The organism is Vibrio mimicus CAIM 602 (genome assembly GCF_000338875.1).
GTDB classification, from domain to species: domain Bacteria; phylum Pseudomonadota; class Gammaproteobacteria; order Enterobacterales; family Vibrionaceae; genus Vibrio; species Vibrio mimicus.
In genome coordinates, this window is sequence record NZ_AOMO01000016.1 from 173,014 (window position 1) to 230,684 (window position 57,671).

The 57,671-nt window shown below is 48.2% G+C and carries 40 protein-coding genes, 2 pseudogenes and 1 other annotated feature (1 of these 43 running past the window's edge); of the genes and pseudogenes, 13 read left to right on the forward strand and 29 right to left on the reverse strand.

What is annotated here, in order from left to right:
* The 4 genes and pseudogenes from thrC to thrL all read right to left on the reverse strand — a co-directional run.
* On the reverse strand, positions 1–683 hold the 5' portion of the coding sequence (gene thrC / locus D908_RS16755; RefSeq protein WP_005522503.1) for a threonine synthase. It extends 598 nt beyond the left edge of the window; the window shows 683 of its 1,281 coding nt (coding positions 1–683); the start codon lies at positions 681–683; its stop codon lies beyond the left edge, outside the window.
* Positions 680–1,636, reverse strand: a complete 957-nt coding sequence (gene thrB / locus D908_RS16750) for a homoserine kinase (RefSeq protein WP_000118022.1) — start codon at positions 1,634–1,636, stop codon at positions 680–682. Before thrB ends, thrC begins: the two co-directional genes overlap by 4 nt.
* Positions 1,637–1,656: 20 nt before the next feature.
* Positions 1,657–4,116 carry a bifunctional aspartate kinase/homoserine dehydrogenase I gene (gene thrA / locus D908_RS16745; protein ID WP_005522504.1) on the reverse strand — a complete coding sequence of 820 codons (2,460 nt, stop codon included), beginning with the start codon at positions 4,114–4,116 and terminating at the stop codon, positions 1,657–1,659.
* A gap of 30 nt (positions 4,117–4,146) precedes the next feature.
* Positions 4,147–4,266: a sequence feature (Thr leader region), on the reverse strand.
* Positions 4,201–4,313: pseudogene (gene thrL, locus D908_RS23005) on the reverse strand (thr operon leader peptide). (Overlaps the previous feature by 66 nt.)
* 270 nt (positions 4,314–4,583) lie before the next feature.
* Between thrL and D908_RS16740 the strand changes: the two are divergent.
* Entirely contained in the window at positions 4,584–5,012 is a 429-nt protein-coding gene (locus D908_RS16740) for a hypothetical protein (RefSeq protein WP_032467507.1), read from the forward strand.
* Here D908_RS16740 and D908_RS16735 read toward each other — a convergent pair.
* Together D908_RS16735 and D908_RS16730 are read right to left on the reverse strand one after the other, a co-directional pair.
* On the reverse strand, positions 5,009–5,494 hold the full coding sequence (locus tag D908_RS16735) for a putative 4-hydroxy-4-methyl-2-oxoglutarate aldolase (RefSeq protein ID WP_001204898.1): 486 nt from the start codon (positions 5,492–5,494) through the stop codon (positions 5,009–5,011). The two genes, D908_RS16740 and D908_RS16735, sit on opposite strands and share 4 nt — an antisense overlap.
* Before the next feature lie 22 nt (positions 5,495–5,516).
* Positions 5,517–5,906 carry a DUF3293 domain-containing protein gene (locus D908_RS16730; RefSeq protein WP_000975540.1) on the reverse strand — a complete coding sequence of 130 codons (390 nt, stop codon included), beginning with the start codon at positions 5,904–5,906 and terminating at the stop codon, positions 5,517–5,519.
* 315 nt (positions 5,907–6,221) lie between these two features.
* On the opposite strand from D908_RS16730, the gene arcA reads away from it, so the two are divergent.
* Positions 6,222–6,938: a two-component system response regulator ArcA gene (gene arcA / locus D908_RS16725; RefSeq protein ID WP_005522506.1), complete on the forward strand. Its 717-nt coding sequence runs from the start codon at positions 6,222–6,224 to the stop codon at positions 6,936–6,938.
* Between the two features lie 57 nt (positions 6,939–6,995).
* On the opposite strand, the gene arcB is transcribed toward arcA, so the two are convergent.
* From arcB to mnmL, 3 genes are all read right to left on the reverse strand, one after another.
* Positions 6,996–9,353: an aerobic respiration two-component sensor histidine kinase ArcB gene (gene arcB, locus D908_RS16720; RefSeq protein ID WP_005522508.1), complete on the reverse strand. Its 2,358-nt coding sequence runs from the start codon at positions 9,351–9,353 to the stop codon at positions 6,996–6,998.
* 158 nt (positions 9,354–9,511) lie between these two features.
* Complete coding sequence (locus tag D908_RS16715; protein WP_005522509.1) at positions 9,512–11,266, reverse strand: sensor domain-containing diguanylate cyclase; 1,755 nt, start codon at positions 11,264–11,266, stop codon at positions 9,512–9,514.
* A gap of 68 nt (positions 11,267–11,334) precedes the next feature.
* Positions 11,335–12,273, reverse strand: coding sequence for a tRNA modification radical SAM protein MnmL/YtqA (gene mnmL, locus D908_RS16710; protein ID WP_001175948.1), 939 nt, complete (start codon positions 12,271–12,273; stop codon positions 11,335–11,337).
* A 579-nt stretch (positions 12,274–12,852) separates the two neighbouring features.
* Between mnmL and gltB (D908_RS16705) the strand changes: the two genes are divergently transcribed.
* The 10 genes and pseudogenes from gltB (D908_RS16705) to D908_RS16665 all read left to right on the forward strand — a co-directional run bounded on the left by gltB (D908_RS16705) (position 12,853) and on the right by D908_RS16665 (position 30,165).
* Positions 12,853–17,397, forward strand: a complete 4,545-nt coding sequence (gltB, locus tag D908_RS16705; protein ID WP_005522510.1) for a glutamate synthase large subunit — start codon at positions 12,853–12,855, stop codon at positions 17,395–17,397.
* Positions 17,398–18,867, forward strand: a complete 1,470-nt coding sequence (locus tag D908_RS16700) for a glutamate synthase subunit beta (RefSeq protein WP_005522511.1) — start codon at positions 17,398–17,400, stop codon at positions 18,865–18,867.
* A gap of 451 nt (positions 18,868–19,318) precedes the next feature.
* Positions 19,319–23,782 carry a glutamate synthase large subunit gene (gltB, locus tag D908_RS16695; protein ID WP_005522523.1) on the forward strand — a complete coding sequence of 1,488 codons (4,464 nt, stop codon included), beginning with the start codon at positions 19,319–19,321 and terminating at the stop codon, positions 23,780–23,782.
* A gap of 18 nt (positions 23,783–23,800) precedes the next feature.
* Positions 23,801–25,213: an FAD-dependent oxidoreductase gene (locus D908_RS16690; RefSeq protein ID WP_005522525.1), complete on the forward strand. Its 1,413-nt coding sequence runs from the start codon at positions 23,801–23,803 to the stop codon at positions 25,211–25,213.
* Between the two features lie 255 nt (positions 25,214–25,468).
* Positions 25,469–25,903, forward strand: coding sequence for a DUF1499 domain-containing protein (locus D908_RS16685; RefSeq protein WP_005522527.1), 435 nt, complete (start codon positions 25,469–25,471; stop codon positions 25,901–25,903).
* Between the two features lie 71 nt (positions 25,904–25,974).
* Positions 25,975–26,670, forward strand: a complete 696-nt coding sequence (mtnN, locus tag D908_RS16680) for a 5'-methylthioadenosine/S-adenosylhomocysteine nucleosidase (protein WP_005522529.1) — start codon at positions 25,975–25,977, stop codon at positions 26,668–26,670.
* A gap of 12 nt (positions 26,671–26,682) precedes the next feature.
* Positions 26,683–27,636: a cobalamin biosynthesis family protein gene (locus D908_RS16675; protein ID WP_005522531.1), complete on the forward strand. Its 954-nt coding sequence runs from the start codon at positions 26,683–26,685 to the stop codon at positions 27,634–27,636.
* Positions 27,637–28,466 (forward strand): annotated as a pseudogene (btuF, locus tag D908_RS0118830) (vitamin B12 ABC transporter substrate-binding protein BtuF).
* A 65-nt stretch (positions 28,467–28,531) separates the two neighbouring features.
* Positions 28,532–29,152, forward strand: coding sequence for a TRIC cation channel family protein (locus D908_RS16670; protein WP_000381504.1), 621 nt, complete (start codon positions 28,532–28,534; stop codon positions 29,150–29,152).
* 152 nt (positions 29,153–29,304) lie between these two features.
* Entirely contained in the window at positions 29,305–30,165 is an 861-nt protein-coding gene (locus tag D908_RS16665; protein WP_005522535.1) for a LysR family transcriptional regulator, read from the forward strand.
* Here D908_RS16665 and D908_RS16660 read toward each other — a convergent pair.
* From D908_RS16660 to secA, 6 genes are all read right to left on the reverse strand, one after another.
* Positions 30,095–30,880: a TSUP family transporter gene (locus D908_RS16660; protein WP_005522538.1), complete on the reverse strand. Its 786-nt coding sequence runs from the start codon at positions 30,878–30,880 to the stop codon at positions 30,095–30,097. The genes D908_RS16665 and D908_RS16660 overlap by 71 nt on opposite strands.
* Positions 30,881–31,097: 217 nt before the next feature.
* Positions 31,098–34,328, reverse strand: a complete 3,231-nt coding sequence (gene carB / locus D908_RS16655) for a carbamoyl-phosphate synthase large subunit (RefSeq protein ID WP_001126442.1) — start codon at positions 34,326–34,328, stop codon at positions 31,098–31,100.
* A 16-nt stretch (positions 34,329–34,344) separates the two neighbouring features.
* Positions 34,345–35,484 carry a glutamine-hydrolyzing carbamoyl-phosphate synthase small subunit gene (gene carA / locus D908_RS16650; RefSeq protein ID WP_005522541.1) on the reverse strand — a complete coding sequence of 380 codons (1,140 nt, stop codon included), beginning with the start codon at positions 35,482–35,484 and terminating at the stop codon, positions 34,345–34,347.
* A gap of 482 nt (positions 35,485–35,966) precedes the next feature.
* On the reverse strand, positions 35,967–36,776 hold the full coding sequence (gene dapB, locus D908_RS16645) for a 4-hydroxy-tetrahydrodipicolinate reductase (protein ID WP_000251599.1): 810 nt from the start codon (positions 36,774–36,776) through the stop codon (positions 35,967–35,969).
* Positions 36,777–36,890: 114 nt separating this feature from the next.
* A complete protein-coding gene (mutT, locus tag D908_RS16640; protein ID WP_000821170.1) occupies positions 36,891–37,289 on the reverse strand; it encodes an 8-oxo-dGTP diphosphatase MutT in 399 nt (132 codons plus the stop codon).
* A 90-nt stretch (positions 37,290–37,379) separates the two neighbouring features.
* Positions 37,380–40,091 (reverse strand): preprotein translocase subunit SecA, encoded by a 2,712-nt coding sequence (secA, locus tag D908_RS16635; RefSeq protein WP_005522543.1) that lies wholly within the window; start codon positions 40,089–40,091, stop codon positions 37,380–37,382.
* Between the two features lie 354 nt (positions 40,092–40,445).
* Here secA and D908_RS16630 point away from each other — a divergent pair, with 354 nt between their 5' ends.
* Positions 40,446–40,919: a DUF721 domain-containing protein gene (locus tag D908_RS16630; protein WP_005522548.1), complete on the forward strand. Its 474-nt coding sequence runs from the start codon at positions 40,446–40,448 to the stop codon at positions 40,917–40,919.
* A gap of 119 nt (positions 40,920–41,038) precedes the next feature.
* Here D908_RS16630 and lpxC read toward each other — a convergent pair whose 3' ends face one another.
* The 14 genes from lpxC to rsmH form a co-directional block, all read right to left on the reverse strand.
* Complete coding sequence (gene lpxC, locus D908_RS16625) at positions 41,039–41,956, reverse strand: UDP-3-O-acyl-N-acetylglucosamine deacetylase (protein ID WP_000621101.1); 918 nt, start codon at positions 41,954–41,956, stop codon at positions 41,039–41,041.
* A gap of 97 nt (positions 41,957–42,053) precedes the next feature.
* Positions 42,054–43,250: a cell division protein FtsZ gene (gene ftsZ, locus D908_RS16620; protein WP_000462800.1), complete on the reverse strand. Its 1,197-nt coding sequence runs from the start codon at positions 43,248–43,250 to the stop codon at positions 42,054–42,056.
* 30 nt (positions 43,251–43,280) lie between these two features.
* A complete protein-coding gene (ftsA, locus tag D908_RS16615; RefSeq protein WP_000167613.1) occupies positions 43,281–44,543 on the reverse strand; it encodes a cell division protein FtsA in 1,263 nt (420 codons plus the stop codon).
* Entirely contained in the window at positions 44,536–45,318 is a 783-nt protein-coding gene (locus D908_RS16610; RefSeq protein WP_000608976.1) for a cell division protein FtsQ/DivIB, read from the reverse strand. Before D908_RS16610 ends, ftsA begins: the two co-directional genes overlap by 8 nt.
* Positions 45,319–45,499: 181 nt before the next feature.
* Positions 45,500–46,960: a UDP-N-acetylmuramate--L-alanine ligase gene (gene murC / locus D908_RS16605; RefSeq protein ID WP_005522551.1), complete on the reverse strand. Its 1,461-nt coding sequence runs from the start codon at positions 46,958–46,960 to the stop codon at positions 45,500–45,502.
* Between the two features lie 13 nt (positions 46,961–46,973).
* The gene (gene murG, locus D908_RS16600) at positions 46,974–48,014 is read right to left on the reverse strand and encodes an undecaprenyldiphospho-muramoylpentapeptide beta-N-acetylglucosaminyltransferase (protein ID WP_235047339.1); all 1,041 of its coding nucleotides are present in this window, start codon (positions 48,012–48,014) and stop codon (positions 46,974–46,976) included.
* Positions 48,015–48,027: 13 nt separating this feature from the next.
* A complete protein-coding gene (gene ftsW, locus D908_RS16595; RefSeq protein WP_005508766.1) occupies positions 48,028–49,218 on the reverse strand; it encodes a cell division protein FtsW in 1,191 nt (396 codons plus the stop codon).
* 15 nt (positions 49,219–49,233) lie between these two features.
* Complete coding sequence (gene murD, locus D908_RS16590) at positions 49,234–50,556, reverse strand: UDP-N-acetylmuramoyl-L-alanine--D-glutamate ligase (RefSeq protein ID WP_005522553.1); 1,323 nt, start codon at positions 50,554–50,556, stop codon at positions 49,234–49,236.
* A 23-nt stretch (positions 50,557–50,579) separates the two neighbouring features.
* Positions 50,580–51,662 carry a phospho-N-acetylmuramoyl-pentapeptide-transferase gene (gene mraY, locus D908_RS16585; protein WP_000587846.1) on the reverse strand — a complete coding sequence of 361 codons (1,083 nt, stop codon included), beginning with the start codon at positions 51,660–51,662 and terminating at the stop codon, positions 50,580–50,582.
* Positions 51,659–53,020, reverse strand: a complete 1,362-nt coding sequence (gene murF, locus D908_RS16580; protein ID WP_005522554.1) for a UDP-N-acetylmuramoyl-tripeptide--D-alanyl-D-alanine ligase — start codon at positions 53,018–53,020, stop codon at positions 51,659–51,661. The genes mraY and murF overlap by 4 nt, the downstream gene beginning before the upstream one ends.
* A complete protein-coding gene (murE, locus tag D908_RS16575) occupies positions 53,017–54,504 on the reverse strand; it encodes a UDP-N-acetylmuramoyl-L-alanyl-D-glutamate--2,6-diaminopimelate ligase (protein WP_005522555.1) in 1,488 nt (495 codons plus the stop codon). The genes murF and murE overlap by 4 nt, the downstream gene beginning before the upstream one ends.
* A gap of 17 nt (positions 54,505–54,521) precedes the next feature.
* Positions 54,522–56,267, reverse strand: coding sequence for a peptidoglycan glycosyltransferase FtsI (locus tag D908_RS16570; protein ID WP_000730551.1), 1,746 nt, complete (start codon positions 56,265–56,267; stop codon positions 54,522–54,524).
* Positions 56,264–56,584, reverse strand: coding sequence for a cell division protein FtsL (gene ftsL, locus D908_RS16565; RefSeq protein ID WP_005522556.1), 321 nt, complete (start codon positions 56,582–56,584; stop codon positions 56,264–56,266). Before ftsL ends, D908_RS16570 begins: the two co-directional genes overlap by 4 nt.
* Positions 56,585–56,593: 9 nt before the next feature.
* The gene (gene rsmH, locus D908_RS16560) at positions 56,594–57,544 is read right to left on the reverse strand and encodes a 16S rRNA (cytosine(1402)-N(4))-methyltransferase RsmH (RefSeq protein WP_000127222.1); all 951 of its coding nucleotides are present in this window, start codon (positions 57,542–57,544) and stop codon (positions 56,594–56,596) included.
* Between the last annotated feature and the right edge of the window lie 127 nt (positions 57,545–57,671).

Consider the following 57,671-nt stretch of genomic DNA (forward strand, 5'->3'; position numbering starts at 1 on the left):
GCAGCTTCAAAGTAGTAGCAGATTTGCGCCATCAAGCGACTGATATTGATCGAGTTGGCCGAGTTCAAACCGATTTGTTGACGCAGTTCTGCGTCATCAAAAGCTTGTTTAACCAGCGCTTGGCACGCATCAAAATCACCATTGATCGCAACGGTGTGAATGTTTTTACCTAGTGTGCAGAACAGCTTTTCTTGAAGTGGACTGATTTTGCCTTTCGGATAGAGGATCACGACATTAATGTCTTCCATGCCATAAAAAGCATGAGCAACAGCCGCACCTGTATCTCCTGACGTTGCGGTCAAAATAGTGATTTTTCCACCATTCGATACAGCGGCAAGAGATTGCGCCATAAAACGGCCACCAAAGTCTTTAAACGCGAGCGTTGGACCATGGAACAGTTCCAATGCGTAAACACCCTCTTTAACTTTGGCAATGGGGGCTGCAAATTGAAAGGCAGAATCCACCATAGCGCGAACTTTATCGGCTGGGAGTTCATCACCGATCAAAGCCGATAAAATCTTGCTGCTACGAGAGACGAAATCTTCCGCTAATAGGGCATCAATATCCTCAAACTTCGGCAACTCTGCCGGAAAGAACAGGCCTTGGTTGCGACCTAACCCTTGGCGAACGGCTTGGCCAAAGGAGACTTGTTCATCATTTTCTTTTATGTTGTACAGCTTCATAGCTCACTTCCTGTTACTTTCGAACCTTGCTTGTCTAGGCGACAAATGTGGACGAATCCTTCTTCATTTTGGACATAGTTTTGCTCAAGCCAACGTGCTACACGTTCAGCCACCGCTTGCTCTTTACACACACTAAACAGAGTCGGACCACTCCCCGAGATCCCCGTCGCCAGCGCACCTGCTGAGGCTGCGTAGCTACGTGCCTTGGCAAAACCCGGCAGCAGTTTCTCACGATAGGGTTCGGCGATCACGTCTTTGATCATTTTTGCAGCTAACTCAGGTTGCTGAGTATGGCAAGCATGAATAAATCCGGCGAGATAGCGACCGTGCGCAACGATATCTTGGCGTCGGTACTGCGCTGGCAGAATGGCGCGAGCTTCCGCAGTCGAAACTTTAATGCCCGGATAGGCCATGACCCAATACCAATCATCAAAGCAAGGTACTGATTGACTGATGATACCGAGTTCTTCGAGCATCAACTGCACGCCACCTAAATAGCAAGGTGCGACGTTGTCATAATGGATGCTGCCAGAGATCTTGCCTTCCATTTCCCCCATCAGCGCCAGAAGCTCAGTTTCATCCAGAGGACTCGCGTGAAACTGATTCAACGCATCCAATGCAGCTACAATCGAGCAAGCACTTGAACCTAATCCAGAACCAATCGGCATATTTTTTTCGAGCGTCATGGTCAAGGGCTTAAGCGTTACCGACTTTTTCTCTAGTTCACGAGCGAATACTTGCCAGCAATCATACACAATGTTTTCTTGTGGATTCGTTGGCAGCTTATCCACAAATCGACCTGCGGTTTTCAGCGCGAAAGGTTCAGCCCCAGCTTCCACTTTCACTCGATCGCCAAGCAAAGTGCCATCAATTGGGGACACGGCAGCCCCCAACACATCAAAACCGACACTGACATTACCAATTGAAGCGGGTGCGTACACCACAACACTCATGTCACCTGAACTCATTTCTATTAAACCCCTAATTTCCAACCGAGTGTACGCATTACATCTGAGAATACGCCTGCCGCTGTAACTTCTGACCCTGCACCATAGCCACGCAGTACCAGTGGAATTGGCTGGTAATAGCGGCTATAAAATGCCAGCGCGTTTTCGCCTTCTTTCACTTTGAACATAGGATCGTTTTCATCCACCGCGACAATGCGAACTTGGCACTGACCATCGACGATTTGTGCTACATAGCGCAACACTTTTCCTTCTGCTTTCGCTTGCGCTACTCGCTCTGCAAAAGCAGCGTCTGCTTGTGGTAAACGAGCCATAAACTCTTCAACACTACCGGAAGCATCAAAACCAGCGGGTAGCGCCTGCTCGACATTGACATCGCTCAGCTCAAGTTCATAACCAGCTTCACGCGCCAAAATCAGTAGTTTGCGTGCCACATCCATACCAGAAAGATCATCGCGCGGATCAGGTTCAGTAAAGCCTTTTTCTTTTGCCAGCAGAGTCGCTTGGCTCAAAGTCATGCCTTCATCCAATTTGCCAAAGATAAAGGAGAGAGAACCAGAGAGAATGCCGCTGAATTTTTCCAGCTCGTCCCCTGCTGCAATCAGGTTTTGTAAGTTTTCAATAACCGGTAAACCCGCACCGACGGTCGTTTCATACATCAATTTACGACGCGAGTGACGAGCCACATCACGCAACTGGTGGTAGTAACTCATGCTCGCCGTATTGGCTTTCTTGTTCGGGGTCACCACATGGAACCCCGCAGCGAGGAAATCAGCATATTGGTTAGCAATTTCATCACTGGAAGTGCAATCCACCAACACAGGGTTAATGATATGATTACGCTGCACCAAGGCCACTAGGTTCGCTAAGCTAAAGGCTTGATCAGCATTGACCATGCGATCACGCCACTGCTCAAGAGGCAGACCACGGCTATCAAGCAGCATGCCTTTACTGTTTGCCAAACCACATACGCGCATCATGATGCCTTTTTCTGCGAGCTTAGCTTGTTGACGCTGGATCTGATCGACCAGCTCACCGCCAACGCCACCCACACCAACAACAAACACATCTAAGAAGTGCTTAGAGTTGAAGAGATTTTCGTGACAGGCTTTGATCGCTTCCGAAATTTTATCATCAGGGATCACTGCAGAAATCGCGCGCTCAGAGGAACCTTGCGCAATCGCAATCACGTTAACATGCACTTCAGCGAGTGAAGCAAAGAATTGCGAGGCCACACCGCGCGAAGTGCGCATACCGTCACCAACTAGAGTGATGATGGCGACGTCATCCACAAACTCAACTGGCTCAAGCAAACCATCTTTGAGTTCCAGTTCAAACGTTTCCGCCAGTGCTTGCTGTGCCAAAGCCTTATGTTGTGCTTCAATACAGAAACTGATGCTGTATTCAGAAGAAGATTGAGTGATGAGCACAATCGACACATCCGCTGCTGACATCGCGCCAAACACACGGCTCGCCATACCCACCATGCCTTTCATTCCCGGGCCGGAAACGTTAACCATGGTCAGGCTATTTAGTGTGGTGATGCCTTTGATTGCAAGTTTGTCTTCGCCAGTATCTTGGCCAATCAGTGTTCCCGCACCCTGTGGGTTGAAACTGTTTTTAATCAGGCAAGGGATTTGGAATTGGGCAATCGGAGCAATCGTTTTAGGATGCAGCACAGATGCACCGAAGTAAGAAAGCTCCATCGCTTCTTGATAGCTGAGCGATTTCAGAAGACGCGCATCATCGACCAAACGTGGATCACAGTTGTAAACGCCATCCACATCCGTCCAGATTTCACAACAATCCGCACGTAAACAGGCTGCCAGTACAGCGGCTGAATAATCAGAGCCATTACGGCCTAAACAGACTAGTTCACCTTGAGCATTACCCGCAGTAAAACCCGGCATGATGTTGACATGCTGTTGTGGCAATGGCGATTGTCTGAAACGCTGAGTAGAGGTTTCCACATCCACCATAGCTTCCAGATGATCGCCTTTCGCCAGCAGGTATTTCACCGGGTCAATCAAATTGGCTGGCAGGCCTTTCGCTTCCATAACGGCTTTCATCAGTTGAATAGAAACACGCTCACCTTTACTGATGATCCGCGCATTGACGTTATCTGGGCACATACCCAGCAGAGTTATGCCATGCACAAACTGGCGCAGTTGACTCATTGATGAATGCACTTGGTTGTTATAAGCAGTTCCATCTAGATTTGGGAGCTGCTCTTTAATTCCATCAAGCAAGGCATAAAAAGAACTTTCCAATTCAACAACTTGCGATTCCGCTTCACCACGGGATAACGCACTTTCAATCACCGCCACCAGTTTATTGGTCGTTTTGCCCGGAGCAGAGAGGACAACGGCCACCTCTTCCTGCTGTGCATTATTGGCGATGATGTCAGCAGCGCGTAGAAAACGCTCCGGATCCGCCAGCGATGAACCTCCAAACTTTAATACTCGCATCCCTTCCTCCAAATGCATTAAAAACGGGTATAAAAAAAGGCCTGTATCGGTTGGGATACAGGCCTTTTTTGTGAAATTTTGCGCTCAGCAGCCTGCCCCAACATGCGACGTGTCGGTAATGGTAATAATGGTGGTCATTACTGCCTGGCTGTGATTCAACATACGTGTTTTCTGTCTATCTGTGTGTTTGCTTGCAAATACGTTTAACCCATTTGCGTTCGATTCGTCAACGAAAATCTGATTTTTTTATCTACGATTTTAAAAATCCACGATTAAGTGATGAGTTTTCTAATTCGCACAATGCGATAAGCAACAATCAATAAAATGTCTATATAGAAATAACAAATCGCTATAACGTTCTTCCGGTACAGTGTGATTTTTTGTGCTTAAATTGAGTTTACCGATAAATTCTCTATGCAACCTGAGGAGTGAGTGTGAACGTTTGGGGGTTATTCCTAATCACAGCTATAGCTCCGCTTTCTTGGGCAGAAACGCTTCCTAGCTTACCTTTTGAAAGCAATGCTTCACCGCATAAATTATTTATCGCAAGCGATAACAATAGCCACGGCTTTGATAGTTGGACGATTGATAGCGGCTATGCCTACAACCTATTTGAAGACATTGATTTGTATGTGGGCGCTCGCATCAATAGTGGTACGAATAGTGCCGAAAATGGTTTGCTCAGCGGCATCCATTATCAGTTCACCGAGCGTCTTTCCTTTAATAGTGCATTGCGTACATTTTCAAAGCCAGAAAACAACAGCAACAAAGAATCTGCCATTTCTGCTGAACTGACTAGCCGATTGAAGTTGAAGGAAAATCTCGACTTGCATGCCACACTGGATTACCAAGAATGGCAGCAAGGTGTCGAGTTCGGTATTGGTTTTCGTTTTTAGCTAACTTCAAGCGGTGTTTCAGACATCAAGATGCCATTCCAATCCGCATATAGGTAGTCACCGGGTTCAACGATCTGATTTTGCATGGTCAACGTCACATTAACTTGCCCAGCGCCACGTTTCTCCGTTTTGAAGGGACAAGCACCTAACGCTTTGATGCCCAAATCCATTTCTGACATAGCAACAACATCACGCACGGCACCATACACAATTACGCCTTCCCAATCATTTTCGATTGCTAAAATCGCTAACTGGTCACCCATCAACGCTTTGTGACATGAACCATGACCATCAACAACCAATACTTTGCCTTTGCCATTTTGGCTCAGCACATCACGAACTTTCGAGTTATCGTGATAGCAACGAACGGTCACAATCTCTCCCCAAAAAGCACTACGCTGTCCAAAGTTTTGCAGTGGCAGATTGAGTAAAGTCACTTGCGATTCGTACTTATCGCAAAGATCTGGGGTTATATCTCTCATCATTCCTCCATGATTTTATTTTTCAGATTTGTTGATTTCGGATTGGCCCGAGATAAAGCTCATGATCATCAATACAAGAACAGAGGTAAAGTTCACCTTCTTGTACAAAATAGATCGCGTTTTGAGCAAATCTCTGCGCCAGCGATCGGGCTTCTGAAAGCGGCATAACTACAGCAAAACTATCTTCAAACCACTGAAACTGAGAGTCTCCTACCCTCACTTTCAACCAATCATAATCGATCAAGCATTGCTGTAAACGTTGATTATTTACGCAATTCTCATCATCTGACAAGCGAATACTCTTAGGGTTCCATGCGGTAATTATGCAATAAAACGACCAATTTACTGGCTTTTCAAAGGCAAATTTCACTGATTGATAAGCCTGCCAAAGGCTAGCGTCTATCTTCATCATTTGGTAAGTTTACAACTCGTTATTGTTCTTAATATCTGTTACATTCTAACTCTTGATGTAAATCAACAAAGTGATTGGAATTAACATTCGGGCGTTGTTAGCATGCTGTTAACATTATAGAATCCGCCCCATAGACTAGTAGAACCTCTTGAGAATGGGAGTCCTCATAACTAGTTACACCAAGGATGGCGGACAAAAAGTAGTGATGTTAATTAGATTTTTTACTTTATTGTTAACATAACTAACCGGTATGTAATCTTTTTGCCTAGAATGAGTTCTACTAGCACGATTTTTTCACAAGTTTAGGTAACGCAAATGCAAACCCCGCAGATCCTTATCGTCGAAGACGAGCAAGTAACTCGTAACACTCTTAAGAGTATTTTTGAAGCAGAGGGATACGCTGTTTTTGAGGCCAGCAATGGTGAAGAGATGCACCAAGTGCTGGCCGATTATCCAATCAACTTGGTGATTATGGACATCAACCTGCCAGGTAAGAATGGCCTACTGCTAGCACGCGAACTGCGCGAGCAAGCGGATGTAGCGCTCATGTTCCTGACTGGTCGCGACAATGAAGTGGATAAGATTCTGGGCCTAGAAATTGGCGCAGATGATTACATCACCAAACCGTTCAACCCACGTGAATTAACGATTCGTGCTCGTAACCTGCTAAGCCGCTCTATGCATGCTGGCACCACGCAAGAAGAAAAACGCAGCGTTGAAAAATACGTGTTCAATGGTTGGGAACTGGATATTAACAGCCGCTCACTGGTGAGCCCTGATGGTGATAGCTACAAGCTACCTCGTTCAGAATTCCGTGCATTACTGCACTTCTGCGAGAACCCAGGCAAAATCCAAACTCGTGCTGACCTGCTGAAGAAGATGACTGGACGTGAGCTGAAGCCACACGACCGTACTGTGGACGTTACTATCCGCCGTATCCGTAAGCACTTCGAGTCTATTTCAGGCACACCGGAAATCATCGCGACCATTCACGGTGAAGGCTACCGCTTCTGTGGTGATTTAGAAGACTAATTCACCTTAGTGAGCCCAAAATGAATTAGACCCTAGCTATGCTAGGGTCTTTTTTAATCACTTATTTGAGTCTGCTTGCTGAGTAAGCCACTGCCTTAATAGCGTAATATCCGATTGATATTCATTTTTGATCTCCTCAACCCAATCACTGATGTTTTCCCACCATGCTGGAGCTTCCGGTGATTGTGCCTTTTGAGCAATTTTTTGGATCCGCTTAAGTCCTACCGAACCTGCCGCACCTTTGATTTTATGCGCTTCACTGACAATCCCTTGTTTATCTTTAGCGACCATATTGGAATCCAACACAGCAAGATAAGCAGGCATCGACTGCTCAAATAAGGTCACACTATCGATGACGGGCTGACTACCCACAATTTCAACATAGGATTGCAGCATCTCGAGATCGAGTAACTGCTGATATACATCCTGAGGCAGTTCTTTTGGCGTCGAAGTCACTTCGATAGAAGGAACATCACATTCAAGACCATTGCTAACTTTGGCTATTACTTCGCGAACAGCGGCAACAGATAAAGGCTTGCTGATTGCGGCATCCATTCCTTTCTGGCGATATTCTTCTTTATCTTTCAAAACATTGGCTGTTAAGGCTACCAGTGGCGGCAATGAGGAATAATGAGCTCGATAATATTGAGCAATATCGAATCCTGTCATATCCGGTAACTGGATATCGAGAAACACTAGGTCATAGTCAGTCGGATTAAATCGCTGGATAGCCTCTTCACCCGTCATCGCTACTGTGACTTTATGTCCCATGCTTTCAAGCAATGAACGTGCGACAGTAATGTTCAGTTCAATATCTTCAACCATGAAAATATTGAGCTGAGTTTGCGGTTCTTGTGGTTCAACAGTGACAGGAGCATCTGCCAAAAGTGGCACACGGATCGTCACGGTAAAGGTACTACCAAACCCTTCTTCACTATTGACGCTGATATCGCCGCCCATCAATTTTATCAACTGGCGTGATACCGCTAAGCCAATCCCTGTTCCCACGGCATGCAAGTTATCTTTGCCTGACTTGACCTGATAATACATGGCAAAGATTTTTTCCTGCTCTTCTTCTGGAATGCCAATGCCCGTATCTTCCACTTCAATGGTGATATCAGCATGCTGCTCATCACATTCTGCGCTAACCGTCATCACGACGCTACCTTCTTTGGTGAACTTCATAGCGTTGCTGATCAGGTTCCACAATACTTGGCGCAGGCGTGTAGCATCCACTTCCACCAACGAAGGTAAATCAGTCAAACGTTCCAAATCAAACCGTAACCCTTTTTGCTCCGCCATCAAAGCCGCTAGCACTTCGATTTCAGCCACAAACTCTTCGAAATTGAGCGCTGCAGGGAAAAGCTCAAGCTTGCGGCGGTCAAACTTATCCATATCAATAATGTCGTTAAAGATGTTACCGAGCGTCACTGCACTGACATTGATCGTTTGCAGATGTTTACGCTGCTCACTGCTTAACGGTGTATCCAGCAACATGCGACTGAGGCCAACAATGCCATTGAGTGGCGTGCGCAACTCATGGCTAATCGTCGAAATGAAGGTGGTTTTATCACGGCTGGCTTTCTCTAATGATTCTTCGTGGCGCTTACGTTCGGTGATATCACGGCCAAAACCAACCAAACCAAGGTGACGCCCATCTTTACTGTAGAAGGGCACTTTGCGCAGCTCAAAAAAGCTCTTGCGGCCATCAGGGTATTCCAGCCATTGCTCATAGGTGATTGCGGTATTGTGATTGAAAACTTGCTGATCGGTTTCCACAATCGATTGGGCGATCTCTTTGCGATACACGTCCCATGGGGTTAAACCCACCAGTTCACTTTCGCGTTTTCCGGTTAACTCTTCCATAGCTCGGTTACAGCCAGAGAACTCACCTTTAGCATTACGGTAATAAATCAAATCGGGAGAGGCATCGATGAATGAACGCAACAAGGCGGTACGCTCAGCCAGTTCAAGCTGGGTTTTCTCACGTTGGTACACTTCATTTTCAAGATCGAGCATGGCTTCTTCGCGTGCTTCTTCCGCCTTAATCCGTTCTTCAATTTCTTGATTTAATTTAACGATGTTTTGTTGAAGCTTTTGATTAAGTTCTTGATCGCGCGAGCGCATATCTTTCAGTTTGGAAACCAATTTCGAGAGACGTTGACGAGACTCTTCAAGCTGATCCACGACCACTGAAAGGAAATAAACCGCCCAAGGCGTGATGAGCAAGCCAAAGAATACGGAGCGGATAATATCAATGTCATCAACAAATCCATTGAGGATCAAGGTGATGCCAACTTGCACCACCACCGCCAACGCAACCAAAGCGAGAGCCAAGAGAATAGAAAAACGTAAAATGCCTAGTTTGACCAATAAATCGACATAATACTGGGCAAGATTTTTCATCGGTTTCATTCACAGCTCCGTCAGATAAAGAGCCATTAGTCTAGCTTGTTTACAAAGCAAACGTTAGCTGCACTTATCACAAGCTGTTGAGAAATCAGGTAGGTTATCGCCAACTATTTTGAGTTGCAGGAAAGCGGCAAGTGAGCGCACATCGCCCACACTGCGCTTTAAGTCAGAAGAGGAGATTTATCATCTTCATAAATTGACGTTTGATTTCGACCATTAGCTTTAGCCTGATACAAAGCCCGATCCGCCAAAGCAAGAATCTGCTCAGGCACATCTTCAGGGCTAGGAATATACGTCACCATGCCAAGACTCACCGTTATGCGATCCGCAATTTTGGAATGCGCGTGCGGAATGGCGAGCGAACGCATTTTCTCGTGGATACGTTCCGCGATCAAAACAGCGCCTGACTGCGGAGTATTCGGCAACAAAATGCCAAACTCTTCACCACCATAACGCGCAACACAATCCGACTGACGGTTGGCCACTTGAGTAAAGGCGATCGCCACTTGTTTAAGTGTCTCATCCCCCATAAGGTGTCCGTACGCATCGTTGTAGTCTTTAAAGAAATCCACATCACACAAAATGATGCTCAGCGGTTTCCCTTCACGAGCATGCAGATGCCAAAGCGTGTGTAGTTGCTCATCAAAACGGCGTCGGTTAGCCACTTGGGTCAAACTATCCAAAAAGCTCAGACGTTCTAGCTCTTGGTTAGCGGCTTCTAATTGCTCGGCTGCAAGATAACGTTCAGAAACATCACGCGCCATGACCAGTACGCCGTTGGTACCAGAGGCCGGATCTCGGAAAGGCGATTTCACCACATCAAACCACACCGTTTGGCCATTAGGTCGCTCAATTCTATCGATATAGCGTAGTGATTTCCCCTCATGCAACACTTGGCTGTCCGTTTCCGAAAGCCTTGAATAAATGTGCTCTGGGATAACATCTTGTAGGCGTTTCCCCACCAAATCGGAGATTTCTGCAATCCCAAGCGCTTCCACAAATGGCTGGTTACAGGCTTGATACACCATGTTTTCGTTGAAAATACCGATAGAATCCGGACTTGATTCGAGGATGTTTTGCAAAATTGTATCCCGCTGTGCCAATGCCACTTCCGTATCGCGACGCTTTTCCATCTCTTCACGTAGTTGGCGTTGTATGTCATACCAATCCGTCACATCGTGACTGATACTCAGCAAGCCAATATTCTCACCTTGTGGCGACATGAGTACGCGTTGATAAGTTTCCAAAAGACAACTGCGCCCATCCGGTGTCACAGTCCAACAACGCTGACTAGTACGCCCTTTCATTGTGCCTTTGAAGGTTGCACTGCCTTCTTCAATGCGCCCTTGCCAAAACTGATCAAATGCCCGGTTGGAGGCCGTCAGTTGCCCATTTTTATCTTTGATAAAAATCAGTTCGGACAATGAATCAAGCGCGGTACGTGCCATGGCAAATGAATGGCGTTCTTGCTGTATGTCGTTATTAGGGGAATCAAAGCCAATTGCGTTAACTAGCCATAATTTTTTAGGCCAACGACGGAGTAACGAAGCAGAAAGTTCCAAGGTTTGTGTTGTATGATCGGGTTTCGTCCACAGTAAAAGAACCGAGCGCTTTTGCTTCCCGCTGCTTTCTATCGCTCGATACAAAGCCTGTTCATTTTCTCCGCTCTGTTCGGTAGAAAAGTGATAATGTCTACCCACTAGACGAATACCCAACAATAAATAGGCAGCCAGATTAGCACGCAGTACACGCTGCTCTCCCACCAACAGCACACCAGAAGGTGAATGGCGGAAAAAATGGATCAATCTCTGCGGTCGAAGATAGGTGTACCAACCTAGCCAAAGTAGCAGGCTACCACCCAGCATCAACCCAATAGTGAGTAAAACAAACACCAACTCAGAGACAGATTCAGACATGTATATCGATATTTTTGTGGGTAGATGTGTAAATAGTACAAAAGATTAACTGTTCTTGCTGTGGATTCTTACTTTAGGTCAAGAGCAACATACTCAAATGGATCGCCTAAAAGTGAGCCTTGTGGCCCTTCAATCTCAAGAGTTTGGCCAATCGCAGTCATTGCCCACCAACGATTTTCACACCATAAAGGTGCAAGTAAAGTTGGTCTGCGTGCCGCAGAAGAAACGCGATGGTAAATGATCTGCGGCGGTGTCGAGCGAATCATTTCACAAGCAATCGATACATATTCATCCTGTTCGAGCACTGCTAAGCGCCCAGCTCGCCACGCTTTGGCCATAGTGCTGCCTTCCACAATATGTAAGCCGTGCAGCTTGATACCATCAGTTCCAACCTTAAGTACTTGCTGTAACGTCGACATATTTTCACTGCGCCCTTCGCCAGGCAACCCAACAATCAAGTGAGTACAGACTTTGATACCCAGCGCTCTCGCCTTGGCAGTGATCTCTGCGTAACAAGCAAAATCGTGCCCGCGGTTAATGCGTTTTAAGGTGTGATCGTGCGCGGTTTGCAATCCAAGCTCTAACCAGATTTCATAACCTTGCTGAACATAATCAGCAAGTAGTTCTAATACAGCATCCGGCACACAATCAGGGCGAGTTCCAACACACAACCCAACAATATCGGCCACTTCCAGCGCTTGTTCATACATAGATTTCAGTACTTGCACTTCAGCATAAGTACTGGTGTATGCCTGAAAATAAGCGAGATATTTTTTCGCTCGTTTGATCTCTCCCGCCCGATCTTTTAACTGATCATGGATGCTTTGCTGTTGAGTCTCTTCATTGGCAAATGACGCTACATTGCAGAAAGTGCACCCACCTCGGCCAATCGTGCCATCTCGGTTGGGGCAGCTGAAACCGCCATGTAAGGTTAACTTATGAACTTTCTCACCATAACGACGCTGCAAATCCTGCCCTATGGTGTTCACTAATCGATGTAACTGCATGCCAAACACTCAAACTAAATACAAATCGCTCTCACTACCATCCGTGTAATTAAATTACATTTCCAATCAAAATCGTCACAAATTTTAATCCTCTGTGTTCAATTTCAAACGGTGCCAAATCAATAAATAGGCATAAACTAAACACTATTTTCACTTTGTTGCTAGTTTGTTAAACAAAACACTCTTCTTTCAGTAAAAAAATAAACCAAACCTAAGACTTTTCGTTGGAATTTGCCTCGGCAAAATTGTAGGATACTTTCAGTTTTCCGTGCTTTTTTGCTCACTAAATTACAAAAAGTACGGCAGACTGTCGGTGATATTCCACACCTACCAAAAGAATCCACTAGAAAAGTGGTTCAACTACAGGAATGTCACTAAGGATTGTCTTTCTCACAATATATTTCCTGTGAGAGACGGAAAGGACGCGGATCTGCTCCCTAAGCAGATTTCACTCAAAACAAAAAAGGATAGGACGCATCACCCCACCGCTTAATTCAGCCAATGCTGTTTCATGCGCCAAGGGATCACTGAGTGTAAACTCAGTGCTGTTGCGTCCTCGATAACTGGAAGGATGTATCTATGGTAGATAAAGCGCAACGCTCGCGTGGTCTTTATACGCCTGAGCTTGAGCATGATGCTTGTGGTATCGGCTTTGTCGCCCACCTGAAAAATCGCAAATCCCATCAGGTGGTTACTCAAGCTTTGGATATGCTTGCACGCATGGAACACCGCGGCGGTCAGGGTTGTGACCCTTGCAGCGGTGACGGCGCAGGTATTTTGCTGCAAAAACCTCACGAATTTTTACTCGAAGAAGCCGTTAAGCTTGGCATTAAACTGCCTTCATTCGAAAAATATGGTGTGGGTGTAGTGTTGTTCCCGAAAGATGAACACAAACGTGCCCAATGCCGCGATATTCTAGAGCGTAATGCGAAACGCCTTGATCTGGATGTGATTGGCTATCGTGTTTTGCCAACCGACAACAGCATGTTAGGTGCCGATCCACTCAGCACTGAGCCACAATTTGAACACGTGTTCATTTCTGGCGGTTCAGGTATGCAGCCGGAAGAGCTGGAACGTAAGCTGTACGTGCTACGTAACTACACCGTTCGCGTCTGCCTTGAGAGCGTGTCGAACATCGGCGATGATTTTTACATCAACTCGATGTCGTACAAAACCTTGGTCTATAAAGGTCAGCTGACCACAGAGCAAGTACCACAATACTTCCTCGATTTGCAAAATCCGACCATGGTCACAGCACTGGCGCTGGTGCACTCGCGTTTTTCTACCAACACCTTCCCGAAATGGCGACTGGCTCAGCCTTTCCGCTACATCGCGCACAACGGTGAGATCAACACTGTTCGCGGTAACTTAAACTGGATGAAAGCGCGCGAAGCGATTTTACAATCCAAGCTCTTTACCCAAGCTGAAATCGACATGCTGCTGCCAATCTGTCAGGAAGGCGCATCCGACTCAGCCAACTTTGACATGGTACTCGAACTGCTGGTGCTTTCTGGTCGCAGCTTGCCTCACGCTCTGATGATGATGATCCCGGAAGCATGGCAAGAAAACAAAGCGATGGATCCAAAACGCCGCGCTTTCTACCAGTACCATGCCAACGTCATGGAACCATGGGACGGCCCAGCATCAGTGTGCTTTACCGATGGTGTACAAGTCGGTGCAACGCTAGATCGTAACGGTCTACGTCCGTCTCGTTATACCGTGACCAAAGATGATTTCCTGATCATGGCTTCTGAATCTGGCGTAGTGGAAATTGATCCAGCCAATGTGGAATACCGTGGTCGTCTGCAACCGGGACGTATCTTTGTTGCTGACCTAGAGCAAGGCCGTATTATCTCTGATGAAGAAGTCAAAGACGGCATCGCTTCGGCGCAGCCTTATGAAAAATGGGTAGAAGAAAACCTACTCAGCTTGAAAAAGCTGCCGGATGCCGACAACGTACATAGCCAACCGTCGCCAGAGCGTCTGCTTCACCGCCAACAAGCGTTTGGGGTAAGTAGCGAAGAGGTCAATGACATCATTCTGACCCTAGCACAAACCGGTTATGAGCCTCTCGGTTCGATGGGTGCAGACTGGCCTGTAGCCGTGCTGTCACACCAATCTCAGCATCTTTCAAACTACTTTAAGCAGTTGTTTGCTCAGGTGACTAACCCACCAATCGACCCGATCCGTGAACGCATGGTGATGTCGCTCAACACCTATATCGGCCGCGATCAAAACTTGCTGGCGGAAACACCAGCTCACTGCCGTAAGGTCGAGCTAGAATCACCAGTGATTTCTAACGCTGAGTTGGAAAAGCTTCGTGCGATTGATAACGAGCACCTACAAGCCAAAACGTTGGATATCGTATTTCGTGCCAGCGATGAACCAGGCAAGCTAGAGCGTGCTCTGAAACGTATTTGCCAATACGCGGAAGATGCGGTGATTGATGGCTACTCGATCATTTTGCTAACCGACCGCGCGGTGAACTCCAACCATGCAGCCATCCCAGCGATGCTGGCCGTGGGTGCAGTACACCATCATCTGATCCGCAAAGGTCTGCGTTCTAAATGCGGCATTGTGGTAGAAACCGGTGATGCTCGTGAAACACACCACTTTGCTACCCTACTCGGCTACGGTGCAAACGCAGTCAACCCGTATCTAGTGGTGGAAACCATCGTTGACCTCAAGCGTCAGAAGAAACTTGATGCCGACGTATCGGTAGAGAAATACTTCGAGAATTACCGTAAAGGCGTTAATGGCGGCTTGCTGAAGATCTTCTCAAAAATGGGGATTTCGACACTGCAGTCTTATCACGGTGCACAGATTTTTGAAGCGCTCGGGATCAGCAAAGCGGTGGTGGATAAATACTTCACCGGCACCATCACGCGTATTCAAGGTTTAACCCTCGACGATATCGCCAAAGAAGTTCTGGTTCGTCATCGCATTGGCTACCCGACGCGTGAAATCCCACTGCAAGTGTTGGATGTCGGCGGTGTGTATCAATGGAAACAGCGTGGTGAGCAACATCTGTTTAACCCAGAAACGATTCACCTGCTGCAGGAGTCCACTCGCCATAAAAACTACCCGCAATTTAAGAAATATGCGGCAGCGGTAGATAGCCAAGGCGATAAAGCGGTTACTCTGCGCAGCCAACTCGATTTTGTGAAAAATCCAGCCGGTTCCATTCCGATTGATGAAGTTGAACCGATCGAGAGCATTGTTAAGCGCTTTGCAACGGGGGCGATGTCGTTCGGTTCTATCTCTTACGAAGCGCACTCCACACTGGCGATTGCGATGAACCGCTTAGGCGCGAAATCCAACTCCGGTGAAGGTGGTGAAGACCCAATGCGTTTTGAACTGAATGCGAATGGCGATTCAGAACGCTCAGCGATCAAGCAAGTGGCTTCTGGCCGTTTCGGTGTGACCTCTTACTATCTGACCAACGCGGATGAAATCCAGATTAAGATGGCGCAAGGAGCGAAACCAGGCGAAGGCGGTCAGCTACCTGGCGATAAAGTCGATGAATGGATCGGGGCGACTCGTCACTCCACGCCTGGGGTTGGCCTGATTTCGCCACCACCACATCACGACATTTACTCCATCGAAGACTTAGCCCAACTGATTTTCGATCTGAAAAATGCGAACCGTAAAGGCCGCGTCAACGTCAAACTGGTTTCTGAAGCCGGTGTCGGTACCATCGCTTCTGGTGTAGCCAAAGCTAAAGCCGACGTAGTTCTGATTGCAGGTCACGATGGTGGTACCGGTGCATCACCAATCTCTTCTATCCGTCATACGGGTTTGCCTTGGGAATTGGGTCTGGCTGAAACCCACCAGACTCTGCTCAAAAACGGCCTACGTAACCGCATTGTGGTTCAAGCCGATGGACAGATGAAAACCCCACGCGATATCGCCATTGCGGTACTGCTGGGTGCAGAAGAATGGGGTGTAGCAACCGCAGCACTGGTGGTTGAAGGCTGTATCATGATGCGTAAGTGTCACAAAAACACTTGCCCAGTCGGTATTGCTACTCAAAACAAAACCCTGCGTGAGCGTTTTGCTGGCCGTGTGGATGACGTAGTGACCTTCTTCCAATACATGGCACAAGGTCTGCGTGAAATCATGGCAGAACTGGGGTTCCGCACCATCAATGACATGGTTGGCCAAGCGCACAAACTCAAAGTGCGTGATGATGTAGGTCACTGGAAATATAAGAATCTCGATCTGTCGCCAATCCTCTTTATTGAGCAGCCGCGCAGTGTCGATGGTATTTACTGCCAAACTCAGCAGAACCACCAGCTTGAAAGCGTACTGGATCGCACCTTGATCCAATTGGCGACTCCTGCCCTTGAGCGTGGTGAAGCCGTCAAAGCCGAACTGCCGATCATCAACACCGATCGTAGTACTGGTACTATGCTGTCGAACGAAATCTGTAAGGTTTACAAAGACCAAGGCCTACCACAGCCAATGCAGGTGAAATTCAACGGCAGTGCAGGACAATCTTTCGGTGCCTTCCTGACTAAAGGCGTTTACTTTGAAGTGGAAGGCGATGCCAACGACTACTGGGGCAAAGGTCTTTCTGGTGGCACGCTAGTGCTCTACCCGAACCGTAACGCCACCATCGTTCCTGAAGAGAACATTGTGGTCGGCAACGTCTGTTTCTACGGCGCGACCTCTGGCGAATCTTACATTCGCGGCCTTGCGGGCGAACGTTTCTGTGTACGTAACTCAGGTGCTAAAGTGGTGGTTGAAGGTATCGGCGATCACGGCTGTGAATACATGACGGGCGGTGTCGCGGTGATCCTCGGCTCAACCGGTCGTAACTTCGCAGCGGGTATGAGTGGTGGTGTGGCTTACGTTTGGGATAAATCTGGCGACTTCAAATCTAAGCTCAATGCTGAGTTAGTCGATTTAGATCCAATCGAAGCAGAAGACAAAGCACTACTCAAAGAAATGTTAACCAAGCATGTTCAATTCACAGGAAGTGAAGTGGCTAAAGCTTTCCTTGCCAACTTTGACGCTAGCCTAGCCACTATGGTCAAGGTGATGCCGCGTGATTACAAAGCGGTACTGCAAAAGCGCAAAGAGCAGGAGCAACAAACCACATTAGCAGCGGAGGCGGTGTAAATGGGTAAAGCAACCGGATTTTTAGAATTTGGTCGTGAACTGCCGAAAAAAATCGACCCGGCAGAGCGGATCAAAAACAACAAAGAGTTTGTTCTTAACCAAGAGTTTGGTAAGAAGATCAATCAGCAAGCTTCACGTTGTATGGATTGTGGCGTGCCGTTTTGTCATAACGGCTGCCCGATTGGCAACATCATTCCCGAGTTTAACGATGCGGTGTATCGCGACAGCTGGGAAGAGGCTTGGAATATTCTGAGCTCGACCAATAACTTCCCTGAGTTTACGGGTCGTGTCTGCCCTGCTCCTTGTGAAAGCGCGTGTGTGCTCGGGATCAACCAAGATCCGATCACCATCTGCAACATTGAAAAAACCATTGTTGAACGCGCTTACCAAGAAGGTTATGCCAAACCCAAAACGCCACGTTCACGTACGGGCAAAACGGTAGCCATCATTGGTTCAGGCCCAGCTGGGCTTGCCGCGGCTGAGCAGCTTAATGCGGCGGGTCATAGCGTGACCGTGTTTGAACGTGATGAAAAAGTCGGCGGTTTACTGCGCTTTGGTATCCCTGATTTCAAACTCGGCATGGATGTGATTGATCGAAAAATCAATGTGATGGAGCAAGCGGGCGTTAAGTTCGTGGTCAATGCGCATATCGGTGTAGACATCAACGCTCAGCAACTGCGTCAGGAGTTTGATGCCGTGTTGCTGACGGGCGGATCAACCGTACCACGCGATCTGGGGATTCCGGGACGTGATCTGAAAGGCGTTTACTTCGCGATGCAGTTCCTCGCACAAAACAACCGCCGCGCCAATGGAATGGATCTGAAAGGCGAAGAGATCCACGCCAAAGGCAAACACGTGGTGGTGATTGGTGGTGGCGATACCGGTTCTGACTGTGTGGGCACTTCTAACCGCCATGGTGCTGCAAGCATTACTCAAGTTGAGATCATGCCGATCCCATCCAAAATGCGCCCAGTTAACATACCTTGGCCGCAATATCCGATGATTCTGCGCACTTCCACCTCTCACGAAGAAGGCTGTGAGCGTCACTGGAATATCCTCACCAAAGAGTTCATTGGTAATCAGCAAGGTGAAGTAACCGGTCTACGCATTGCTGACATCGTTTGGAAAGATGCAGCACCCGGTGAGCGTCCAAGCTTTGACGAAGTCGCAGGCAGTGAGCGCGTCATTCCTTGTGATATGGCGTTCCTTGCGATGGGCTTCTTGCATCCTGAACCACACGGTGTGCTTGCTCAGCTAGGCATTAAGCTGGATGAACGCGGCAATGTGGCGACTCAAGACTTTGCTACTAACCAAAAAGGCGTATTCGCCGCTGGCGATATGCGCACAGGCCAATCACTGGTGGTACGTTGCATCAACGAAGGACGTGAATGTGCGCGAGCCGTTGACACCTTTTTAATGGGCAACTCTCACCTTGAAGCCAAAGCGGACTCACTAATGCTTTCTGCTTAGATGAGTACCAAGGCGTGAGTCAAACATCCTGACTCGCGCCTTAATGTGAACCGTTTCCTTCCATATTGTTTTACTTCGGCCAGCATTCCCTGCTGGCCTTTTTTATACCTATTCTCATTTATCGAGATAGAAACCTAAGTTATCTGCAACTGATAAAAAGCTATCTTATTGAATAAAAAGAAATTACCTGAAGTAATCCTCGGTAAATCCCCCTCAAACCCTATTTTCAACCAATAACTTGACCTTTTTCACAATAAGCTATAGGTTGTGAACTCAGTGAAAATAAAAACCTGTAAATTTGTTAATTTTTTAATCCGAAAAATTAAATAAATATTCAAATAATAACAATTTAGACGAATACTTATACCTAATCACTTGGAACTGTTACTTCAAGTGGAAGGGAGATAGTCATTTACTGTCAGGATGACAGAGAAGCAAAGGGAGAATTGCAATGGCTCTATACGATCCAAGTCTTGAAAAAGACAACTGTGGATTCGGCTTGATCGCGCACATGGAAGGGCAAGCCAGCCACAAACTCGTTCGTACCGCGATTTCAGCACTTGATCGCATGACTCACCGTGGCGGCATCGCCGCCGATGGTAAAACCGGTGATGGCTGCGGTCTGTTGCTGCAAAAACCTGATTCTTATCTGCGCCTAATCGCAGAAGAACAACATTGGAAACTCGGCAAACAGTACGCTATTGGCATGCTGTTTCTCAGCCGAGATGCGCAAAAAGCGCAACAGGCGCAGCAGATTGTTAATCAAGAACTCGCTAAAGAGACCTTAAGTGTTGCGGGCTGGCGCAAAGTGCCGACCAACCCGAAAGTACTAGGCCCTATTGCCCTCGATTCCTTGCCAGATATTCAACAGGTGTTTATCTCAGCGCCTGCAGGTTGGCGTGAACGCGATGTTGAGCGCCGCCTTTATATCGCGCGCCGCCGGATTGAAAAGCAGATCACTGATGATCGTGATTTCTACATCTGTTCACTCTCCACGCAAGTGTTGGTCTACAAAGGCCTATGCATGCCAGCGGATTTACCGCGCTTTTATCTGGACTTAGCAGACCTACGTATGGAATCGGCAATTTGCTTGTTCCACCAACGTTTTTCTACCAATACTCAGCCACGCTGGCCACTGGCTCAGCCGTTCCGCTATCTGGCACACAATGGGGAAATCAACACCATTGATGGTAACCGCCAGTGGGCACGCGCACGGGCTTATAAATTTGCTTCACCGCTGTTGCCGGATCTGCAAACCGCCGCTCCTTTTGTGAATGAAACCGGTTCTGACTCCTCAAGCTTAGATAACATGCTGGATCTGTTTTTAGCCGGCGGGATGGATATTTTCCGCGCGATGCGCATGCTAGTTCCACCTGCATGGCAAAACCATCCAGACATGGATCCGGATCTGCGTGCTTTCTACGATTTTAACTCTAAGCACATGGAGCCATGGGATGGCCCGGCCGGGATCGTACTTTCTGATGGTCGCTACGCCGCATGTAACCTTGATCGCAACGGTCTGCGCCCTGCGCGTTATGTGATCACCAAAGATAAACTCATCACCCTCGCCTCAGAAGTCGGGATTTGGGATTACGCGCCGGATGAAGTTTCCGAAAAAGGCCGTGTTGGCCCCGGTGAACTGCTGGTGATCGATACTCGCAAAGGCAAAATTTGGCAATCGAGCGAGATCGATAACGATCTGAAAAGTCGCCATCCGTATCTTGAATGGATGGAAAACAACGTTCACAAACTGACGCCATTCTCTGAATTGCCTGACGATCAAGTTGGTGAGCGCAGCTTCGACCAAGATCTGCTCAAAACTTACCAAAAGCAGTTTGCCATGAGCAACGAAGAGATCGATCAAGTGCTGCGTGTGCTTGGCGATATGGCGCAAGAAGCGGTCGGCTCAATGGGTGATGACACGCCGATGGCGGTGCTTTCTTCAAAAGAGCGCCTGATCAGCGATTACTTCCGCCAAAAATTTGCTCAGGTCACTAACCCACCGATCGACCCATTACGTGAAAAACATGTGATGTCGCTGGCCACCAGTATTGGCCAAGAGATGAACGTGTTTTGTGAAACTGATGGCCATGCGCATCGTGTGACATTTGGTTCGCCCGTATTGCTCTATTCAGATATGCAGCAACTGCTGACTTTGAGTGATCAGCACTATCGCAACACGATTCTCGACATCAACTTCGATCCGCAAGAGAAAGATCTGAAGCGAGCCGTGCTCGATTTGTGTGATAAAGCAGAGCAAGTGGTGCGCGAAGGTACGGTATTGATCGTGCTTTCCGACCGCGCGTTAACGGCGGATCGCTTGCCGATCCCAGCCGCGATGGCAGTGGGTGCAGTGCAAGCGCGTCTGGTTGAAGCCAATTTACGCTGCGATGCCAACATTATTATTGAAACGGGTGCCGCGCGCGACCCACACCACTTTGCGGTGCTGATCGGCTTTGGTGCCACTGCCGTTTATCCTTACCTTGCCTACGAAACATTGGGCAAAATGATTGACGATGGCGCACTACAAAAAAGCTATCGTGAAGTGATGCAGAATTACCAATACGGCATCAACAAAGGTCTGTACAAAATCATGTCCAAAATGGGCATTTCGACCGTTGCCTCTTATCGCTGCTCACAACTGTTTGAAGCCGTAGGTCTGCACCGCGATGTGGTTGATCTCTGCTTTAAAGGGGTAACCACACGAATTCAAGGTGCGAACTTCGACGATTTTGAGCAAGATCTGTTCAACCTATCACGTAAGGCATGGGCAAAACGTAAGCCTCTCGAACACGGCGGTTTACTCAAATACGTTCACGGTGGCGAATACCACGCCTACAACCCAGATGTGGTTGGCACACTACAAAAAGCGGTGAAATCTGGCGAAACGGTGGATTACCGTGACTTTGCGAAACAAGTCAACCAGCGCCCTGTGGCCATGCTACGTGATTTGCTACGTTTGAAAACCTCGGATAAACCGCTGCCACTGGAGCATATTGAGCCCGCTAGCGATCTCTACAAACGCTTTGACTCCGCGGCGATGTCGATTGGCGCGTTGAGCCCAGAAGCCCACGAAGCGTTGGCCACCGCGATGAACCGCTTAGGCGGCTATTCCAACTCAGGTGAAGGCGGTGAAGACCCACGCCGTTTTGGCACCGAACGTAACTCGCGTATCAAGCAAGTCGCTTCTGGCCGCTTCGGGGTAACGCCGCACTATTTAACCAATGCCGATGTGCTGCAAATTAAAGTCGCTCAAGGGGCAAAACCCGGTGAAGGTGGCCAGCTTCCGGGGCACAAGGTTACTGCGGAGATCGCGAAACTGCGTTATTCCGTTCCCGGAGTGACCTTGATTTCACCGCCGCCGCATCACGATATTTACTCGATTGAAGATTTGGCGCAGCTGATTTTCGATCTTAAACAGATCAACCCGAAAGCCTTGGTCTCGGTCAAGCTAGTTTCTGAGCCTGGCGTCGGCACAATTGCCACTGGTGTTGCGAAAGCCTATGCCGACCTTATCACCATCTCAGGCTATGACGGCGGCACCGCAGCCAGCCCACTGACTTCCGTTAAATATGCGGGAAGTCCGTGGGAACTTGGCTTGGCGGAAACTCAGCAAGCACTGGTCGCCAACGGTCTGCGTCACAAGATCCGACTGCAAGTCGATGGCGGTTTTAAAACCGGGCTCGACGTGATCAAAGGTGCGATTTTAGGGGCGGAAAGTTTTGGTTTTGGTACTGCGCCTATGGTCGCGATGGGGTGTAAATTTCTGCGTATCTGCCACCTCAACAACTGCGCAACCGGTGTGGCAACGCAGGATGAAACTCTGCGTAAAGACTACTTCAAAGGTCTGCCAGAAATGGTGATGAACTATTTCAAAGGCTTAGCAGATGAAGTGCGCGGTTATCTGGCCGAGTTAGGCGTTGAGAAACTCACTGATCTCATCGGCCGTACCGATCTACTGGAAGTGGTAGAAGGCATGACCGCGAAACAGAGCAAACTGGATCTCTCCGATCTGCTTGAGGCACCAGTGTCACCGCAAAATCTGCCACTGTACTGCACCGAACCCAACACGCCGTTTGACAAAGGTGCGCTTAACCTGCAGATCGTGGAAGATGCTTTGGCTGCGGTGGAAAAACAGCAATCGCTGGAACTCTATTACAACGTGATCAACACCGACCGCTCGATTGGCGCGCGCCTGTCTGGAGAAATTGCCAAACGCTACGGTAACGTGGGGGTGGCCACCTCTCCGATCAAGCTCGTACTCAACGGCACGGCTGGCCAATCTTTTGGGGTGTGGAACGCAGGTGGTCTGGAGCTATATCTGACTGGCGATGCCAACGACTATGTGGGTAAAGGCATGGCGGGTGGCAAAATTGTTATCCGTCCTCATCTGGGTACTGCATTTGCGTGTAACGAAGCGACCATTATCGGTAACACCTGCTTGTATGGTGCAACGGGCGGTAAACTGTTTGCAGCAGGTAAAGCAGGCGAGCGTTTTGCGGTGCGTAACTCAGGTACGATTGCCGTGATTGAAGGTGCGGGTGATAACGCCTGCGAATACATGACCGGTGGTATCGTTGCCATTTTGGGCGCAACCGGCGTGAACTTTGGCGCGGGCATGACCGGCGGTTTTGCTTACGTACTGGATGAAAATGGCGATTTCCAAGGTCGTGTTAACGATGAATCCGTTGAGGCGGTGGCTTTGACCGATCTGTATATCCACCAAGAACATCTGCGCGGCCTGATTGCTGAGCACCTTGAAGAAACCGGTTCAGCGCACGCAGAACAGATTTTGGCGAACTTTGATGAATGGATTCCGAAGTTCTATCTGATTAAACCACAAGCAGCGGACCTACGTACCCTGCTCGGCCATCAGAGCCGCAGCGCAGCTGAACTGCGCGTGCAAGCACAATAATTGGAAGGAGCCTGATTGATGAGCCAAAACGTTTACCAATTTATCGATGTCAGTCGTGTGGATCCGGCGAAAAAGCCCCTGCAAATCCGCAAAATTGAATTTGTCGAAATTTATGAGCCCTTTACTAAGCAACAAGCCACCGCACAGGCCGATCGCTGCCTCGATTGTGGTAATCCTTACTGTGAATGGAAATGCCCAGTGCACAACTACATTCCGCAGTGGCTGAAACTGGTCAATGAAGGACGCATTATTGAAGCGGCAGAATTGTCGCATCAAACCAACAGCCTGCCAGAAGTATGTGGCCGAGTGTGCCCGCAAGATCGCCTGTGCGAAGGTTCATGCACTCTGAACGCCGATTTCGGTGCGGTGACTATCGGTAACATTGAAAAATACATTACTGACACCGCATTCGAAATGGGCTGGAAACCAGACATGTCCAACGTGGTGTGGACCGATAAAAAAGTGGCGATCATCGGCGCAGGCCCTGCTGGGCTTGCTGCCGCGGATATTCTAGTGCGCAACGGGGTAAAACCTGTGGTGTTTGATCGTTATCCAGAAATCGGCGGATTACTCACTTTTGGTATTCCCTCGTTCAAGCTGGAAAAAGGCGTGATGGAAAATCGCCGCCGAATTTTCAGCGAAATGGGGATCGAATTCCGTCTCAATGTCGAAGTCGGCCAAGACATCACACTTCAACAACTACTTGATGAGTACGATTCAGTATTTCTCGGCGTCGGTACCTACCAATATATGCGCGCAGGATTAGCCAACGAAGACGCTTCTGGCGTTTACGATGCACTGCCATTTTTGATCTCCAATACCTATAAAGTCATGGAGCTTGCAAGCGATACGCCTTTCATTGATATGGCAGGAAAAAACGTGGTGGTGCTCGGCGGTGGTGATACGGCGATGGACTGTGTACGTACTTCGATTCGCCAAGGCGCATCACGAGTGATTTGTGCGTATCGCCGCGATGAAGAGAACATGCCCGGTTCACGTCGTGAAGTGAAAAACGCCAAAGAAGAAGGCGTGGAGTTCATGTTCAACTTGCAACCACTCGCTATTGAAGTGAATGCTCATGGGCAAGTCACAGGCGTGAAAGTGGTCAAAACCGCGTTGGGTGAACCGGATGCAGCAGGTCGTCGAAAACCAGAACCCGTACCTGGCAGCGAGCACGTATTGCCCGCCGATGCGGTGATCATGGCGTTTGGCTTCCAACCACACAAAATGGCTTGGTTAGAACCGTTTGATGTTGAGCTTGATCAGTGGGGGCGTATCAAAGCACCAGCACAGCAAACTTATCAATATCAAACCACCAACCCGAAAATTTTCGCCGGTGGTGATGCAGTACGCGGCTCCGATCTCGTGGTCACTGCAATTGATGAAGGACGCAAGGCCGCTGAGGGAATTCTCGACTATCTTGGAGTCTAGCTCACACTTTTACGAGAACATTTGCGCAAACAACAAAGGATTCATAGTGTTATGGATCCTTTTTTATATTTGCTACCTATAATGAGCACAAAATATATTGATATATGCCCAAACGACTTGGAGTTGCAGGTAGGCGCAGTAAGTTTATCCCTATAAGCATAGATAAATTCTCTGGTTAGGGTGAGCAAACATAGCCAACCTCACGGTGACTTCATGTAGGAAGGGGATAACAAAGATGAGAGTGAGCCTTTCACCATGCATCCATCACTTTATGCTGCTATTGCTGCTTTCTCGCTTACCGCCTGTAGTCAGGGAGTTGCCCCAATGGAAGACCGCACAGCCATCCCTTGTGCCGACAAGCCGAACTGTGTTTCTACTCAAGATGAGCGCGATAAGTTTAACCTAGCGCCGTTTATCTTACGCCCCGGAGTCACCATTGACCAAGTGGAGCGCGTAGCACTCTCCCTCTCCGGAGCCAGCACTGCTGAAAAAAATGCCCAATATTTACGTATCGAATGTACTTCGAGTGTGTTCCGTTTTGTTGATGATCTAGAGCTAAAAATTCAGCAAGATCATTTATGGGTGCGTTCCGAATCACGTATTGGTTACAGCGATTTTGGGGTTAATCGTCGCCGCGCTGAAGAGTTGCGCGAAAAGCTCACGCTGTCAGGTTTACTTGAGCAACCCTAACCTCGATCCGCTAAGGGCGCTCATGATACACTGCGGCCTGTTTTCCTATTGATAGATGAAAGAGAGCCCCTATGAAAATCGGCATCATCGGCGCAATGCAACAAGAAGTCGCCATCCTGAAAGATCTCATCGAAGACGTGCAAGAAGTTAACCAAGCCGGTTGTACTTTTTACAGCGGTCGAATCCTAGGTGTCGACGTCGTATTACTGCAATCGGGCATAGGTAAAGTCGCTGCTGCATTGGGTACAACCTTGCTGATCAGCCAGTACGCGCCAGATGTAGTGATCAACACAGGCTCTGCCGGCGGTTTTGATGCCAGCCTGAATGTCGGTGATGTCGTGATCTCAACCGAAGTTCGCCATCACGATGCCGATGTGACCGCATTTGGTTATGAGATTGGCCAAATGGCAGGCCAACCGGCTGCATTCAAAGCAGACGAGAAATTAATGACAGTGGCAGAACAAGCATTGGCTAACTTGCCAGATACCCATGCGGTTCGCGGCTTGATTTGTACTGGTGATGCGTTTGTGTGTACGGCTGAACGTCAAAGCTTTATCCGTCAACATTTCCCAACCGTTGTTGCGGTGGAAATGGAAGCATCAGCAATCGCGCAAACTTGTCATCAATTCAAAGTTCCATTTGTTGTGGTACGCGCTATTTCTGACGTTGCCGATAAAGAATCACCAATGTCGTTTGAAGAGTTCCTGCCGCTGGCAGCACAAAGCTCTTCAGCTATGGTGCTGAAAATGGTTGAACTGCTCAAGTAAGCGAGCCGATTGATGGAAACTTGGTTTTCCCACCTTTATGCCAATGGTGCGCTCCTCGTCATGTGGGGTGCACTACTGTTTCATTTGCTGCTGCCCATTCCTTATGCCGCGCATCCGGTGACTTTGTGGCACAAATTTGCAGAACTGCTGGCAAGTAAAGTGAATACACCGGCCAGTTATGCGCAAAATCTACTTTCCGGTTCCTTAGCATGGGGACTGATGATTTTCCCTACCCTTGCGCTACTTTGGGCACTCAAACCTCTGGTGTGGCATCCCCAATTCTTTGATTTGGCACTGCTCCTGCTGGCATTGGACTGGCGACGTCAGGAAACACTCGCTAACCAGTTGGCACAAGCTCTGGCAAAAGAAGATAAACCGCAAGCGCGTACTCTGCTGCAACCCTTTGTAAACCGTCAAACCACAACGCTTTCAGCGCTTGGGCTTGGAAAAGCCGGAGTTGAAACTCTCGTTATGGGGTTTGGCCGCAATGTGGTTGGGGTACTATTTTGGTATGGACTGCTTGGTGGCAGTGGGGCTTTGGTGTATCGCTTGGTCGCTGAATTGGCTCGAGCTTGGTCTCCTTCTCGCACCATATACCAACCTTTTGGTTTACCCGCAGTACGCATTCTCGCTTTACTCGACTGGCTTCCTCTACGCTTATTCAGCTTATTGGTAATTTTCGGAAAACAAGCAAGCACTGTTCTCAAAGCCGTTTTGGAGCAAAGCCGCAGTTGGCCGCTACCCGGCCCCGCTTGGTTACTATGTGCCGTCGGCAATAAATTACAACTCTCTTTGGGAGGGCCTGCGATTTATGGTGAGCAAAAAAGTGTGCGCGCCAAAATTGGCGGTCGTATTGCCCCTGCGGCTATTCATATTTCTCAAGTACAAAGTCTGATCGCATGGCGTATTTTCGTTTGGATTGCGCTGGAAAGCTTACTGTTACTGCTCATTTATCGCGGAGTATAAATGTCTTTTCCCCAGTTGATTGCCTTCACTTTTCTATTCATCACGCCAAGATTATTTGCCGCACCTTTTCCGGCTGAGCGCGTAATCAGCCTTGCACCCCATGCTACTGAAATTGCCTATGCCGCAGGTTTAGGTGATAAATTGGTCGCCGTCAGTGAGTACAGTGATTACCCACCTGCAGCACTGAAACTGGAGCGAGTCGCCAATCACCAAACCATCAATATCGAGAAGATTCTGACTCTCAAACCGGATTTGATCATTGCTTGGCCTTCGGGAAATCCCCCTCGTGAATTGGCCAAACTGCGCCAACTCGGCATTACCATTTATGATTCGCAAACACGAACGCTCGATGAAATCGCCAATAATATCGAAGCACTCAGCCAGTATGCGGCCAATCCTGAAGTGGGTAAGCAAGCCGCAAACAACTTTCGACAACGTTTGCAAAACTTGCGTGAGCAATACTCGACCAACCAACCGGTGCGCTATTTTTATCAGCTCAGTGAAAAACCGATTATCACTCTCGCCCAAGGGTACTGGCCAAGTGAGGTCTTCAACTTATGTGGTGGCGAAAATATCTTTGTCGACAGTGCAGCCCCTACCCACAAGTAAGCATTGAGCAAGTTCTGGTCAAGCAACCGGATGTGATCTTTACCTCTCCCCATGCCATGGCGAATGGTCATATGTGGCAAGCGTGGAAAACTCAGCTCAAAGCGGTAGAAAAAGAACAAGTCTGGGCGCTCAATTCCGACTGGCTAAACCGCCCAACACCAAGAACGTTAGATGCGGTTGAACAAGTGTGTCAGTACCTCAAAATTGCACAAAAGCAGTAACTCCAGCGGACAAAATCTCGTAAAATCCGCCCGAATTTGCCTCCTCTATTCATAGTGAGACAGCCTTGGATACTTCTCTGCTTTATCTGATTGATATGTTTGGTACCGCGGTATTTGCGGTTTCTGGTGTGCTCTTGGCTGGACGCCTCAAAATGGATCCCTTCGGGGTTATGGTACTCGCCAGTGTTACGGCGATTGGTGGCGGAACGATTCGCGATATGGCGTTAGGGGCGACACCTGTTTTCTGGATCAAAGACACCAATTATTTATGGGTGATTATGATCACCTGTGCACTGACTATGTTGTTGGTGCGTCGCCCGAAGAGACTCGCATGGTGGATTCTGCCCGTCAGTGATGCGATCGGTTTAGCCGTATTCGTTGGGATTGGGGTTGAAAAAGCATTGATCTACCAAGATTCGGCATTAATTGCTGTGATCATGGGTGTGATCACCGGCTGCGGTGGCGGCATAATTCGTGATGTGTTAGCCCGAGAAATCCCTATGGTGCTGCGCAGTGAAGTTTACGCGACGGCCTGTATTATCGGCGGTATTTTCCATACTACCGCACTGGCAATGGGTTATAGCAGTTCAACCGCTCTGTTATCAGGCGTGTTCACAACTTTACTCATCCGCCTTGGTGCGATCCGTTGGCATCTTTCTCTGCCCACTTTTGCCCTGACGAAATAGCTCAATTGGCTCCCCACCGCTCAACGGTGGGGAGCCTCCTTCTGTAAATTCATTCCTTCTCTAGTCTAAGCTTACTTTGTGAGCTTGAATCACGACCTGACTTTGGATTCCACATACAATTCAAAGCATCTATTCCTGTTTGTCATCAAAGCATGTTACTCGAAGGCATTGAAACCCTGCTGGTACTCAGCAAAGAAAAAACCATGAGCCGAACAGGCAGCCAGCTCTACATTAGCCAATCGGCGGTTAGCAAACGTATTGCTAATTTAGAGAAAAAACTGGGGAAGAAACTGATTGTCCCAGCCGGAAGACACATCAAATTAACTGCTGATGCCGAACAGTTGATTGCCAGCATTGGCCCGACCTTTAATGAGTTACATGGACTGATCTTTGAGCAGCAAACACTGGAAGACAACACCCCCATTCGCATGGATTGCTCAGAAACCTTGGTGGCGGGTTATCTTGGGGAGACGATGGGGCGCTATCGCCAGCAGGATCCGCACCTTGTGATCACCACCAACCACACCCCAAGAATTGTCGAAAATGTGCAGTCAGGTAAAGCAACCTTGGGATTCTGTGCAGGTTACCTACCCGCCAATCATGGTTTATTAACTTTCCACTTAGGTGATGAACCTTTTACTGTTGTCAGCAAAGAAGCTCTGCACTCACTGCCAAATGAGTTGATTACCAATGATTTAGCTAATCCCTCGAACACCTATCAAGCTGCCATGCTGCACAAACAAGGTATTCGTCCTGCGATGGAAATGGATTCTTATACTGCTGCCGCTCAGTTAGCCCTCGGCGGTATGTTGCCCGCTTTGGTGCCACGCTCGATAGTGAGCACACTGAAAATTGAACCACACTATTGCTTTGATTTTGAAGAACTCGCCGACCTCAGTCGGCCAATTCATATTTGCCTGCGCGCCAGTCGTTATCGCAGTGCTAGAGTCCAAGCATTGATAACAGCGCTGCATGATGCTGTTCCCAAAGCAGTTTTAGCGCCATCAACATAGACATGGTGATCACCAAAGGCCGAATCCAACGCTGCCCTTTGCTGATCACGACTTTCGCGCCCATACGAGCACCGATAAATCCGCCTACCGCCATGGTTAAGCCAATTTCCCAAATCGGCAAACCTGCGATTAAGAAAAAGGTCAAAGCGGCAATATTGGAAGTGAAATTCAGCACTTTGGTACGCGCGGTGGCTTCAACCAAACCGAAATGCCCCAAAGCGACAAAACAGACGGTAAAAATTGAGCCAGTACCGGGGCCAAAAAAGCCATCATAAAAACCGATACCAAAACCCACGGTGAAAGCAAACGCGGTTTCGGATAAAGGTGCTGGACCACTGTGGGTTTTTGTTGTCGGTGCCAGTAAGAAATAGAGCGAGATACCGAGCAGTAATATAGGGATGAGGCTGGTCAGCAAAGTCGCATCAATATATTGCACCGCTTCTGCACCAAGCGCCGCGCCGACAAAAGTACAAGCAATTGCCAGTCGCATCGCTTTCAGGCTCACTACGCCTTTACGTACAAAATAGAGGGTGGCAGAAAAGCTACCAAACGAACTTTGTAGCTTATTGGTGGCTAAGGCTTGTGTTGGCGGCACACCTGCCGCAAGCAAAGCAGGCAAGGTCAGCAAACCGCCACCGCCCGCCATTGCATCAATGAATCCTGCAATCCCTGCAACCAAAAACAGCAGACCTAATACTTCCAGTGAAAGTTCCATTTCTTATCAACGCATTGAACAATAAAACCCAACAGTAACACTGCTGAAAAAGTGAAAACAGCGAAACACAAGACGACAACCTATTCCCATTTTTCATCAATCAACATTCAGGATGAAATAAGCAAAGATCGGGGAGATTCAAAAATAAAAAAGCCCGCTGACGAGCGGGCAAAGAGGTTGTCAGAGAGGCCTTGAGCCTCTCTTGTTGTAATACCAATTAAGCTTGGCTAGCTTTTACACGCGCATGCAGCTCTTGCACTGAAGTGACCGATGCTTTGGCATCTGCTGTGTGTGCCATACAAGTAGCAAACGCAGCATTCAGTGTCGTGGTGTAGTTCACTTTGTGTGACAGAGCACCACGGCGCAGCACTTTTGAGTCTTCAATCGCTTGACGGCCAGAAGCCGTGTTCACAATGTAGGTGTACTCGTGGTTCTTGATACGGTCCAGAATGTGTGGACGACCTTCATGCACTTTGTTGACCAGACGTGGGTTGATGCCCGCTTCACCCAGAATCACCGCTGTACCATGAGTGGCATCCAACTGGTAACCCAGTTTCACCAGCTTAGAGGCCAGATCCACAACACGTTGTTTGTCACCTTCACGCACCGAAAGCAACGCACGGCCACCTTCTGGGTAAACAGAGCCACTACCCAATTCTGCTTTGGCGTACGCTTCAGCAAACGTCGCACCCACCCCCATCACTTCGCCAGTTGAGCGCATTTCAGGGCCAAGCAGTGGGTCAACACCTGGGAATTTGTTGAATGGCAGAACCACTTCCTTCACTGAGTAGTAAGGTGGAATGATCTCTTTAGTGAAGCCTTGTTGCTCCAGAGTTTGTCCAACCATCACTCGCGCAGCGATTTTCGCCAGCGGTGCACCTGTTGCTTTTGATACAAACGGTACAGTACGCGCGGCACGTGGGTTCACTTCAATCAGGTAAACTTCGTTGTCTTTCACCGCAAACTGAATGTTCATCAAACCACGAACACCCAATTCAAATGCCAGCTTCTCAACTTGCTCACGCATCTTGTCTTGGATTTCTTGGCTCAAGGTATAAGCTGGCAGAGAACAGGCTGAGTCACCTGAGTGAACACCTGCTTGTTCGATGTGCTCCATGATGCCGCCAATCACGACACGCTCACCGTCACAAATCGCATCCACATCCACTTCGGTGGCGTCATCAAGGAAGCGATCCAGCAGAACTGGCGATTCATTCGATACGCTCACCGCTTCGTTGAAGTAACGACGCAGATCTTGCTCATCGTACACAATCTCCATCGCACGACCACCCAGAACATAAGATGGACGAACCACGAGTGGGAAACCGATTTCACGCGACTTCTCAATCGCTTGCTCGATAGCTGTTACGGTTGCGTTGTCTGGCTGTTTGAGGCCTAAACGCTGTACCGCTTGTTGGAAACGTTCACGGTCTTCAGCGCGGTCAATCGCATCTGGGCTAGTACCAATCACAGGTACGCCAGCCGCTTCAAGAGCGCGAGCCAATTTCAGTGGAGTTTGACCGCCGTACTGAACGATAACGCCTTTTGGCTTTTCAACACGCACGATAGCGAGCACATCTTCCAGAGTCACAGGCTCAAAGTAGAGGCGATCTGAGGTGTCGTAGTCGGTTGATACGGTTTCTGGGTTACAGTTGACCATGATGGTTTCGTAACCATCTTCACGCAGGGCTAGAGCTGCGTGTACACAGCAGTAGTCAAACTCAATACCTTGACCGATACGGTTTGGACCACCGCCCAGAACCATGATCTTGTCTTTGTCAGTCGGATTGGCTTCACACTCTTCATCATAAGTGGAGTACATGTAAGCCGTATCTGACTTAAATTCTGCCGCACAGGTATCCACACGCTTGTAAACTGGATGGATGTTGTATTGGTCACGCAGACGACGGATTTCGTTTTCGCTTACACCCAGCAGTTTTGACAGACGTGCATCAGAGAAGCCTTTACGCTTCATCTTACGCAGTACGTCTTGGTTCAAGCCAGCAAAGCCACCAGCTTTCACTTCTGCTTCTAGCTTCACCAGTTCTTCGATTTGCACCAGGAACCAGCGATCAATGTTGGTCAGGTTAAATACGCCATCAACAGACATACCCGCACGGAATGCGTCAGCGATGTACCAAATACGCTCTGCGCCTGCTTCTTTCAGCTCATAACGAATTTTGGTCAGTGCGTCAGGCGCATCCAGATCCACTTTCTCATCCAGACCAGCAGCACCCACTTCCAAGCCACGCAGTGCTTTTTGCAGTGATTCTTGTTGGTTTCGACCAATCGCCATCACTTCCCCCACCGACTTCATTTGTGTGGTCAGGCGGTCATTCGCACCGGCGAATTTTTCGAAGTTGAAACGAGGAATCTTAGTTACCACGTAGTCGATGGTTGGTTCGAACGATGCTGGCGTTGCGCCGCCCGTGATGTCGTTCATTAACTCATCCAGTGTGAAACCCACTGCCAGTTTGGCCGCCACTTTCGCAATTGGGAAACCTGTTGCTTTTGAAGCCAACGCAGAAGAGCGAGATACACGTGGGTTCATCTCGATGATCACCATGCGACCATCTTTCGGGTTGATACCAAACTGAACGTTTGAACCGCCGGTTTCTACGCCGATTTCACGCAGTACCGCCAAAGAAGCGTTACGCATGATTTGGTATTCTTTGTCAGTCAGCGTTTGCGCTGGAGCCACTGTGATCGAGTCACCAGTGTGGATGCCCATTGGGTCAAAGTTTTCAATTGCACAGACGATGATGCAGTTGTCGTTCTTATCACGCACCACTTCCATCTCATACTCTTTCCAACCAATCAGCGATTCGTCGATCAGCAGTTCATTGGTCGGTGAAAGATCCAGACCGCGAGTACAGATTTCTTCAAACTCTTCACGGTTGTAAGCAATACCGCCGCCACTGCCGCCCATAGTGAAAGAAGGACGGATGATACATGGAAAACCCACCATATCGAGGACTTTGTACGCTTCTTCCATGCTTTTCGCAGTATCAGCGCGAGGACACTCCAGACCGATTGATTTCATCGCTTTATCAAAGCGTGAGCGGTCTTCAGCTTTGTCAATCGCGTCGGCGGTTGCGCCGATCATTTCCACGCCAAACTCGGCCAATACGCCATGTTTTTCCAGTGCCAGTGCACAGTTCAGCGCTGTCTGGCCACCCATGGTTGGCAAAATCGCATCTGGACGCTCTTTTTCGATGATTTTACGCACCACTTCCCAGTGGATTGGCTCGATGTAAGTCGCATCAGCCATTTCTGGGTCAGTCATGATGGTGGCGGGGTTTGAGTTAACCAGAATAACGCGGTAACCCTCTTCGCGCAGGGCTTTACACGCTTGCGCGCCTGAGTAGTCAAACTCACAAGCCTGACCGATAACAATTGGACCCGCACCTAGGATAAGGATGCTTTGAATGTCAGTACGTTTTGGCATTATCTACTACTCCAAATTAAGCGCGGAATTGTTTAATCAGTTCAATAAAGTGGTCAAACAGCGGTGCTGCATCGTGTGGACCAGGGCTCGCTTCTGGGTGACCTTGGAAGCTGAATGCCGGTTTGTCCGTACGATGAATCCCTTGCAGTGAACCATCAAACAGCGATTTGTGGGTTGCACGCAGGTTGTCAGGCAGAGTCGCTTCATCGGCCGCAAAACCGTGGTTTTGCGAGGTGATCATCACCACACCGCGATCCAAATCTTTCACCGGGTGGTTAGCACCATGGTGGCCGAACTTCATTTTTACTGTTTTCGCGCCGGAGGCGAGCGCCAGAATTTGGTGACCTAAGCAGATGCCAAATACAGGAATGTTTTTCTCAAGGAAAACGCGCGTTGCTTCAATCGCATAGGTACATGGTTCTGGGTCACCTGGGCCATTTGATAGAAACACGCCATCAGGATTGAGAGCCAACACTTCTTCTGCGGAGGTTTGCGCTGGAACCACGGTTAAACGGCAGCCACGATCCACCAACATACGTAGGATGTTACGCTTTGCACCGAAATCGTAAGCCACAACATGGTAAGGCAGATCGCAGTCTGCTTTCGCTTCAGGCAGGCCGCCTTCCAGCGTCCATGAACCTTGTTTCCATTGGTAAGCTTCTTGAGTCGTTACCACTTTCGCCAGATCCATGCCTTTCAGGCCAGGGAACTCCTTCGCTTTCGCTAGGGCTAATGCTTCATCCAGTTTATCGCCTGCCATGATGCAGCCGTTTTGTGCGCCTTTCTCACGCAAGATACGAGTCAATTTACGGGTATCAATATCAGCAATGCCGACAATATTTTGTGATTTGAGGTAATCAGAAAGGGATTTTTCACAGCGGAAGTTAGAAGCGATAAGAGGGAGATCGCGAATCACAAGGCCTTGAGCATGAATCGCTGTGGATTCTTCGTCTTCGGAGTTGGTTCCGGTATTGCCAATGTGAGGATAAGTAAGAGTAACGATTTGCTGGGAATAAGAAGGATCAGTGAGGATTTCTTGGTACCCCGTCATCGAGGTATTGAAAACGACTTCACCAACGGAAATACCATCTGCCCCGATGGACACTCCGCGGAACACTGTCCCATCTTCCAGGACTAACAGTGCTGATTTACTCAAGACAACCTCCAGAATAAAAATGCATAAAAAATAAATTATTTTGCAAATTCGTCTTCCTACTAGCCGCTAAACCATGCATTAGGATGCTATAGACAAATTGGCGATATTCTAGAGACGTGAATTAAGCCTGTCAACACAAGCCTAAAAAATTAATTTATCTTTACGAGAGTCTGATGAATTTATTCATCAAAAGCATCAAAAACACATCTTTATCTGGGCATTAAACCCTATTAATACCCCATTCAATGAGAATGATGGTTTTACGATCTGAAATAAGTGACAAAAAAACAACCAATCACAAAGCAAACGTTAACGGGTCAACTTTGCATTAAAAAATAACAGTTACAACTAAAAACAAAGGAAAAAACCACAAAAGAATAAGAAAACCAATCTAAAAAGTGGGGTATGGCAGAAGGAAAATTTTGGAGTGCATTTCGATGATAAAAAAAACGCCAGCTGTTCGCTGGCGCATAATTATGTATTTAAAGATCGTTTAGACCAAGTACATCGGTCATGGTATAAAAACCTGCTGGTTGCTCCGCCAGCCAAATGGCAGCTTTCACCGCACCATTAGCAAAGGTCATTCGATCGGTGGCTTTATGGGTAATCTCGACTCGCTCACCAATATCGGCAAACATAGCGGTATGCTCACCGATAATGTCTCCCGCACGAATAGTGGCAAACCCGATCTCATTACGTGAACGCTCTCCAGTGATCCCTTCGCGCGCATACACAGCAACATCACTCAGTTGGTTGCCCATCGCATGAGCGATAGCCTCCCCCATACCAATTGCCGTACCAGAAGGGGCATCGACTTTATGGCGATGATGAGCTTCAACAATCTCGATATCGCAGTAATCTCCCATCACCTTGGCCGCTTTTTCCAGCAGTTTAAACACCAAGTTAACGCCAACACTGTAGTTGGGTGCCATGACTATTGGAATGTTTTTTGCTGCTTGTTCAATCGTTTGGCGCTGATCATCTGAAAAACCGGTCGTACCAATCACCAGCTTTTTACCATGCTGCTCACACAGGGCCAGGTTAGCCAAGGTACTGACTGGTGCAGTGAAATCGATAATGACATCAAACTGTTTAACGGCTTGCTCTAGGTTATCAACCAGAACAATTCCCTGTTTACCGATACCGCACAGCTCGCCAATGTCTACTCCCACTAATGAGGATTCCGGACGTTCAGATCCTGCGCCCAATTCGGAAAGCGGATTCTGGTGCGTCGCTTTTACCAGATTGCGTCCCATACGTCCTGCGGCACCCGCAATCGCAATTCTAACCATCTTGCTGTCTCCATTCTCCACTGCCTCATGGCAGTTCCAATTTGTAGACTTAAACTACCAACTATCTTCCACTCTGGCTAGCCTGACAACTTTACCGAGCGAGGAAAAATCCACTTAACCAAACTGAGCAATGACTTGATGCAGTACAGGTTCATTCGCTTCAGGAAAACGGTAGTTGGCTAAATCCGCAATCTTCACCCAACACCCTTGCTGTCCTTCACGGCCATGTGGTTGATTTTCAAAAGCGGTGACCAAAATAAAATCAAAGCTCAGCGATTTATCCGTGTAGTCATAATCAAAGTGTTGGAATGGCTGTTGTTCAGTCACCACAATACCTACCTCTTCATCCAACTCACGAGCCATCGCTTGCTCTATGCTTTCACCCGCTTCAACTTTACCGCCAGGAAACTCCCAAAATCCCCCTTTGTGGAGATGATCAGGACGTTTCGTGATGAAAATTTCGCTCTGGTCTGGATTAAAGATGATCCCTGCAACAATGTGGATACGTTTCAAGGTATAGCTCCTGTGTATCTGGCTGACTTAAATTTCAGTTGTAAAAAGAGTCGCCGTAGCGACTCTTTTATTTAGTAAGGTGAAACAGGTTTAGTTAATTTGCCCGTGACACTGTTTGTATTTTTTACCGCTACCGCATGGGCAAGGTTCGTTACGACCCACTTTGCGCTCATCACGCACCATAGGTTGATTCGATTCCTCTTGCTCAGATTCATCAGCACTCGCGTGTTGCGCTTGTGCATGGCGAGCCGCCTCTTCAGCTTGAGCTCGGCGTTGAGCTTCCATGCGCTCAACTTCCTCTTGCTGCTGAACACGTACTTTTGACAATACAGTGATCACATCTGATTTCAGCGATTCGAGCAGATCTTCAAACAGTTCAAACGACTCGCGCTTGTATTCTTGTTTTGGGTTCTTCTGCGCGTAACCGCGTAGATGAATACCTTGACGCAAGTGATCCATCGCCGCCAGATGCTCTTTCCACAACGTATCAAGCGTTTGCAACATAACGGACTTTTCAAAATTACGCATGACCGCAGGGCTAACCGCTTGCTCTTTGGCTTTGTAAATTTCAACCGCTTGCTCGATGATGCGATCACGCAGTGCTTCTTCGTACAGCTTATTGTCTGCATCCAGCCAAGATTGGATCGGCAGAGTAAGATCGAAATCGTTCTTCAGACGATCTTCCAGCCCTTTGATGTCCCACATATCTTCAAGAGATTGCGGCGGAATGTATTCATCCATCACTGCATTCAGTACATCTTCACGGTTTTGCGCGATCATGTCACTGATGTCATCCGCACCCATCAACTCGTCACGCAGCTCGTAAACGACTTTACGTTGGTCGTTCGCCACATCATCGTATTCCAGCAGTTGCTTGCGAATATCGAAGTTGCGACCTTCCACTTTGCGCTGCGCTTTTTCGATCGAGCGAGAAAGCATTTTTGATTCAATCGCTTCGCCTTCATCCATACCACTTTGGATCAAAGCCGCCATACGGTCGGAAGTAAAAATACGCAGTAAGGTATCTTCCATTGAGAGGTAGAAACGTGAAGAACCCGCATCACCTTGACGGCCAGAACGACCACGTAACTGGTTATCGATACGGCGAGATTCGTGACGCTCAGTACCAATGATGTGTAGGCCGCCAGCTTGCAACACTTGATCGTGTACTTGCTTCCATTCAGCTTTAATCTCATTGATCTGGTCTTGGGTCGGGGTTTCCAACTTCTCAACTTTGGCTTGCCAGCTACCACCCAGCACGATGTCCGTACCACGACCCGCCATGTTGGTTGCGATAGTCACAGCACCTGGTTTACCTGCTTCGGCAACAATTTCCGCTTCTTTTTCGTGGAACTTCGCGTTCAGCACATTGTGTTTGATACCCGCCTTTTTCAGCGCGTTTGACAATAGCTCAGATTTTTCAATCGAAACCGTACCAACCAGTACTGGTTGACCTTTTTCGACACGTTGTTTGATATCTTCAATGATCGCAGCAAACTTCTCAGCTTCAGAACGATACACCACATCCGGCATATCGTTACGCACCATAGGTTTGTTGGTTGGGATAACTACAGTTTCTAAACCATAGATTTGCTGGAATTCGAACGCTTCAGTATCAGCCGTACCTGTCATACCAGACAGTTTTTCATACAGACGGAAGTAGTTTTGGAAAGTGATTGATGCCAGAGTTTGGTTTTCGTTCTGGATCTTCACTCCTTCCTTCGCTTCTACAGCTTGGTGCAAACCGTCAGACCAACGGCGCCCCGGCATGGTACGACCCGTGTGTTCATCAACGATCACCACTTCACCATCAGGAGTGACGATGTAATCTACGTTCTTTTCAAACAGAACATGAGCACGTAATGCCGCGTTAACGTGGTGCAGCAAGCTAATGTTAGCCGGAGAGTAAAGTGTATCCCCCTCTTGCATCATGCCATTTTTCACTAGCAGCTCTTCAACAAACTCTTGACCCGTTTCGGTCAGATGCACCTGCTTAGATTTTTCATCAACGGTAAAGTGACCGTCACCGCGATACTCTTCTGAATCTTCTTTGTCTTGCTTCTGCAATTGTGGGATCAGTTTATTGATACGGATGTAGAGATCAGAACTGTCTTCAGCAGGACCAGAGATAATCAGTGGGGTACGTGCTTCATCGATTAAGATTGAGTCCACTTCATCGACCACTGCGAAGAAGCGAGCACGCTGAACACGATCTTCCGGGCGGAACGCCATGTTATCGCGCAAGTAGTCAAAACCAAATTCGTTGTTGGTTCCGTAAAGAATATCCGCTTGGTAAGCCTCTTTTTTAGCAGGCTGCGGCATATTAGGAATGTTCACACCAACCGTCATGCCTAAGAATTCGAACAGCGGGCGGTTAGTCTCAGCGTCACGTTTAGCCAAGTAATCGTTAACCGTTACAATGTGCACGCCTTTACCTGGTAGAGCATTCAGATAGGCGGCCAGCGTTGCCGTTAAGGTTTTACCTTCACCCGTACGCATCTCAGCAATTTGGCCACCATGCAGAACCATACCACCAATCAGCTGCACATCGAAATGGCGCATGCCAAACACACGCTTAGAAGCCTCACGAACCGTTGCGAACGCTTCTGGTAGAAGTTGATCAAGATTTTCACCTTGTTCAATACGTTGACGGAATTCTACTGTTTTGGCTTTTAGCTCTTCATCAGAGAGGGCTTCAAAGGCAGGTTCGTAGTTATTAATCTCTTTTACAATCTTGCGTAAACGGCGCAGTGTGCGGTCATTGCGACTGCCAATCACCTTTGTCAGTAGCTTAGTTATCATTTGTTGTGAATCTCTCTGTGCTAAATCGCTGTCTATCGACCTTGGAATGTCTTTAGTCTCTACCTATTTTCCACTAAGGATACTGAGATAAGTCATCTGTGTGAGATATTGTGATGACAGCGTTTATTTTCAAGGCACGCGGTTAATTAAGTGCTGCCTAGTTTAAGGAATTTTTGTCTCAACAACCAAGGTTCTCTATGATTTGTTGAATACGAGCTTGCGGTTTTGTGCACTAAGCCCAATGTTTACAAGGTTTCAGCTGTATTTCACTTCGCTGCTGCAATCTAAGATGTACGTTTCGATGTGCTAAGAAGCGCGCTAGAATAGCGGCAACCCCAATCAAAGGAGAGTCCGATGCGTGATCATCGCCCCACCGCTACAGATGAATTGATTCAGGCATCCAAACTCAAGCAGATCCAAGAACATGCCAAAGCCATTTTGCTGATCAACCGTCAATTACAAGAAATGCTGCCTAAAGGCTTAAAAACACAAGTGCGTGCGGCTAATGTGCGAGGCGGGAATTTGGTTCTTGAAGCGGCAAGTGCCGCAATCAAGATGAAAGTGGATTATGAGCGCTTACACTTGCTGTCAAAACTTAGACAAAACGGATTTGGTAATTTGATCAGTATCGAAGTGCGAGTCAATCCAGAGCTGTATCGACAAACCAAAGAGCATGCTGGTGAGACTCCTGTGGCAAACCCTCGCCCACCTTTATCCGAAAATGCCGCTCATGTGCTGCTAGCGATTGCCGATCACGCTTCAGATAAGGTGAAAAAACGTCTGCAGAGCTTAGCCCGTTTAGCCAAAGCTAATCAGAAAGACGATTGAAAGAGTTGGACTTGCCCGACGTATCTGTTAGATGGCAATGAGCAGCTATACGTATTTTCAAGAAAAAATAAAGCCAGACTTAAGTCTGGCTTTATTATGATTGTTCTTTATGGGTTTGCTTACGCAAGTACCATATTTGGCTCAGCAAACGCAACGGGTGAACCCACTTCTTCTTCGAAGGTTGCCCATTCCCATGCTTCTTGGTCTGCCAATACCGCACGCAGTAGCTGGTTGTTCAGACCATGACCTGATTTGTAGGCACGGAATTCACCAACAATGGCATGGCCTGCCATGTATAGATCACCAATCGCATCAAGCACTTTGTGAGTCACAAATTCGTTATCGAAACGCAACCCTTCTTCGTTGAGGATACGGTAATCATCCAAAACGATCGCGCAATCAAAGCTGCCGCCTAAGCAGAGGTTTTGTGATTGCAGATACTCGATATCACGCATGAAACCGAAAGTACGTGCACGAGAGATTTCTTTCACAAAGCCTTGTGAAGAAAAATCGAATACTAAGCGTTGATCATCACCATCAATCGCAGGGTGATTAAATTCGATTTCGAAATCCATGCGAAAGCCGTTGAATGGAACAAACTCAGCCCATTTGTCACCGTCTTCAATACGCACTGGTTTCTTAATACGGATGAAACGTTTTGGTGCATTCAGCGTTTCAATACCTGCTTGTTGCAGCAAATAAACAAACGGACTTGCACTGCCATCCATAATTGGGATTTCAGGTGCATCCACTTCGATAATTGCGTTATCGATACCCATGCCGGCTAAAGCGGCATTAAGGTGTTCAACCGTTGAAATACGCACACCTTGGTCATTCACCAAAGCGGTGCAGAGCATTGTGTCACGCACAGAAGCCGGATCGGCAGGGAAATCAACCGGTGGGTTGACGTCAGTACGGCGATATACAATCCCCGTATTGGCTGCGGCCGGGCGAAGAGTCAGCGTAACTTTACGACCAGAGTGTAAGCCCACCCCAGTTGTTTTCACTATTTCTTTCAGAGTACGTTGTCTGATCATCTAGTTGCCTCGATTTTTTTAGCCACAATGCACGGTCGGCACAACACCGACCGACATCCTACCAGAATTTTGAACACTGTCAAATTGTGCTGATATTTTAGTCAGCTTGACGTCTCAGGAAAGCAGGAATATCTAAATATCCGCTCTCTTTTTCTGGCTTTGGCGCGACACTCTGACTTGCCGAAGAGTGTGATGGCGCTGCTGCTGGCTGAGTTTTGACTTCAACTCTTTCATGCAAAGGCTGTGCCGCCTTCTCTTCAACACGAGCAGCTACTGGTGCTGATACCGCTGCAACTTTAGCTTTACCACCCGCTACTAGCGTAATATCAGGCTTCTTCTCGTTGCCGATCCCCGTAGCTACCACTGTTACGCGGATTTCGTCTGCCATATCTGGATCCAACGAAGTACCGATAACAACGGTCGCATTGTCAGAAGCAAATGCTTTAACAGTATTGCCGACAGTTTCAAATTCATCCAGTCGCATATCCAAACCTGCAGTAATGTTCACAAGAACACCACGAGCACCAGCCAGATCAATGTCTTCCAGCAGCGGACTTGAAATCGCCATTTCAGCAGCTTCTTCCGCGCGGTCTTCACCTCTTGCAACACCGCTACCCATCATGGCATGACCCATTTCCGACATCACAGTGCGTACGTCCGCAAAGTCGACGTTAATCATGCCCGGGCGAGTAATCAGTTCAGCGATGCCTTGCACTGCATTTTTAAGTACGTTGTTCGCGCTCGCAAAGGCTTCCAGTAACGTGATACCACGCCCCAACACTTTGAGCAGTTTTTCGTTTGGAATAGTGATCAGTGAATCAACATGCTTTGACAGCTCTTCAATTCCCTGTTCAGCAAAAGCCAGACGCTTTTTACCTTCAAAGCTGAAAGGTTTGGTTACCACAGCAACCGTCAGAATGCCCAGTTCTTTTGCCACTTCGGCAATCACTGGTGCAGCTCCGGTTCCTGTACCGCCACCCATACCTGCTGCGATAAACACCATATCGGCACCAGTCAGGAATTCTTTAATGCGTTCTTTATCTTCTAGTGCTGCATCACGACCCACTTGTGGGTTAGCTCCGGCTCCTAGACCTTTGGTGATATTGCCACCAATTTGAATAACAGTACCAACGCTTGTCTTGCGCAGTGCCTGTGCATCGGTATTGATACTGATGAATTCCACACCCTCGATGGATTCACGCACCATGTGTTCAACGGCGTTACCGCCGCCACCACCCACTCCAACGACTTTGATTACCGCGTCGTCAGACATTTCCATCATCGGTTCAAACATGTGTTATCTCCGTTTTTCCTGTCTCTCAGGTTAAAACTCTTTTTGTATCCAGTTGCGCAAGCGGCCTATCCAACCAGTCATAGATGGTCGTTTGGGTTCTTGATATTCAGTATCGTCGCTGATTTGACTATCTCTTGCGTAATGAAGTAATCCAACTGCCGTAGAATGATACGGCTCTTTTACATAGTCGGTAAGCCCACTCACTTCCAGCGGTTTACCCACCCTAACTTGATTGCGGAATACGCGTTCTGCGCATGCCACTAAACCTTCTATTTGTGCTGCGCCACCTGTCAACACTACACCAGCAGCCAAATGGTGCTTAATGCCTTCTTTGCGCAGGGACTCTTGCACTGAATCAATTGTCTGATTGACCAAACCCATCAGCTCAGTGTAGCGAGGCTCAATCACTTCCGACAAGGTTTGTCGCTGTAAACTTCGCGACGGACGCCCACCAACGCTTGGTACGTTGACGGTATCGTCTTTGCTGACCAATTCGCTCAGTGCGCAGCCATATTTTACTTTGATCTCTTCAGCATCACTGACTGGCGTACCAAAAGCAAACGCTATATCACTGGTTACGGCATTTCCAGCGTAAGAAAATACTTCTGTATGACGTAATGCGCCACCCGTCCAGATCGCGATATCCATAGTGCCTGCGCCGATATCAACCACACAAACACCCAGTTCGCGCTCATCTTCAGTAATAACCGCATTGCTGGCTGCTAAGCCAGAATAAACCAGTTGTTCAACTTTCAATCCGCAGCGTTCTACCGCTTTGATAATGTTTCTCGCCATATCATTATGGCAAGTGATCAGGTGCACACTGACTTCCATTCGAACCCCGGACAAGCCAAGCGGGTTCTTGATACCTTCCTGATAATCTATGGTGAACTCCTGCGGAATAACATGCAGGATACGTTGTTCTTCACCAATTTTGATCGATTTCGCAGTATGGATCGCACGATCCATATCTTCTTGGGAAACTTCTTCATCTGAAATAGTTCCCATACCTTTCTCGATACGGCTGGCAATGTGCCGCCCTGAAATAGAAAGGAAAACATGGCTGATTTTACACTCAGCCATCATCTCAGCTTGATCAATCGCACGTTGAACCGATTTTACTACCGATTCAAGGTCGTTAACGCCACCTTTATCCATCCCACGGGATGGGCTACTACCAGCGCCAATAATATTAATTTGACCATCAGGGAGTATTTCACCCACGAGAGCGGAGACGGTGGCAGTGCCTATGTCTAGACCAACAATAATGTTGTCATCGGCAGTCTTAGTCATCGTTATTCTCTTGTGTTAACTCTTGTTCAGGGAACCAACCCACCGCGGCTCCAGTATCATACCTGAGGTCGATATAGCTGACTTGTTCAGCTTTATTACCTAATTGTTTATAGAGTAAAAAGAAACGCGATATTCGTTCTTCTAATGACTCTTTCCCCAATTCCAGACGAATACCATTGTCGAGAATAATTTGCCAAGCTCGCCGCTCATTTAATACTAATGAGGATATATTTAAACCCAGCTGAGCAAATTTCGGGTTGTAATCTCGCCATGCTTTTAATACTTCCGGCGCTGTGCCGTCTGGACCATATAATTTGACGTATTCACCTGTTACTTGAGCAATATCGCCATAAAATACAGTGCCATTTTTATCTAATAACGCATTCGCATTCCACAGTGCTTCGACCTGATATTCGGTTAAATAAACTTTAATCGTATCTGGCCACTGTTTCCGAATCGACGCATGGGAAACCCATGGAATCGACTGCACACTCTCTTGCAGAACATTAATATCTTGCGACATAAATGTTCCTATATGATCCAAGCGAGCTAATACTCGTTGAACATCGAGGGCTGAAACATATTGTAAGTCACCCTGTAAAACGAGTTTCGAGAGAGGAAGACGTTGTTCGTCCCACATCCAACTGATCGTCGAATACAGCAAACCACCTATCAGCAATAGCACCACCAGAAAAAAACTCGCACCACAGGCATGTTGTTTAACTTGTGGTGAGCGGGTGATTCTATGGCCTTCTAAAAGTACCTTGTTGATCAAAGCCCGGTGATCCTATTATCGACTGGCAATTTGATTCCCTATTTCGTTGCGTCATAGAGGTATAAAGCAATGACTTTAACCTCCGGATTATACTGAGGTGATCCAAAGTATCAAATACCCAACATCAGAAATCTGGGCTTGATACCAAGGAATTCACCAATGAGACAACCTTCGGGTTGCTTTACATCTGTTGCATGCTCGCAATATTGAGTTCAAGTGCCGCTAAATGCCTTGCTACTTTCCCTACATCGCCAGCTCCTTGCGTCAGTACTAAGTCACCATCTTGCAATATGTTGGCAAGCACAGAAGGTAGAGTCTGACTGTCAGGAACAAAAATCGGGTCAATTTTGCCACGACTACGAATTGTACGACACAAAGATCGGCCATCAGCGCCTGCAATCGGCTTCTCACCCGCAGAATACACATCCAGCATGATCAGTACATCAACCTGTTCGAGTACGTTAGCAAAATCATCATACAGATCGCGGGTTCGCGTATAACGGTGCGGCTGGAAAATCATCACTAAGCGTTTTTCTGCCCAGCCATTACGCGCAGCTTTGATGGTGACATCCACTTCGGTTGGGTGGTGGCCGTAATCATCCACCAACATCGCCACACCATTGCCGGTTTCAAACTCACCAAGATGGTCAAATCGGCGACCTGTGCCTTGAGTATTGGCCATTGCACGTAAAATGGCTTCATCACTAATGTCATCTTCGGTTGCAACCGCAATTGCAGCCGATGCATTAAGTGCATTGTGACGCCCAGGAATATTCAACGTGATGTCTAAGTCAGCTTTACCTTTACGTACCACGGTAAACTTGCCTTGCTGGCCTTGTTGGCGATAGTTCTCAATGCGTACGTCGGCATCTTCAGCAAAACCATAAGTAATTACTTGGCGACTCACACGTGGGATGAGCTCACGAATCACCGGATCATCAATGCACAGGATCGCTTGACCATAAAATGGCAGATTATGCAGAAAATCAATAAACGTCTGCTTGAGGTTTTCGAAATCCCCACCGTAAGTATCCATGTGATCCGCTTCGATATTGGTCACTATGGTCACCATAGGTTGCAGATGCAGGAATGAAGCATCACTCTCATCCGCTTCTGCGATCAAAATACGGCTAGAACCAAGGCGAGCATTGGTGCCTGCACTTTTCACCAATCCACCATTAACAAATGTCGGATCGAGTCCTGCTTCAGAATAGATTTGAGTTACCAAAGCAGTCGTGGTGGTTTTACCATGCGTACCCGCAACCGCAATGCCGTGACGAAAACGCATCAGCTCTGCCAGCATCTCAGCACGGCGCACAATTGGAATTCGCTTTTCACGTGCGGCTTGGATTTCCGGGTTCTGTTCATTGATGGCAGTAGAAACCACAACTACGCTTGCGTGAGCAACATTCTGCTCTTCATGACCAATAAAAATTGTCGCACCTTTTTCAGCCAGACGTTCAGTCACAGCATTAGCCGACAAATCCGAACCCGATATTTGATAGCCTTCGTTAAGTAGCACTTCGGCAATCCCGCTCATACCTGCACCACCGATACCGATAAAGTGGATCGCTTTAACACGGCGCATCTCTGGCACCATAGCGCGAATTTGTGCGAGGTCTTGGGTATGTTTAATCGTCATAATTCTGTTCTCGTTATTCAGTAATGGCGATGATCGCTTCCGCCACCACCTTGTCAGCATCAAGCTTGGCTGCTTGGCGAGCTTTCTGCGCCATAGCCAATAGTTGTGGGCGATCCAATTCGCGCACCAATTGTGCCAATTTTTCTACACTCAACTCTGGCTGTTCAATCATTTTTGCAGCACCACATGCCACCAAATGGTCAGCATTAAGCGCTTGTTGGCGATCTTTGTGCATGAAAGGAATAAAAATAGCCCCCACACCTGCCGCTGATACTTCTGAGACAGTCAGTGCCCCTGAACGACAAATCAGCAAATCCGCCCAACCGTAAGCTTCGGCCACATCATCGATAAATTCGGTGACTTGTGCGCCCTCAACACCTGCAGTGATATAAGCATCAGCTACTTCTTGTTGGCTGTTTTTTCCTGCTTGATGACGGATTTCATAACCATCACCCAGCGCTGCCATTACCGCTGGCATGGTTTGATTCAAAATGCGTGCGCCTTGGCTACCACCCATTACCAAAATTCGGATCGCACCAGTTCGCTCAGCAAAACGCTGCTCAGGCGCGACAAGTTGTACCACATCTTGGCGCACAGGGTTACCGACTACCGGTGCATTAGCAAATGCGCCGGGAAAAGCTTGAAACACGCGGCGAGCAATTTTAGCCAGCCATTGGTTAGTCAGCCCAGCGACGGCGTTTTGTTCATGCAACACCACAGGAATACCCAGTAACCAAGCGGCAATACCACCAGGACCACTTACGTAACCGCCCATGCCGAGCACGGCATCTGGCTTATAAGCCAATAAATGACGGCGCGCTTGCAAAATCGCATTCACGATTTGAAAAGGCGCTTTGAGCAAACGCACAAGCCCTTGACCACGTAATCCTTTGACCTGAATAAAATCAATTTCGATGCCGTGTTTAGGAACTAATTCAGCTTCCATACGGTCAGCCGTACCCAACCAGCGGATCTGCCAACCTTGTTGCTGTAACTGTTTCGCGACGGCTAATCCGGGAAACACGTGACCGCCGGTTCCTCCGGCCATCACCATTAACTTTTTACTTTTATTCATCAACTGTGATTTCTTCTGGAGTGTGACGATCCGCTAAACGGCATTCATGATCAATTCGAAGCAGAATCGATACCGCCACTGACATAATAATTAAACTGGAGCCGCCGTAACTGATCAGCGGCAAGGTCAAACCTTTGGTTGGTACCATACCCGCGGCAGCACCAACGTTAACTAAGGTTTGAAACGCAAACCAAATGCCGATACCAAAGGCGAGATAACCACCAAACTGCTGATCATGCTGAAAAGCTTTCTTACCGATGAAAATCGCTTTCAACACAAGACTGAAAATAAGGACGAGTACCAGTACCACGCCAACAAAACCAAGTTCTTCGGCTAGTACTGCGAATACAAAGTCGGTGTGCGCTTCTGGTAAGTATTCGAGCTTTTGAATGGAATTACCCAAACCTTGCCCAAACCACTCACCACGGCCAAATGCCATGAGCGATTGTGTGAGCTGGTAGCCACTGCCAAACGGGTCTTCCCATGGGTCAAGAAACGAAGTGACTCGACGCACACGGTAAGGTTCTGCGGCAATAAGTGCGACCACCGCTAATACCCCGGCGACCATCAAAGCCAAAAACTGTGAAAGCTTAGCCCCCGCAATGAACAGCATGCCAAACAGCGTCACCAGCATTACGATTACCGTTCCCAAGTCTGGTTGCCCGAGTAGCAACACGGCGAGCGTGCCAAACACCATGATCGGTTTTAAAAAGCCGCCAAAAAATGTCTGCCGTACTTCATCGTGCTTACGCACCAGATAACCGGACATAAAAATAAACAGCGAGAGCTTAGCCACTTCCGCAGGCTGGAGGTTAAACAGACCCAGTGGGATCCAACGCGATGCACCGTTCACCGATTTACCCGCCACCAACACAACAACCAGCAAGAAAAAGGAAATCGCGAGCAACAGTGAGCTGTATTTCATCCATCGCTCTAAAGGAACTTGCAACACCATGCTTGATGTCACGATCGCCAGCAGCAGAAAAATGGCATGACGAAACATAAAGTGAAACGGTTGATCGGTCAGGCGCGAACTGATTGGGAAGGAAGCGGATGTCACCATCACCAAACCAATTAGCATTAGGCCAAAAGCAATCCAGACCAATTGACGGTCAAACAGCGCCTCTGGCGAGGAAGTTCTCAACCAGTGACTCAGTTTTGTGAAGGATCTGGATAAAAACAAGTTGCTTACCTGTCGTTACGCGTATTGCCGAGCGAGTTGGGCAAAAATATCCCCACGCGCCATGAAGTTTTTGAACTGATCAAAGCTCGCACAAGCTGGTGAAAGCAGCACCATATCTCCGCTTTTTAGCTCTGGGCGAATCGAGCGAACGATGCTCTCCATCGAGTCATAAAAACGAGCTGAAGGATGCAGCGGCATAAATTTATCACCATCCACACCAAAGCAGCATAATTGCAGAGGCAGAGTCGCAAATACCGGCGCTAACGGAGTGAAATCCGCCCCTTTACCGACACCACCGACAAGCAAGTAGAGCTGACCTTCGATTTTAAGACCAGACAGAGCCGCAAGCGTACTCGCTACGTTCGTCGCTTTAGAATCATTGACCCATTTGATGCCGTGATTATCGGCAACCACTTGGCAGCGATGTGTCAACCCGGTGTAAGACTTCAGTGCATCCAACGCTAAACGAACATTCACACCAGCCGAATCAAGCAAAGCCAACACGGTCAGTACGTTTGCCACATTGTGTCGGCCAACTAAGCTCAGCTCTGAGCTTGCTAACACAGCGTTATCGCGTGCAAAGAGATATTCACGACCTTGATGTTCCGCTACGCTAAATTGCGCAGGTTGCTCAACACCAAACGTGACCACTTGCAGATGCGCCGCATGGTCAGGAAACGTCTGCACATCATCGGCATTCACTACTGCGGTTTCAGCATGATCAAAAATGCGCAATTTTGCTTGGCGGTAGTCCTCCATCCCCTGATAGCGATCCATATGATCTTCAGAGAGATTGAGAAAAGCCGCCGCTTTCAGTTTTAAGCTGGAAGTAGTTTCTAATTGGAAGCTAGAAAGCTCAAGCACATACAACTCAACTTCCGGAGAAATCAAATCCAGTGCAGGCACACCAATGTTGCCGCCTACCGCTGTCTTCACTCCTGCTGCATTGGCCAGCACGCCGCTCAAATCGGTTACGGTACTTTTGCCATTCGAGCCAGTGATTGCGATGACGGGCTTATCAACATGCCATGCAAATAGCTCAATATCCCCAACCACGGGAATACCAGTTGCAAGCACTTGTTGGATTTCCGGTGTCGCCAGTGCAATACCCGGATTGGTTACCACCAAATCGGCACTCAGTAACCATTCAAGATTCCAACCACCACTATGCAGTGCTACCTCAGCTGGAAGCTGCTCTTGCCCCGGTGGTGTTTCACGGGTATCAATAACCTGAACAGTCACTGACGGATGATATTTTCGCAGATAATTAACGACAGAGAGCCCGGTAATCCCGAGCCCTACGACGACCACATGCTGTATGCCTTGCCAACGGTCCATTGAAGTCTACATCCTTAATCCGCTTAGCGTACTTTGAGCGTCGCTAAGCCAATCAATACTAAAACGATTGAAATGATCCAAAAACGCACGATCACGCGTGGCTCTGGCCATCCTTTTAATTCGTAGTGATGGTGAATCGGCGCCATACGGAAGATACGTTGTCCACGCAGCTTGTACGAACCGACTTGTAGAATCACTGACAGCGTTTCCATCACAAAAACACCACCCATGATGACCAACACAAATTCTTGACGAACCAGTACCGCGATAGTGCCTAACGCACCACCGAGAGCCAAGGCACCCACATCGCCCATGAACACTTGTGCAGGATAGGTGTTAAACCAAAGGAAACCTAATCCAGCACCAACCATGGCGGTACAGACAACAACCAGTTCAGAGGTATAAGGAATGTATGGAATGTGCAGATAGTTGGCGAAGTTAACGTTACCCGTTGCCCACGCAATCACAGCAAAACCAGCAGAAACCAATACAGTTGGCATGATGGCCAAGCCATCTAGACCATCAGTCAAGTTAACGGCGTTACTCGTTCCCACAATCACAAAATAGGTCAGAACGATATACATCAGCCCCAACTGTGGCATCACTTCTTTGAAGAAAGGCACAACGAGTTGCGTTGCAGCAGTATCTTTACCATGTGCATAGAGCGCAAAAGCCACAACCAGTGCAATCGCAGATTGCCAGAAGTATTTCCAACGCGCGATCAAACCATCGGTATTCTTGCGTACCACTTTACGGTAGTCATCGACAAATCCCACCGCGCCATAACCAAGCAATACAGCTAAAACAGCCCACACATAAGGGTTGGTGAGATCCGCCCACAGCAGTACAGTGATGGTGATCGCAGCGAGGATCATCACGCCGCCCATGGTCGGAGTACCACGTTTACTAAAGTGAGATTCTGGCCCTTCATTACGTACAACTTGCCCGATCTGCAACATCTGCAGACGTCTGATCATACGTGGCCCCATCCACAACGAAATCCCAAGCGCAGTCAGGATGCTGACGATAGCGCGAAATGAGAGATATTCGAATAGACGGAAAAACGAAAAATATGGCTGGAGCAGTTCAGCAAGCCAAATAATCATGCAAATTTCTCCTTGAGAGCAGCCGCAATCTTACTCATCCCTGCACTGTTGGCACCTTTCACCAACAATACTTGAGCGTGACCCTGTTGTTGTTCTATGTGCTGCTCAATAAATGTCATCATGTCCTGATGGGTAGCAAAGTGATGTCCCTGGCATAGGTCGCTAATCACTTTTGCATCCTTGCCGTACGTCAGGACAAACTCAAAACCGAATGGTGCAGCATGTTCACCGACTTGTTGGTGAAGTGCAAGGCTTTCGTCACCTAACTCAGCCATATTGCCCAAAATTAACCAACGTACTGCTGAAAAGCTGCCCAATAGGTCAACCGCTGCTTTCATGGCGGGCACACTGGCGTTGTAGCTGTCATCAATCAGCTTAATGTCTTCGCGTAATTGAGTCAGGTCCACTCGGCCTTTCACTTTGGCTAAATGCGCTAAACCGTGACGAATTTCCGCCAAGCTTGCGCCCATTTCCAGTGATAAGGCGGCCGCTGCTAATGCATTCGCCACGTTGTGTTGACCAATAATGCCCAACTCAACGTCCACTTCACCGATAGGCGTTACCAAAGTAAAACTAGCCACACCGAGCGCATTTAACCGCACATCGCGTGGATAAAAGTCAGCATTGTGATCGGTCGCGGAAAATGTTTTCACGGTTTTGTCTGCCAGAACCGCTTTCCAGTGCTCGCCACCATTGCTATCTAGGTTCACAATCGCGACCGCACCTTCGCGTAAACCTTGGTAGATCTCACCTTTGGCGCGTTTGACACCATCGATAGAGCCAAATCCTTCTAAATGTGCCGCGGCCACATTGTTCACCAAAGCTACATCTGGCTTGACCAGAGCGGTAGTGTAAGCAATCTCACCGATGTGATTGGCACCTAGCTCAATTACCGCATAGCCATCTTCTGCCGTTGAACGCAGCAAAGTCAGTGGAACACCAATGTCATTATTGAAGTTACCTTGGGTGTAAAGCACTTGGCCTTTTTGGCTTAAAATGCTCGCCACCATCTCTTTCACCGTGGTTTTGCCACAACTGCCAGTGATAGCCACAGTTGGCGTTTGGCATTGAGCATGTACCCAAGCACCAAGTTGACCTAAGGCTTGCTTAGTATCCGCAACAACCAGTTGTGAACAGTCAGCCTCGAGTTCGCGCTGCACCAGAAGAGCAACCGCCCCACCAGTTACCGCTTGAGAAGCAAAATCGTGTGCATCAAAACGCTCACCGACCAGAGCGACAAATAGCGCTTCGGCTGGAATATTACGACTATCGGTAGACACCGCGCTGATTGCGCGATCGGCTCCGACTAAGCGAGCATTAAGTACAGAACAAAGCTGTGAAAGCATCACGCGGATCATGGGTGTAACTCCAGTAACTGTTGGGCGGTTTCCCGATCCGAGTAATGGATCGTTTCGTTAGCCAGCACCTGATAATCTTCATGTCCTTTACCAGCGAGCAGGATGATGTCTTGCGCTCCTGCATTTTGGAGCGCATAGCTCGCAGCTTGAAAACGGTTATGTTCGATATGAGCGAGTTCGGGATGAGTTAGCCCAGCTAGCATATCCGCCACAATCGCTTGTGGTGATTCACTGCGCGGGTTGTCATCGGTCAGGATCACACGATCGGCAAATTGCTCGGCAATCACGGCCATCATCGGACGCTTGCCACGGTCACGATCCCCACCACAGCCAAAGATTGCCCATAGCTGGCCAGCACAATGCACACGTAACGCTCGCAGCGCTTTTTCCAACGCATCAGGTGTGTGTGCATAATCCACCACCATTTTGGCTTTTTGCTCACGTTGGAACAGTTCCATCCGTCCTAATACTGGGCGTAACTGCGGCGCGGTCGCTAACAATGCACTTTTCTCAAAGCCTAAGCTGAGCAAGGTTGCCAAAGCGAGTAGCAAGTTACAGGCATTGAATTCACCGATTAATGGCGCGTGCAATTCGCCGTCGCCCCAAGAACTATCGAAATCCAGCGTGATACCACTTTCCGCATACTGCACTTGCCGTACCCAGATGGCTTGTGCTGTATTCGGTTGCGCTAATAAGGAAACACCAATCGCATGCGGCAGTTGTTTCACCCATTGCGCGCCAACAGCATCATCCACATTGATGATGGCACGTTGGCAGGCATGCTCACTAAAAAGGGTGAATTTCGCTTGCGCGTAGGCATCCATAGTGCCGTGGTAATCGAGATGATCGCGACTTAGATTTGAAAACACTCCAGCCACGAAATTGAGCTTTTTCACTCGCCCTTGCACTAAACCGTGCGATGAGGTTTCGAGTGCGGTGTACTGCGCACCGCGCTCGGCTAAATCGCGCAGTGTGGCTTGAATTTGCAACGCGTTACCTGTGGTGTTCGCCGCCGGCTCAAGCGCATTTAAAAAGCCATTGCCTGTCGTACCCATCACTGCTGCCTTATGGCCCAGTAATTCTAGCCACTGAGCAATCAGCTGTGTGATGGTCGTTTTGCCATTGGTGCCAGTCACGCCAATCAGTTGATTCTGGTGGCCGCCATACAGACGTTCTGCCAACTCCGACAGATGCTGACCAAGCTCGGTCAAATAGATAACTGGTACGCCTTCACGATAGTCAACCAACCCATTTGCATGCTGAGCATCGGCTTCTGCCAGCACGATATTGGCACCTTGCGCGATGGCTTTATCAATAAATTGGCGACCATCGACTGCGTGACCTTGAATGGCAATAAAGGTATCACCCGATTTAATCTGGCGGCTATCCAGTTCAAGATGAGAGATAGCTAGAGAGGCCAAATCAGTGTCGGCCAACTCTAACCAAGGAGCGATCAGTTCGGAGAGCGCTTTAGGCGTGTTCATATTCCGTCTCACACTTATTATTCGTTTTGGAAGCGGTTTTCATCCGGAGCAATATTGAGGATTTGTAGTGCGCCTTTCATGATTTCCGAGAAAACCGGACCGGCCACCGCGCCGCCATAGTAAGAGTCGCCTTGCGGCTCGTTAACCATGACAACCAGTGAAATTCTTGGGTCGCTCACCGGAGCCACCCCTGCGGTATAGGCAAAATACTCATCGCTATAGCCGCCAGCAATTGCTTTACGTGACGTACCTGATTTTGCCGCAATGCGATACCCCGGAACCGCTGCACGGGTTGCGGTACCTCCGGGTTGAGTAACGGTTTCCAGCATCTCAAGTACTTGGTTAACGTATTTGGCTTCTACCACTTGGCGGGACTGCTCATGTTGCCCACCCTCAACGATATGAATTGGTTGATATTTACCGTGGTTGCCTAACGTGGCATAAGCGTGAGCCAGTTGGAGCGGCGTTATCGCTAGGCCATAACCAAATGACAAGGTAGCGATTTCAAATTGCGACCAACGGCGGCGATTCGGGAAAATACCCTGTGTTTCACCAACCAGATCGAGTCCAGACATTTCACCTAAGCCCACCGAACTGTACATACCCAGTAAAGCTTCCAGTGGCATTTCCAACGCTAATTTAGCCACACCAATGTTGCTCGATTTTTTCAAAATCAGTGTGAGGTCGGCTTTGCCGACTTTTGAAGTATCGCGGACACGGCTTCCACCAATTTGCATGGTGCCATCACCGGTATCGATAATCGTGTTTTTGTCAGCAATGCCATTCGCCAGTGCCGCCAGCACCACAAAAGGTTTGACCGTCGAGCCGGGTTCAAACGCATCAGTGATCACCCGGTTACGCATTTTAAAGCTTTGCCAGTCGCTACGATTATTTGGGTTGTAAGAAGGAGCGTTCACCATTGCCAATACCGCACCCGTTTTTACATCCAACATCACTGCAGAAGCAGAGGTTGCACGGTAGTCGGCCATCGCCTGTTTCACAGCACGAAACGCGATCGCTTGTAGGCGCTGGTCGATCGTCAGTTGCAGGGGCTTACCTTCTTGGCGCTCTTCTAACGCGATGTTTTCCACCACACGGCCAAACTTATCTTTACGCGTTACGCTTTTGCCTGACTCACCGGTTAGCGTGGTATCGTAGCTGCGCTCTACCCCTTCAAGTCCGTGACCATCAATCCCCGTCACACCGACTAAGTGGGCACTCACCTCACCAGCAGGATAGTAACGGCGTGATTCCTCTTTAAGCCCAATTCCAGACAGCTTGAGTTCACGGATGTATTTGGCCATTGCAGGGCTGACTTGGCGCTGCAAGTAAATAAAACGACGGGAGCGGTTATCCTCGATTTTTTTCATCATTTCCTGACGATCTAATCCGAGCACATCCGCTAGCGCATGCCAGCGATCTTTCTCTACCAATCCACCTTCTTTGTAAATTGTGACAGGATCAGCCCATACCGCTTCTACCGGCACACTGACCGCCAACGCTTCACCATTACGGTCGGAAATTATGCCGCGGGCAGATTGCAAAGTTTTGGCACGAATTGAGCGCAAATCACCTTCTTTAATCAGATTATCAGGCTCAATGATCTGGATATACGCCACCCGAGCCACCAAGGCACAAAAAGCGGTTAAGACAAAAAACACCAGCAGATAAAAACGCCAGCGAATAAAAATTGGCGCAGGTTCAGCCGTGGTCACACGGGGAGAAACTTTGGAGGATTTGGCAGGGGCGGTTTTCTTCTTCATTTAAGATTGATCACGACTTCTTTATCTGAATCCGGACGCTTCATCTCCAGATCTTTTCTAGCCAATTGTTGTACTCGACTGTGCTCAGCCAAAGCAGTTTCTTCCAGAATCAAGTTACGCCACTCGCTATCGAGCCTATCTCGCTCCATAAAAGCTTGGTCTTTTTCACTGATCGCCTGCCTTGTATGGTGAGTCATAAACACTACACCCATTGCACAGCTAAAAATCAGTACCAAAAACAGCAAAGGCACACGACCTACCGTCAGTAGGTCGATGGCAATTAACTTAGCTAAATTAGGCGGCGACTGACGAGGCATGATCACCCTCTACAGTTTTTCGGCCACACGCAGAACGGAGCTGCGTGAACGAGGGTTAAGTTCCACTTCTTGATCCGATGGCTTGAGTGCCTTACCAACGGTTTTCATTTTGGCGCTACCAAGGGCACGGATCTGATCTTGCGTCAAAGGAATGCCATGTGGCACTTCTGGGCCTTGGCTCTCTTTACGCATAAAGCGTTTCACCATACGGTCTTCCAGTGAATGGAAGCTGATCACTGACAGACGACCTTGTGGGGCCAGAATATCAGAGGCGCCGCGCAGTGCAGTATCAATCTCTTCTAATTCACTGTTGATGTAGATACGGAAAGCCTGAAAAGCACGTGTTGCTGGGTGCTTTTTCTCTTTAAAACTCTTCGGAGCCGCGTCGGAGATGAGTTTTGCTAACTGGCTGGTACGCGTCAAGGGCTCGTTAAGCTCGTTTTCCCGATATTCGACAATGGCTTTAGCAATTCTGCGCGCATGTTTATCTTCACCAAACTCGCGAATTACCCAAGTGATGTCATCCAAGTCCGCTTGGGCAAGCCAAGCTGAAACTGGCATACCACTGGTTGGATCCATGCGCATATCCAATGGGCCATCTTTCATAAAACTAAAGCCGCGCTCCGCATCATCCAACTGCGGTGAAGAAACGCCAAGATCGAACAACACACCATCGACTTTACCCACCAGATCATAACGCTGAGCGTACTCAGCAATGCCCGAGAAAGGGCCATGGATGATGGTAAAACGCGGATCATCAATCTTCTGCGCTTCGGCAATGGCTTGCGGATCACGGTCAATGCTGTACAGACGGCCTTGCGGGCCTAACTGAGCGAGAATAGTACGACTGTGACCACCGCGGCCAAAGGTGCCATCGATGTAGATACCATCCGGCTTGATCGCCAATCCTTCAATCGATTCGTTCAGTAGTACAGAGATGTGTTGGAAAGATGCAGTCATGATTTTCTCGTTGTGCTGGGCATGCCCGTCATATGGGTTAGTGTACCGATTTCAGACACTACCGCTAGCCATAAGCGTATACAGGACGTGACTTTGCGCTAAGTTTAATGGTTTTGCTGTTACCTGA

Coding starts and splice junctions, on each gene's coding strand:
- mnmL (WP_001175948.1), bottom strand. CDS start 12,273: ATGCAGTTACATCGATTAGTGAACACCATAGGGCAGGATTTGCAGCGT.
- carB (WP_001126442.1), bottom strand. CDS start 34,328: ATGCCAAAACGTACTGACATTCAAAGCATCCTTATCCTAGGTGCGGGT.
- D908_RS16570 (WP_000730551.1), bottom strand. CDS start 56,267: ATGAAGAAGAAAACCGCCCCTGCCAAATCCTCCAAAGTTTCTCCCCGT.
- D908_RS16730 (WP_000975540.1), bottom strand. CDS start 5,906: ATGATGAAGATAGACGCTAGCCTTTGGCAGGCTTATCAATCAGTGAAA.
- thrA (WP_005522504.1), bottom strand. CDS start 4,116: ATGCGAGTATTAAAGTTTGGAGGTTCATCGCTGGCGGATCCGGAGCGT.
- murF (WP_005522554.1), bottom strand. CDS start 53,020: ATGATCCGCGTGATGCTTTCACAGCTTTGTTCTGTACTTAATGCTCGC.
- dapB (WP_000251599.1), bottom strand. CDS start 36,776: ATGGTTAGAATTGCGATTGCGGGTGCCGCAGGACGTATGGGACGCAAT.
- murD (WP_005522553.1), bottom strand. CDS start 50,556: ATGGACCGTTGGCAAGGCATACAGCATGTGGTCGTCGTAGGGCTCGGG.
- D908_RS16735 (WP_001204898.1), bottom strand. CDS start 5,494: ATGAGAGATATAACCCCAGATCTTTGCGATAAGTACGAATCGCAAGTG.
- rsmH (WP_000127222.1), bottom strand. CDS start 57,544: ATGACTGCATCTTTCCAACACATCTCTGTACTACTGAACGAATCGATT.
- ftsA (WP_000167613.1), bottom strand. CDS start 44,543: ATGACTAAGACTGCCGATGACAACATTATTGTTGGTCTAGACATAGGC.
- D908_RS16630 (WP_005522548.1), top strand. CDS start 40,446: ATGCGTGATCATCGCCCCACCGCTACAGATGAATTGATTCAGGCATCC.
- ftsZ (WP_000462800.1), bottom strand. CDS start 43,250: ATGTTTGAACCGATGATGGAAATGTCTGACGACGCGGTAATCAAAGTC.
- mraY (WP_000587846.1), bottom strand. CDS start 51,662: ATGATTATTTGGCTTGCTGAACTGCTCCAGCCATATTTTTCGTTTTTC.
- D908_RS16690 (WP_005522525.1), top strand. CDS start 23,801: ATGAGCCAAAACGTTTACCAATTTATCGATGTCAGTCGTGTGGATCCG.
- D908_RS16700 (WP_005522511.1), top strand. CDS start 17,398: ATGGGTAAAGCAACCGGATTTTTAGAATTTGGTCGTGAACTGCCGAAA.
- thrB (WP_000118022.1), bottom strand. CDS start 1,636: ATGAGTGTTGTGGTGTACGCACCCGCTTCAATTGGTAATGTCAGTGTC.
- D908_RS16685 (WP_005522527.1), top strand. CDS start 25,469: ATGCATCCATCACTTTATGCTGCTATTGCTGCTTTCTCGCTTACCGCC.
- murC (WP_005522551.1), bottom strand. CDS start 46,960: ATGACGATTAAACATACCCAAGACCTCGCACAAATTCGCGCTATGGTG.
- arcB (WP_005522508.1), bottom strand. CDS start 9,353: ATGAAACCGATGAAAAATCTTGCCCAGTATTATGTCGATTTATTGGTC.
- arcA (WP_005522506.1), top strand. CDS start 6,222: ATGCAAACCCCGCAGATCCTTATCGTCGAAGACGAGCAAGTAACTCGT.
- ftsL (WP_005522556.1), bottom strand. CDS start 56,584: ATGCCTCGTCAGTCGCCGCCTAATTTAGCTAAGTTAATTGCCATCGAC.
- secA (WP_005522543.1), bottom strand. CDS start 40,091: ATGATAACTAAGCTACTGACAAAGGTGATTGGCAGTCGCAATGACCGC.
- lpxC (WP_000621101.1), bottom strand. CDS start 41,956: ATGATCAGACAACGTACTCTGAAAGAAATAGTGAAAACAACTGGGGTG.
- D908_RS16660 (WP_005522538.1), bottom strand. CDS start 30,880: ATGGAACTTTCACTGGAAGTATTAGGTCTGCTGTTTTTGGTTGCAGGG.
- mtnN (WP_005522529.1), top strand. CDS start 25,975: ATGAAAATCGGCATCATCGGCGCAATGCAACAAGAAGTCGCCATCCTG.
- D908_RS16715 (WP_005522509.1), bottom strand. CDS start 11,266: ATGTCTGAATCTGTCTCTGAGTTGGTGTTTGTTTTACTCACTATTGGG.
- gltB (WP_005522523.1), top strand. CDS start 19,319: ATGGCTCTATACGATCCAAGTCTTGAAAAAGACAACTGTGGATTCGGC.
- D908_RS16675 (WP_005522531.1), top strand. CDS start 26,683: ATGGAAACTTGGTTTTCCCACCTTTATGCCAATGGTGCGCTCCTCGTC.
- D908_RS16665 (WP_005522535.1), top strand. CDS start 29,305: ATGTTACTCGAAGGCATTGAAACCCTGCTGGTACTCAGCAAAGAAAAA.
- gltB (WP_005522510.1), top strand. CDS start 12,853: ATGGTAGATAAAGCGCAACGCTCGCGTGGTCTTTATACGCCTGAGCTT.
- murE (WP_005522555.1), bottom strand. CDS start 54,504: ATGAACACGCCTAAAGCGCTCTCCGAACTGATCGCTCCTTGGTTAGAG.
- murG (WP_235047339.1), bottom strand. CDS start 48,014: ATGGTGATGGCCGGAGGAACCGGCGGTCACGTGTTTCCCGGATTAGCC.